The following is a 55543-nucleotide window of genomic DNA, read 5'->3' as shown; positions in this document are numbered from 1 at the left end:
GCGGGCCGCAGCCTGCTTCAGATCGTAATTGTCGGGATCGCAATACATCCACTGGTCACGCGCGACGCGCTCCATACGGGCGATAACGCGCGGCGAAGGCCCGAAGCTGCTTTCATTGGCGCCGATGCGGGCGCGAAAAGCACGTCCGCGCTCGCGCTCCTGCGCTTCCGGTCCGACAAACGGCACCGTCGAGGGAAGCGCGCCGACAAGCGGCGTGAGGGCAGGGCGCTGGCGCATGGCAAAGGCTCACGAGAAGATGGGCCTTCTTGCTAGCGTGCCCAATAGGACGGCGCAAGTTCTGGCGCGGCTGGAAATAGTGGCCATCACGCCCGTGATGAAATCGGCGCGGGTGGCCACGCTCTACGACCTGACCGCCGGTAGGCGGCAACCCTTTTGAAGGCCAGCACTGCAGCCAATGGCGACGGGCGCTTCAAAAAGAAAACCCGGCGGTTGCCCGCCGGGTTCGATTTTCAGCCAGGCTGAGCGTCTTAGAACGAGCGCTGGAAGCGGAGGAGACCGCCGATGCTGCTCTTCTTGTCGGCGTTGGTGAAGTTGGAGAAATTGGCGTCGTCGAACTTGCCTGCATTGAGGTAGTCGACTTCGGCCGTGACCGTGAAGCCGGGAACAACGTCGTAGGCGATGTTGGCGGCAACACCGAGATTCTTCCATTCGTCATACGAGACCTGGGCATTGAACGAGGTCTTCTCGTTGATGGTGTAGGTGCCACCACCCCAGAAAGCCCAGTTGCCGCCCCACTGCTTGTAGAAGCCGCGGCCGCCGGCGTCGATCGCATAGCTCGAGTCCGTCAAATTGTCGTCGGTGCCGTAGCCGCCCATGATGAAGAGCGACAGGTTCTGCATCGGGGTGATGTCCAAACGAACTTTGCCGGCGACTTCTTCGTAGTTGCTGTCATAAGCGACGACGCCGGTGATGGCGCCCCAGCCCTGCGTGTACTTCACGCCGCCGACGACATGCGGAACGTAGCTGTCGATGGTGCCAACGGTTCCGGAGCCTTCTTCGAGAGAGACCACGGCCGAGAAGCCGTTGCCCGCATCGAAGTAGTACTGGACGACGTTGGTATCGAAATCGCCGTAGGGAACGAGCGTATCCTGGAGGACGTTGCCGGCGTAGCCGATGAACGTGTCGAAGGCCGATTCGTCCTTACCGACGCGCAGGCCACCGAGCTGGATCCAGGCGAAGTTCAGCGAAACGTTCTTGTTGCCGGCAGGGTTGGAGTTGAACTCGTCTGCTTCGGTCGTCGGATCGTCTGCCGAGGGGTAGCCGTTGCGGTTGCCGAAGTTGAAGCGGGTCTCGGTGTAGGTCTTCAAGGTGCCGAGTTCGGTTTCCTGGCCGGTCCAGGTCTTCAGCGTGAAACGGGCGTTCTTGTAGAAGGTATCCTGCTCGTCGCCATCCTTATGGTCGAAGGACCTCGCACCATCGAACGAACCCACGTCGCCGGCACCGATGTCGTAACGGACATAGCCGCCGATGCGCAGGCAGGTTTCGGTGCCGGGAATGTAGAAGTAGCCGGCGCCGTACACGTCGCAAATCTTGACGTATTCAGCCGGTTCCGGCTCGGCGACGACGACGGCGTCGGCGGCGCGCGCACCGGAAACTGCGATCAGGGCCGCAGCGGAGCCGAGGAGAAGGCTCTTAATGTTCATTTTCTGACCTCCAGTCAAAAGTTAAAAAACGGGTCTGGGTATTCTTTGCTGAAGGACAGCGTTCCCTGCCCCATCCCCACTACCGAAAAAGATGCGCACCGCGCCGCTCCTTCGAAATCGACATTACCCATGAGGCGGCGGCGTTCAACCACGATCGTACCGGCGAAAGGGCTATGCGGGCGCTATCCCCATGCGTTGTTGCACAAATGACACGATTTGGCCTCAGTCAGAAAGCTCTCATTAACTATCGAAGGGCCCGCAAGCCTTCCAGCGCCGCGCAATGCGGCCGAATCCGGCGATGGCCGGCCAGAATTGCGGCCATGTCGCCGACTCGCCAGCCAGGGAACTGCCGTAGAATCGCCGCATGCAAAAGGCGCCGCTGCGGCCGAATGCGGATTTTTCAACGATTATCGCGCCGGCTTGTTGATTGTGCCGGCGCTTTTCTCTATCCAGCGGCGCAACGGAGAGGTGGCCGAGTGGTCGAAGGCGCTCCCCTGCTAAGGGAGTAGAGGTCAAAAGCTTCTCGTGGGTTCGAATCCCATCCTCTCCGCCATCCTGCTTCGCTCTTCGAGCTTCGCAGGACAAGCCCAACCCTCAGCGCGAAGCAGGATGGCGGAGAGGATGCCCTCCGAAGCCTTGGCGTAGAAGGGCCGGACCGTGTGGTGTGCTACGTGCCGCACAGCGTAAGCCCAGACAATCCCTTGCAAAATTCGATTGGCAGTCCTGCTTCGCTCTTCGAGCTTCGCAGGACAAGCCCACCTCAGCGCGAAGCAGGATGGCGGAGAGGATGCCCTTCGACGCCCGGCAAAGGAGAGCAGCTCATGTGGTATGTGTATCTTCTGGAGAGTGCGGCTGCCGAACGCGAACGCTATATCGGCATAACGACGGACCTGAAACGACGGCTTGTCGAGCACAATGCGGGGAAATCCAGCCATACATCCAAGTTTCTGCCGTGGCGGATCGTCACCTATATGGCCTTTTCGAACCAGGGCAAGGCAGCTTCATTCGAGCGCTATCTCAAATCCGGTTCGGGGCATGCTTCCGCAAACAAGCGCCTGTGGTGATGGCCGCATCACCCGCAGTAAAGTTCCATTTTTCAATAGACCTCAACAATAACAACTGATTACAGCGAAAACGCCTGTCGCCGGCTTCACTGTCTTGTTCGATTCTGACTGGAGGTCAGAAAATGAACATTAAGAGCCTTCTCCTCGGCTCCGCTGCGGCCTTGATCGCAGTTTCCGGTGCGCGCGCCGCCGACGCCGTCGTCGTCGCCGAGCCGGANCTCGGCTCCGCTGCGGCCTTGATCGCAGTTTCCGGTGCGCGCGCCGCCGACGCCGTCGTCGTCGCCGAGCCGGAACCGGCTGAATACGTCAAGATTTGCGACGTTTACGGCTCGGGCTACTTCTACATCCCCGGCACCGAAACCTGCCTGCGCATCGGCGGCTACGTCCGTTATGACATCGGCGCCGGCGACGTCGGCTCGTTCGATGGTGCGACGTCCGCCGACGTTGAGGACGGCGACAGCAACGACACCTGGTACAAGAAAGCCCGCTTCTCGCTGAAGACCTGGACCGGCCAGGAAACCGAGCTCGGCACCTTGAAGACCTACACCGAGACCCGCTGGAACTTCCAGAACAACAACCGTGATGCGGGCGCTGTCTTCGCCGTAAATCCTGCCGGCAATGCCGACACCGTTTCGCTGAACTTCGCCTGGATCCAGCTCGGTGGTCTCCGTGTCGGTAAGGACGAATCGGCCTTCAATACGTTCATCGGCTACGCCGGCAACGTCATCCAGGATACGCTGGTTCCGTACGGCGATTTCGACACCAACGTCATCCAGTACTACTTCGACGCTGGCAACGGCTTCTCTGCCGTGATCTCGCTCGAAGAAGGCTCGGGCGGCGGCACTGATGGTTTCTACGGCGTCGGCACGATCGACAGCTACGTTCCGCATGTTGTCGGCGGCCTGAAGTACACACAGGGCTGGGGCGCCATCACCGGCGTCATTGCTTACGACAGCAACTACGAAGAAGTCGCAGGTAAGGTTCGTTTGGACATCACCCCGATGCAGAACCTGTCGCTCTTCATCATGGGCGGCTACGGTACCGACGACAACTACACGGATGCGGGCTACACGTTCGCAGCTGGCGGTCGCGGCTTCTACAAGCAGTGGGACGGCAACTGGGCAGTCTGGGGTGGTGGCACGTACACCATCAACGAGAAGACCTCGTTCAACGCCCAGGTCTCGTATGACGAAGGTGAAAACCTCGCCATCGCCGCGAACATCGCCTACGACGTTGTCCCGGGCTTCACGGTTACGGCCGAAGTTGACTACATCAATGCAGGCAGCATCGAAGACACCGGCTTTGGCGCGAACCACAACTGGACCGGCATTTCCGATGGCGGCGACGACGCCATCGGCGGCATGCTCCGCTTCCAGCGCTCGTTCTAAGAGCTGGCTTACGACAGGTGAGTACCAGCCCGGGCGCATCTACGCCCGGGCTGTTTTTGTTTCGTGACTGGAACAAGGCAAGCAGAAGGAACAGGGGGTATCGGCAGCTGAACAGTCCGTAAGGGTGAGTTCGTGGGATCCGCTGATGGGCGGATGAATTCACAACTGCGTGATTAAATCTCTTGAAAGGACGCTTCCAAGCGGGTAGGTCTGACTCTATCCACTCGGGGGTGTGGCAATTTATGACCATCGACGCGATACAAGAGGGTGACCCCTCCGAACATTTCTCAATGTTCTCTTCTCAAAATGCGAAGATAAAATACAGCTACAACAAGATCAGAGAAGTAAGGTCGCACCGGGTCGGAGAGCTTTTTTCAGCATACCGAGACATACTCTGGGATGATGGGCGGCATAAATACAATGTCAGCTCCTTCATCGGCGAAATAGACGAGATTCTCCTCGGAGAACGGTTCAGCGCCTTTGACCAGAGCACCCTGGACAATCTTATCGGCACCTTGCGCCAGCGCGGCAACAGCAACGCAACCATCAATCGAAAGATGGCTGCCCTCAGCAAACTGCTGCGCAAGGCTTACAAGATGGGGGATATCCACAGCCTGCCCGAGTTCCGCCGCCAGAAGGAGCGGGCGGGACGGATTCGTTTCCTCGAAAGGGACGAAGAAGCAAGGCTGTTCGCCGCCATCAGGACCCGCAGCGAGGATGCCTACCGTCTCTCGGTCTTTCTCGTCGACAGCGGTTGCCGCCTTGGCGAAGCGCTCGGACTGATCTGGAACGACATCCAGGAACATCGCGTCTCGTTCTGGATCACCAAATCCGGCCGCAGCCGCACCATCCCGATGACCGAGCGGGTCAAGGAGGTGATCAAACTGCCCCCGTCAGAGGGCCGCCGGCCCAAGGGTCCGTTCACCAAACTCAGCCAGGCACAGTTTCGCGCCATCTGGAACGATGCCAAGGTCGAAGTCGGTCTCGGCGCCGACGACCAGGTGGTTCCGCACATCTTGCGTCACACCTGTGCCTCGCGTCTGGTCCAGGGCGGCATCGACATCCGCCGCGTGCAGATGTGGCTCGGCCACCAGACGCTTTCGATGACCATGCGCTATGCGCATCTGGCCACCAACGATCTCGACGGCTGCGTTGTCGTGCTGGAAACGCCCCGCGGCGAGGGGTTATCCGGCGATGGAAAAAGCTCGGCCTTCGCATCGCCGCTGACCACGGCCTCAGTGCCAGCGCCTGCTCAAAAAAGTAAAGCGGCAGCGGCGAAGGCACCCAAGGCGCCCCGGAAAAGCTCGAAAGCCAAATAGTTACCCAAGGCTTTCATATACTGCCTCGGCAACCCCAGGATCATCTTTGATCTTGGGGTTTACTTTTTCTGGGCCGCATTTGGTACTCCATCCAGGAAAGCCGCGATAGCGCCCGGCAGATTGCCTGTCTCCAGGAAGGGCGCATGGCCCTGGCCCTCGACGGTGATCGCTTCCATGCCGGAATGACGCTTTTGCATCTCGTCGAGTGTGTCGGCCGACAGGAGTTTCGAGTTGGCGCCGCGAATGGCAAGCAAAGGTATGGCCGCCAGCGCCTCGAACTGCGGCCACAGATCCGGCAACGGCTTGCTGAGGTCGAGGCCCGCCACCGTCTCGACCAGCTGCGTGTCGAAATCCGGCAGCAGGAGGCCTTCGTCCGTCTCGCGGTAGAGGGCCGACACCATCCGCTCCCAATCCGCTGCGGTCAGAGCGGGAAAATCCGCGCCGTGAGCGACGCGTTGGGCATCGATCGCCTCAGCGCGGCTCTTCGGTTTCGGTGCCGGGTCGAGATAGGTTTGGATATAGGCGAGCCCCGCGGCCTCGATCACCGGTCCGATGTCGTTCAGCACGATGGCTTTCAGCGCGGCCGGCCGCAGCGCGCCGAGCACGTGGATGATCAGCCCGCCGCGCGAGGTGCCGATAAAGGCCGCTTCCTCGACGTTCAGAGCGGCCAGTCCGGCGAGGACATCGCCGGCTTCGATGCCGACATTGTAGTGGCAGATATCAGGATCGTAAGCGGACTGGCCGCGGCCACGGTAGTCGAAGGCGATGACCTTGCGCGGATTGTCGGTTCGCTGCGACAGATAAAGCGCCAGCTCATGGAAATCGCGCGCGTTGCGGGTCAGGCCGGGCAGGCAAACGACCTGCCAGTCTGCCGAATTGGTCTCGCCATAGACGCGGGCGTGAAGCTTGAGCCCGTCCGGCGCGGTGTAGAAAAAGTCGGAGAAGCCGTCGGTGCTCGACATATTAAAAGGACTCCCTGTCCGGATTGTCTCCGTCTGCTACAGGCGAGGGTGGGAGCGGTCAAATCGAGGGTTGTCGGCAAGCTGACACTCTTGGAAATGCCAGACATCTCCCCCACGAGGGGGGAGATTGGCGGTTCAGGCGCTACGCCCTTCCTTCGACGTTGGAGATCGGCGGAATCGGCAATGACAGCTGATCTCCCCACTCGTGGGGGAGATGGCCGGCAAGGGGGGCGCGAAGGATCGCCAACGTCTGCCCGTGGCGACAGCTCTGCGGCCTCAGCCTCTTCCGTTCACCAAATCCCCAACGATATCGTACTTCCCCGAAATGCGCATCTTGTAGACCTCGTAATTCTCCATCACGCGCTGCACGTAACTTCTTGTTTCGGTGTAGGGAATTCGCTCGATCCAGTCGACGACGGCGTCGATGCCCTTGCCGCGCGGGTCGCCGTACTTGGCTACCCATTGGCTGGCGCGGTTAGGGCCGGCATTGTAGCCGGCGAAGGTCAGCACATAGGAGCCGCCGAAGCGGTCGAGCTGCTCGCCAAGGAAGGCAGCCCCCAGCGTCGCATTGTAACCGGCATCGCTGGTCAGCCGATCCTGGGAAAAGCTCAGTCCTGCCTTCTTCGCCAATTGCTTGGCGGTGCCCGGCATCAGCTGCAGCAGGCCGCGCGCGCCGGCGCTGGAGACGGCGCCGACATTGAATTCGCTTTCCTGGCGGGCGATCGCATAGGCCAGCGCCTTGCCCGAGCCGGATATGTCGGCGGTGTCGGGAATGACGCCCAGCGGATGCGACAGCGCGCCGACATCGATGCCGCGCGCGCCGGCGATCTTGCCGATCTTCAGCGCCATGAAATGATTGCCTTGCTTTTCCGCCAGCACCGCAAGCAGCGCCAGCTCGCCGGGGCTGGTCAACTGCCCGGCGAGGTCGCGGTAAAGCGTCTCGGCATAGCGGTCGTAGCCCGCCTCCTGCAGCCGCTTGATGGCGCTGACGGCTTCGCGACCGTCAAAGCTTTGGCGGTCGGCAGTGCTTGGCTCGGGATAGACGATGTTCAGCGTGCGCAAGCCAACCCGTTCCGCCGCCAACTGGCCGTAGAAAGTGGTGCCATAGGCCGCCGCCTTGGTGAAATAATCCTTCGCATTGCCGGGACCGCCGGCTTCCGCCGCGCGGCCAAGCCAGTAATAGGCGCGTGACAGCGACATCGGTCCCTGCGCGAGATCGGCGATGCGGGCAAAATGGGTCGAGGCCATCGCAGGATCGTTGAGGCCGCGCAGCGCATACCAGCCGGCGTGGAATTCCGCCTCGGCGGCGCTCGCGGGACTTTCGGCGGCGTGCGCGGCAACGATCTTGTAAGCGGTCTTCCAGTCGCCCTGATCGACCAGCGCGCGCGACAGCACGCGGCGCTCGACCCACCAGGCATCGGGATCGACCAGCGCGTCGCGGTTCGTTGGCGCTTTCATTACCACCGCGGCGGCGTCCGCAAACTTCCGCTGCTTGCGCAGATATTCGGCTTGCGCGAAGAAATAGCCGGCCGATTGCTGTGCGGCAGGCACTGCTTTCAACAGCTTGGCCGCGTTCTTGTCGCCACGCGAGGCGGCGGCCCAGGCATCGGCCAGCGGTTGCGCGCCGGCAAGGGCTGCGACCCGCAGTGCCGAATTCTCCCGGTCGGCATAAAACATCCGTTCCATGCGGAAACGATGGTCGGCAGCCGGAATGATGGCGCCAAACTCCTTGCTGACGGCCGCCTCGTCCCTGGCTTCCAGCTTCTCGGTGCGCCAGAATGGCGACAGCACGGAAAGCGCAGCCTTGGTGTTGCCAAGAGCTACATAAGAACGGGCAAGGATGACCACGCCTTGAAAGGTCAGCGGCTGGCTGCCGTCAAAGGCTTTCACCACGGTCTGCGGCGAGGGGTTTTCGCGATAAAGCGCGCGCTCGCTGTTCTTGCGCAGAGCGATGGTGCCCGGCCAATTCGGCAACATCTTTGCGGTATCGGCAATCTCGCTGCTCGGCACACGGTCGCCGCCATAGAGCGCGATCGCCCAGGCCAGGATATGGCGGTCCAGCGAACTGGCCGGCAATGTTTCGCGCACCGCTCGTGCCGCGGCGATATCGCCGGTCGCCAACGCGTCGAGACTGCCTTTCAACACGGCGATATTGGCGGAGGGCGCATCGGTCTGCGCTCCATCTTGCATGTCAGGCATCGGGATCGATGAGGTCGTCTGCTCGTCGACGCTCTCGTTTGCCGCCGTCCCCACTATCAGCAGGGCAACGGCGCCAAGCAATTTGAAGCGGAGTGGCCGACCGGCCGGCATGATCCTGATCTTTCCCTGTTGCGGCACTTTAGATGGCAAGCCCAGGTGCCCGAGAGCCTAGACTTAGGTCGTGAAGAGCCCGTAAACAAAGGGTTATCGAGGCCGTTCGAATTGCGCTTGCTGGCACCATCGGCATGCTTGCCGCGCAACAGTGTCGAGACTATGGTGCGCGGCTTCGCTTTCGGCTAGAAGGCGCCCGATGCAGTCGCCCAAAAGTGGGAACCGGTTTTGGGACGACGACATGCATAAACAAACAAGTTCCAAGGAGTTGGACGACATGCTGAGAGGCTCGCTTACTGCGCTCGTGACACCGTTCGAAAAGAGCGGGCGTTTCGACGAGAAAGCCTTTCGCGCCTTCGTCGAATGGCAACTTGGCGAGGGCACGACGGGCCTCGTCCCGGTCGGCACCACCGGCGAGTCGCCGACGCTGTCCCATGACGAGCATCGCCATGTCGTCAAGGTCTGCATCGAGGTGGCCAAGGGCCGCGCTCCGGTCGTCGCCGGCGCCGGCTCCAACAACACCGCGGAAGCGGTCGGTCTGGTGCAATATGCCGAGCAGGCGGGCGCCGACGCCGCTCTGGTCGTGACACCGTATTACAACAGGCCGACGCAGCGCGGCCTGTACGAGCATTTCGCCGCCGTCGCCAGGGCGACCAAGCTGCCGATCATCATCTACAACATCCCGCCGCGCTCGGTGATCGACATGATGCCGGAGACGATGGGCAGGCTGGCGCACGACTTCCAGAACATCGTCGGCGTCAAGGATGCCACCGGCAAGGTCGAGCGCGTGTCCGAACAGCGCGCCACCTGCGGCAAGGATTTCATCCAGCTTTCAGGGGAGGATGCCTCGGCGCTCGGCTTCAACGCCCATGGCGGCGTCGGCTGCATCTCGGTGACGTCGAATGTCGCGCCGCGGCTGTGCGCTGAATTCCAGGAAGCCACACTGTCCGGTGACAGCGCCAAGGCGCTGGAATTGCAGGACCGTCTGCTGCCGCTGCACAAGGCGATCTTCCTTGAGCCCGGCCTGTGCGGCGTCAAATACGCGCTGTCGAAGATTGGCAAGGTCGAGAACGTGGTGCGCTCGCCGCTGGTGACCATCGAGGCGTCGACCGCCGAGAAGATCGATGCGGCGATGAAACACGCCGGCTTGATAAATTAAGGATGAGGCGCCACCTCTCCGCATCATGAACCAGGTCAGAAAAGCCGATCCAAACAACAAAACCGTTGCGGAAAACCGCAAGGCGCGGTTTTCCTATGAGGTGCTCGACACCGTCGAGGCCGGCCTGGTGCTGACCGGCACCGAGGTCAAGTCGCTGCGCCAGGGCCAGGCCAACATCCAGGACAGCTACGCCTCGGTCGAGGGTGGCGAGATCTGGCTGATCAATTCCTATCTGCCGGAATACCTGCAGGCCAACCGCTTCAACCACGAGCCCAGGCGGCGTCGCAAGCTGCTGCTCAACAAGCGCGAGATGGCAAAACTGGCGCAGAGCATCGACCGCGAAGGCATGACGCTGGTGCCGCTGAAAATCTACTTCAACGACCAGGGCCGTGCCAAGCTGCTGCTCGCCGTCGGCCGCGGCAAGAAACTGCACGACAAGCGCGAGAGCGAAAAGCAGCGCGACTGGTCGCGCGAAAAGGGCCGGCTCATGAAGGAACGGGGCTAAGAACCTCGAGCCACAGCCCCAGAAAAGCCACATCGGCTTTCAAGTTTCCAGCGACATACGATGGGGAAAGGCTTGAAGAACCGGATCATTCTCTGGGGTGCGGCCAGTCTGGTCTTCGCCGGCATCGTCGCCGCAGGTGGCATCTTCTATTTCCGGACGTTCTCGCCGGATCGTGACAGCTATCCGGTCAGGGGTATCGACGTTTCCCATCATCAGGGTGAGATCGACTGGCGGCGCGTTGCCGCCGACGATGTCGCCTTCGCGGTCATCAAGGCGACCGAGGGCGGCGACCATGTCGACGATGCCTTCGCCAAAAACCTGCGCGAGGCGCGCGCGGCCGGGCTTGCGGTCGGCGCCTATCACTTCTTCACCTTCTGCCGGCCGGGCGCCGACCAGGCGAAAAATTTCATCGCGGTGGTGCCGCACGACCAGCCGCTGCTGCCACCGGTCGTCGACATCGAATTCGGCGGCAACTGCCCGCAACGCCCGTCGCCGGAGCAGCTGAGCGCGGAACTCCAGGCCTTCCTCGGACCGGTTGAAGCTGCGTTCGGCAAGCCGGCGATCATCTACCTGACCGACGAGGCCGAGGACGCCTATGCCGGGAAAATCGACGTTCGCCCGCTCTGGCGTCGCTCGTTGCTCCTGGAGCCAGGTCGCAACGACTGGATCTACTGGCAGTACCACAATATGGGCCGCGTCGACGGCATCGTCGGCGATGTCGATCTGAATGTGCTGAAGGGCGGGCAGGAGAAGCTGGCTGAGTTGTTTGCCGCGCCTTGACCTGGCGTGCTCGACCGGCGCGAGATTGGAACCAAACATCGCGGCGCTGATCGGCCCTACCCAGCGTTCGGGCCAGTCTGCGCGCTAACGAAGGTCGGTTTCAGACCGAGCGCTTCCGGACCTTCATAATTGTCGCAATTCCGGGTTCCCGTCGCCGCTCAAGGCTTTGGAGAGCGCCTGTCTCGTCGTGCCTGCCATTCGGCAAGCTTCGTCATCCGCGCCCGGGCATGCCAAGGGCAAGATCGTGCTGGCGGGGTTCTGAAGGCTTAATTGCGCAGGAACTCAGCGATGTCGCTGAAAACCTTGACGAACATCGTCTCCGTCAAGACACCGGTGTTGGTGTTGTAGCGCGAGCAGTGATAGCTGGAAAACAGCGTGACGCCGCCGGCCGGCAACTGACCGCCGTGCTTGAACGGATAGGCGGCGACGCGCTGGCCCAGCGCCCTGACGGTCGACTGGTGGGCGATGGAGCCCAGCGCCAGCACGGCGCGCAATTTTGGAAAGCGCGCGATCGTCGGCACCAGAAAGCTGCGGCAAGTGGAGATCTCGGCGCCGACCGGCTTGTTCTCCGGCGGCACGCAGCGCACCGCATTGGTGATCGCGGTGCCGATCAGTTCGAGCCCGTCATCCGGCCGCGCCTTGAACTCGCCGCGGGCAAGACCGTGAGCGATCATCGTTGAGTAGAGCAGGTCGCCGGCATAGTCGCCGGTGAACGGTCGCCCGGTGCGGTTGGCGCCGCGCAGGCCGGGCGCCAGCCCGACGATCAGCAGCTCGACGGCGTCCTCGCCATCAGGCGGCAGGAAAGTCGGCACCGGCGCATTGAACCACGACGGCTCGCGCTGCCGCCAGTCCGCGATGAAATCATGCAGGCGCGGGCAGAGGGGGCAGTCGCGGTCGGGTTCGGGAGCGGCGTCCAAGGCCACCGCCGTCAATAGTCTTCCTCTTCGACTTCGGCCGGCTCGGGCCTGCGCACCGGCCGTTCGGAGGGATCGCGGCCGACCTCGTTCTTCAGCGAGGTCAAATCGATGAAATGGTCGGCCTGGCGGCGCAGATCGTCCGAGATCATCGGCGGCTGCGAAGCCATGGTTGAGACGATCGAGACCTTGCGGCCGCGCCGCTGCAGCGCTTCGACCAGTGTGCGGAAGTCGCCGTCGCCGGAGAAGATGACATAGTGGTCGACGACATCGGCAAGTTCGAGCGCATCGACGGTCAGTTCGATGTCCATATTGCCCTTGATCTTGCGGCGGCCGGTCGAGTCGGTGAATTCCTTGGCCGGCTTGGTCACCACCTTGAAGCCATTGTAGTCGAGCCAGTCGATCAAAGGGCGGATCGAAGAGTATTCCTGATCCTCGACCAATGCGGTGTAGTAATAGGCCCGCAGCAAATAGCCGCGCTTCTGGAAGCTGGACAGCAGTTTGCGGTAGTCTATGTCGAAGCCGAGTGCGCGCGACGTGGCGTAGAGATTGGCGCCGTCTATGAAAAGAGCGATTTTTTCACGGGGGTCGAACATGGCAATATTCCTTTTTCGAAATAGGTGGCGGACTAATCGAAATGGGTCGTTATATCGGTCGGCTCGTAAAACCGGCTGACCTTTCGTCAACCGAGATAGCGCCAGTTTTAGGGCAATCCAAGGGTGCCGGGGCGCACTGCAAGCAATTGTGATCGGAGCCGTGTCGTCGCCGGTAGGCGGGCTTCGCCGGCAAGGCATTCACCGGCGCCCAGAAACTGCCATCCGCCAGCCCATGGGGCCACAGAGCCATAATGCTTGTATTTCGGCGGCGTTCGGGTTATGGACCGCGCCTGTTTTCCATCAAATCCAGGCATGAAAGGGGCAATCAATGGCCCGCGTAACCGTTGAAGACTGCATCGACAAGGTCGACAACCGCTTCGAGCTCGTGCTGCTCGCCGGCCACCGCGCCCGCCAGATCAGCCAGGGCGCGCCGATCACCGTGCCCCGCGACAACGACAAGAACCCGGTCGTGGCGCTGCGCGAGATCGCCGACGAGACGCTGTCGCCCGACGACCTCAAGGAAGATCTGATCCACTCGCTGCAGAAGCATGTCGAGGTTGACGAGCCCGAGGCCGACGGCGAGGCGATCGCCGACCAGACCGGCAACGCAGTTGCAGCTACCGACGCCGACGACGCGGAAGAAAACGTCACCTTCGATCGCATGACCGAGGAAGACCTTTTGGCCGGCATCGAGGGCCTGGTTCCCCCGGAAAAGAGCGACGACTACTAATCGCTGCCCTGGACCTGCCGGGAATATGGTTCCGGCACTTCCGTCCCGTGAGTTTCGTGGCTATCTATGAGATGCGCCGTACATCAGTGCGGCGCATCAATCATTTCAGCACCGTGAGAACCCGCCCATGATGCGTCAGTATGAGCTTGTCGAGCGCGTCGCGCGCTACAAGCCTGACGTCAACGAGGCGCTGCTCAACAAGGCCTATGTCTACGCCATGCAGAAGCATGGCCACCAGAAGCGCGCTTCCGGCGATCCCTATTTCTCGCATCCGCTCGAAGTCGCCGCCATCCTCACCGAAATGCACATGGACGAGGCGACGATCGCCGTCGCCTTGCTGCATGACACGATCGAGGACACCACCGCGACGCGGGCCGAGATCGACGATCTGTTCGGCCCCGAAATGGGCAAGCTGGTCGAAGGCCTGACCAAGCTGAAGAAGCTCGATCTCGTCTCCAAGAAGGCCGAGCAGGCGGAAAACCTGCGCAAGCTGTTGCTGGCCATCTCGGAGGATGTCCGCGTTCTGCTGGTCAAGCTCGCCGACCGTCTGCACAACATGCGCACCCTCGACCACATGCCCGAGGCCAAGCGCCTGCGCATCGCCGAGGAGACGATGGACATCTATGCGCCGCTCGCCGGGCGCATGGGCATGCAAGGCATGCGCGAGGAACTGGAAGAGATCGCCTTCCGCTTCATCAATCCGGAAGCCTATCGCGCCGTCACCGCGCGGCTTGCCGAGATATTCGAGCGCAACAAGGGCGTGCTGACCGACATCGAAAAGGCGCTGTCGGCGCTGTTCGAAAAGCATGCCATCAACGCCGGCGTGAAGAGCCGGCAGAAGAAGCCGTGGTCGGTGTTCCGCAAGATGGAGGCCAAGGCGCTGTCCTTCGAGCAGCTCTCGGACATTTTCGGCTTCCGCGTCGTCGTCGACAGCGTCGAAGACTGCTACCGCGCGCTCGGCGCCATCCACACCACATGGTCGATGGTGCCTGGCCGCTTCAAGGATTACATTTCTACGCCCAAGCAGAACGACTACCGTTCGATCCACACCACCATTGTCGGCCCGTCGCGCCAGCGCGTCGAACTGCAGATCCGCACCCGCGAGATGAACAAGATCGCCGAATATGGCGTCGCCGCCCATTCGATCTACAAGGACACCGGCGGCAAGACGAACGGCGCCGCCCATGCGATCTCGAAGGAGACCAACGCCTATGCCTGGCTGCGGCGCACCATCGAGCAACTGGCAGAAGGCGACAACCCGGAAGACTTCCTCGAAAATACCAAGCTGGAGCTGTTCCAGGACCAGGTATTCTGCTTCACGCCGAAAGGCATGCTGATTGCGCTGCCGCGCGGCGCCACGCCCATCGACTTCGCCTATGCCGTGCACACCGATGTCGGCGACACCTGCGTCGGTGCCAAGGTCAACGGCCGCATCATGCCGCTAATGACGGAACTGAAGAACGGCGACGAGGTCGAGATCATCCGCTCCAAGGCGCAAGTGCCGCCGGCGGCGTGGGAGTCGGTGGTGGTCACCGGCAAGGCGCGCTCAGCCATCCGCCGCGCCACCAAGAACGCCATTCGCAAGCAATATTCAGGTCTTGGTGCCCGCATTCTCGAGCGCGCCTTCGAACGCGCCGGCAAGACCTTCACCAAGGAAAGCCTGAAGCCGGTGCTGCACCGGCTGGCGCGCAAGGACATCGAGGATGTGCTGGCCTCGGTCGGGCGCGGCGAACTTGCCTCGACCGACGTCATGAAGGCCGTCTTCCCAGACTACAAGGACGAGCGCGTCACCGTCAGCGCCCCCAAGCAGCGCGAGGAGGGCTGGTCGAAGATCCGCAACGCCGCCGGCATGCTGTTCCAGATGCCCGGCACACGAGCCGCGCGCAAGGACAAGGACCAGCCGCGCGATGGCGCGGTGCCGATCCGCGGCGTGCGCGGCGACCTGCCGGTGCGTTTCGCGCCGGAAGGGGCCGTGCCAGGCGACCGCATCGTCGGCATTGTCCAGCCGGGCACCGGCATCACCATCTATCCCATCCAGTCGCCGGCGCTGCAGGCCTTCGACGACCAGCCGGAGCGCTGGATCGACGTGCGCTGGGACATTGACGAGCAGACCAAGGAGCGCTTTCCGGCGCGCGTCTCGGTCACCGCCATCAACGCGCCGGGCTCGCTCGCCGATATCGCCCAGGTCGTTGCCTCCAACGACGCCAACATTCATACGCTGTCGATGGTGCGCACCGCGCCCGACTTCACCGAAATGCTGATCGATCTCGAAGTCTGGGATCTGAAGCACCTCAACCGGCTGCTGTCGCAGCTCAAGGATAATTCGAGCGTCAGCGATGCGCGGCGTGTGAATGGGTGAATAGTGAATAGTGAATAGTGAATAGTGAATAGTGAATAGTGAATAGTGAATAGTGAATAGTGAATAGTGAAAGAAGGCGTTCTCACTACCATTCACCATTCACCATTCACCATTCACCATTCACCATGGACATGGGGCGAGTTATGAATACCGATGAAGTTCTGGGCATTTTCCGCGAGGCGGGCGCTGTTCTGGAGGGACATTTCATCCTGACGTCGGGTCTGCGCAGCCCGGTCTTCCTGCAGAAGGCGCGCGTATTCATGCATGCCGACAAGACCGAGCGGCTTTGCAAGGCGCTGGCCGAAAAGATCCGCAAGGCGGTGCCGGGCAAGATCGACTACGTCGTCGGCCCGGCGATCGGCGGCCTGATCCCGGCCTATGAGACGTCGCGCCATCTCGGTGTGCCAGCAATCTGGGTGGAGCGCGAAGGCGGCGAGTTCAGGCTGCGCCGCTTCGAGATCGCGCCGGGATCGCGCGTCGTCATCGTGGAGGACATCGTCACCACTGGTCTCTCGATCCGCGAAACCATCGACTGCCTGCGCGCGATTGGCGCCGAGGTGGTGGCGGCGGCCTGCATCATCGACCGCTCGGCCGGCAAGACCAATGTCGGCGTGCCGCTGATCGCGCTTGCCGAATACGAGGTCCCGGCCTATCCCGCCGACCGCCTGCCGCCGGAACTTGCCGCCATTCCCGCCGTTAAGCCAGGAAGCCGCAACATCTAGGGGACATCACCATGATCGCCGGCATCGATCATTTCGTGCTGACGGTCCGCTCTGTGGAGGACAGCTGCGCCTTCTACCAGCGGGTGCTTGGCCTCAAGCGCCTCGACGAGCCGAACCGGCCGACGGCCTTGCTGTTCGGATCGCAGAAGATCAATCTGCATCAGGTGGGCCGCACCTTTGAGCCCAAGGCCAAGGTGCCGATGCCTGGGTCCGGCGATTTCTGCCTGGTCGCCGCAAGGCCGCTTGCCGAGATTTGCGCCCGTCTGGAAGCCAATGGCGTTGCCATCGAAGTCGGTCCGGTCGAGCGCACCGGCGCCCGCGGTAAGATGATCTCGGTCTATTTCCGCGATCCGGACAGCAATTTGGTCGAAGTCAGCGAATATCGGGAATAGTCTATCCGCCTCGGCGTCGACTCGCGCGGGCCTTGCCGTCGTCGGGGAGCTTTCATCGATATTGTCCTCAGTTTCGCCCCAATGGCGCTCTTGTTACCCGCCTGCGGCAGACCATCGCGGCGGCGTTTCATTGTTCCGCCGCAAGGCAGTCGCTATATCAAAGTCGTTGTTGCCTTTCTGCGCCCTCGAAGCGCAAGATGGAGCGACCGCGCCCGGCCAGGGATGGTTGCAATTTGGGCGTGACGAACCGGGAACTGGAACAGAGTGCTTTTTCGACGCCGAAAGCCTGATGGCATTCTGGAGCGGGTGCGTACCTATCTGTGGCCGCGCCGCTCGTTTTCGCGCTCGTTGCAATATTTCTCCAAGCGCATCCTGCGGCTGAAGGCGACACCGCATGCGGTCGCGGCCGGCGTCGCGGCCGGCGTTTTCGCCTCCTTCTTTCCGCTCGGCTTCCATTTCGCCGTCGCCGCCGTGCTCTGCTGGGTGGTCGCCGGCAATCTGGTGGCCGCCGCCCTCGGCGCGGTATTCTTCGGCAATCCGCTGACTTTCCCGCTGCTGTGGGGAGCGTCCTGGGAAGTCGGCAAGCTGATCCTGCATGAACGCCTGCCCAAGAACGGACCGCCTGCGCATCTTGGTGAGATGATGCACACGCTGTCGTTTGCAAAACTGTGGCATCCGGTGCTCGAGCCGATGCTGATCGGCGCTGTGCCGCTCGGCCTGATCTTCGGGCTGATCTTCTACGGTATCACCCGCTGGGGGATGACAGCCTTTCGCGAGCAGCGCAGGAAGCGCATGGCAGAGCGGGCGCATAAGGCCGAGCACCGCGGACGGGAAGTTCCGGCGGAATGATCATCGGCATCGGCAGCGACCTGATCGACATCAGACGCATCGAAAAGTCGCTGGAACGGCATGGTCAGCGCTTCATCCAGCGCATCTACACCGAGGTCGAACAGGTCCGCTCGGAAGGCCGCAAGGGCCGCGCAGCCTCCTATGCCAAGCGCTTCGCCGCCAAGGAGGCCTGCGCCAAGGCGCTTGGCACCGGCCTGGCGCAGGGCGTGTTCTGGCGCGACATGGGGGTCGCCAACCTGCCCAGCGGCGCGCCGACGATGGCGCTGACCGGGGGAGCGGCGGCACGGCTGGCCAAAATCCTGCCACAGGGGCACAGAGCGGCGATCCACCTCACAATCACCGATGATTTCCCGCTTGCTCAAGCCTTTGTGATCATCGAGGCGTTGCCCGCCGAACAAGCGCCACATTGATTGCATCAGACGACCGCTATCTAAAGCCGACTTGACGTTGCCCAGCGCGCGCCGAGACTCTATACCATCCAACGCACAATCGAGGACGACATGAGCGTGGCTGAAAAATCCGAGAAGAAATCCGGCGGGCTTGGCGAAATCGTCAGCGTCATCATCCAGGCTTTGCTGCTGGCGATGGTCATCCGCACCTTGCTGTTCCAGCCCTTCTCGATCCCGTCCGGCTCTATGCGGCCGACCTTGCTCGAAGGCGACTATCTGTTCGTCACCAAATGGTCCTATGGCTTCTCGCGTTATTCGCTGCCATTCGGCCCCGACATCTTTTCCGGCCGCATCTGGGGTTCCGATCCGAAGCGCGGCGACGTGGTGGTCTTCAAGTTCCCGCCGGATCCGTCGCTCGACTACATCAAGCGCGTCGTCGGCCTGCCCGGCGACAAGATCCAGATGAAGGACGGCCAATTGTTCATCAACGGCCAGGGCGTGCCTCGTGTGAAAACCGGCCAGATCCAAAATCCTGATATCACGGAAGTGCCTGAGCCGGTCGACGTCTATCGCGAGACCCTGCCCAACGGCGTCAGCTACGACACGCTCGACCTGACACCGAATTCGATCACCGACAACACCCGCGAGTTCGTCGTGCCCCCCGGCAACTATTTCATGATGGGCGACAACCGCGACAACTCCTCCGACAGCCGCCTCAGCGTCGGCTACGTGCCGGCGGAGAACCTTGTCGGCCGCGCCAACATCGTCTTCTTCTCGATCGCCGGGAAGGCGAGCCCGCTCGAGATCTGGAAATGGCCGTCGCTGGTGCGCCTGTCGCGCCTGTTCCATTTCGTGAATTGATGGCTTTGAAGCGCCCGACGGGTGAAACTCTGGCCGATTTGGTGACAGCCAAAACCGGCCATTCCTTCCGGGATGTCCGTTTGCTCGAGACCGCGCTGACCCATTCCAGTGCGGTCAAGGCAAGCAGCAACAACCAGCGCCTCGAATTCCTTGGCGACCGCGTGCTCGGCCTGATCGTTGCCGACCTGCTTTTCGAAAAGTTTCCTGAAGCGCCGGAAGGTGAAATCGCCCCGCGCTTCAATGCCCTGGTCGATGCGCGGACATGCTCCGAGATCGGCATTGAAATGCAGCTCGAAGATCTGGTTCGGGCCGACGCTGCCTTGAAGGCGCGCTCGCGTGGCTCGGGCGGAAACTATCTGGCGGATGCGGTCGAGGCGCTGATCGCGGCGGTCTATATCGACGGCGGCCTCGATGCCGCAAGGCAATTCGTCCTGCGCTACTGGGAGCCGCGCTCGCAAAAGGTGGTGGCCAAGCCGCCCAATCCGAAATCCGACCTGCAGGAATGGCTCGCCAAGACCAGCGATGTCAGGCCCGAATACGCGATCGAGAAACGCGAGGGACCTGAACATCAACCGGTTTTCACGGTGTCCGTGAAGGTCGGCGGGTTTGCGCCGGCAAGCGGCACGGGCGGCTCTCGCCGCGCAGCCGAAGAAGCGGCGGCATCGGCGTTTCTTATGCGCGAGGGCATCTGGGCCAACCAAGGGAGTGCGGCATGACCGGCAGCGAAGATCTCCCTCCGGCAGCGGAGCCCACGCATTCCGGCTTCGTTGCCCTGATTGGGGCGCCCAATGCCGGCAAGTCGACGCTGGTCAACCAACTGGTCGGCGCCAAGGTGTCGATCGTCACCCACAAGGTGCAGACCACCCGCGCCATCGTGCGCGGCATCGCCACGCATGACAACGCGCAGATCGTCTTTGTCGATACGCCCGGCATCTTCAAGCCGAAGCGCCGGCTCGACACCGCGATGGTGACCACCGCCTGGGGTGGCGCCAAGGACGCCGATATCGTGCTGCTGCTGATCGATGCCGAGCGCGGCATCAGGGGTGACGCCGACGCCATCCTCGAGCGGCTGAAGGACGTCCGCCAGCCGATGGTGCTGATCCTCAACAAGGTCGACCGGGTCAAGCACGAGGCGCTGCTGGCCCTGGCTGCGGCAGCAAACGAAAAGGTGCCGTTCAAGCGCACCTTCATGGTCTCGGCGCTGACCGGCTCCGGCTGCAAGGATTTGCTCGACTATCTCGCGCAAGCTCTGCCGGTCGGCCCCTGGTACTATCCGGAAGACCAGATCTCGGACCTGCCGATGCGCCAGCTGGCCGCCGAGATCACCCGCGAGAAGCTGTATCTGCGGCTGCATCAGGAGTTGCCCTATTCCTCGCATATCGAGACCGAGAAATGGGAAGAGAAACCGGACGGCTCGGTGCGCATCGACCAGACCATCTATGTCGAGCGCGACAGCCAGAAGAAGATCGTGCTCGGCCACAAGGGCGAGACCATCCGTGCCATCGGCCAGTCGGCGCGCATGGAAATAGCTGGCATTCTCGAGCAGAAAGTGCACCTGTTCTTGTTCGTCAAAGTGCGTGAAAACTGGGGCGACGACCCCGAGCGCTACCGCGAGATGGGGCTTGAGTTTCCCCATTGAGCTTCATCGTCTGGAAATGCCGCCCGGCAGTTTGAGACGATGACATGCCTGATCCAAAACCGACCATCCATACCGATCTCGTGCGCCGGTTGATCGCCGCGCAATTTCCGCAATGGCGGCATCTGCCGGTGAGGCCGGTGGCGTTTGGCGGCTGGGACAACCGAACCTTCCACCTCGGCAATGATATGACTGTGCGGCTGCCGAGTGCCGCACCATATGCCTTGCAGGTCGAAAAAGAGCACCGCTGGCTGCCCAGGCTGGCGCCGCTTCTGCCGCTGCCGATCCCGGTTCCACTGGCGATGGGCGAGCCTGGGGAGGACTACCCCTGGCAATGGTCCGTCTACCGCTGGATCGACGGCGAAACAGCCAAGACCGCCGAAATCGCCGATCGCCGACAGTTCGCGGTCGATCTGGCCAAGTTCCTCATTGCGCTCCGGCGGATCGATCCGGCGGGCGGGCCGCCCGCGGGCCAGCACAATTTCTTCCGCGGCGGATCGCTGAGCGTGTATGACAACCAGACAAGGGAAGCACTCCAGGCGCTGGAGGGGCAGATCGACACCCAGGCGGCCACCGCTGTCTGGTATGCGGCCCTTGCCGCCACCTGGCAAGGGTCGCCCGTCTGGTTCCACGGAGACGTCGCTTGGGGCAACCTTCTGGTCCAAAACGGCCGTTTGAGCGCCGTCATCGACTTCGGCACCTCCGGGATCGGCGATCCCTCTTGCGACCTGGCGATCGCCTGGACGTTCTTCCAGGGCGACAGCCGGGAGGCGTTCCGTGCCGCCATCGACGTCGATGAAGCGACCTGGGCGCGCGGCCGCGGCTGGACGCTGTGGAAGGCGCTGATCACCGTTGCCGGACACGACGCCAACCAAGCCGAAGCCGAGCGATCGCGCCGCGTCATCGACGACGTCCTGGCCGATCACCGGAAATTCGCGTGATCGGAGCCTTTCGACGATGTGCGGAGATCCAATGTCAGCACAGATCGCACGCGGTGCGCCAAAATCTTGATTTCGCCATGCAACCGGTGACAAGCTCCTGCCATGGAATGGCGCGACGAGGGAATCATACTCGGCACCCGGAAGCATGGCGAAACCAGCGCCATTCTCGAGGTAATGACGCGTGCGCATGGCCGCCATCTCGGCCTGGTGCGCGGCGGGCGCTCGCGCAAGCAGCAGCCGGTGCTGCAGCCCGGCAACCGGGTCGACCTTTTGTGGCGGGCACGCCTCGACGAGCATCTCGGCACCTTCCAGGCCGAGGCGATCGAGATGAATGCCGCCCGGTTGATGGACAGCGCAGTCGCCGTCTACGGCCTGCAGACCATGGCCGCGCATCTCAGACTCCTGCCCGAGCGCGACGCCCATGGCGGCCTGTATGAGACGCTTGCCGTGATGATCGCCCATCTGGACGATTCGGATGCCGCCGGCGAACTGGTGGCGCGCTTCGAACTGCTCATCCTCGACGAACTCGGCTTCGGCCTCGATCTCAGCCAGTGCGCGGCGACCGGCGCCAGGCAGGATCTGGCCTATGTCTCGCCGAAATCCGGCCGTGCGGTGTCGCGAGCCGCCGGTGCGCCGTGGCGCGACAAGATGCTGGCGCTGCCGGCCTTCCTGCAGCGCGGCTCCGGCTTGCGGGCGGACCACGCGGCACTCGAGGACGCCTTCCATCTGACCGGTTTCTTTTTCACCCGCCATGTCTACGAGCCGCGCGGCATCGAACAGCCCGATGCCCGTGCCGGCTTCCTCGCCGCCTTGCGCAAGCATCATTCGGGCGGCAATGCCGCCACTACGGCAGACGCTGCGCCAGAAAGGGGAGGGAGACTCGGTGGGTGCTGACCTCCGCAACCGTCCAGGTTCACAGCAAAAGCTGCATGCGGCAGCATTCCCTCCCCCTTGTGGGGAGGGTTAGGGTGGGGTACTCGTAGGGCAAGAGCCTCAGCCGGCCTTGCGATGCTCCATGAAATCATCGAGGATGGCGCGCTGACCGCCGAGGATCTTGAGGCTGGCCTCCGCGAAGGAAAACCAGCCGGCCCTGTCGATTTCGGGAAATTCCCTCGTCACGCCTGACCTGGGCGGCCATTCCATCGTGAACATGTTGCTTTTAACGGCATCGGGATCGAAATCGGCTTCGACACTCCAGGCGATGACGATCTTGCCGCCGGCTTGCCGATAGCTGCCGACAGGTTCGAAATCGCCATCGATGCTGACTCCGAGTTCTTCCCCAGCCTCGCGCCGGGCGGCGGCCAACTCATCTTCATTGTCCTCGACGAGGCCCTTGGGGATCGACCAAGCGCCTTCATCCTTCCTTGCCCAGAACGGGCCGCCGGGATGGACGAGCAGAAATTCGAGAATGCCGGCCCTTGTCCGGTGGATCAGCAGCCCTGCACTTCGTTTCGGCATTCGATTTCCTCATAGTTCATCCGAGGATAGCATGGCTCCTGGGCAAGTGGCGGCGGCATGCCATTCCTGGCTATCTCAGATGATGGGTGAGGATAAAGACCGTAGGCCGCTGGAATTTGCCGACGAAACATGCTCGATAACTTCTTTTCGGCCACTATTGCGGTGGCGTGACTTGAATAGCCGTCTGGGGTGGCCGTGTGGCCGCCGCAATTGTCAGTGAAAACTGGCCTGGTTTGGGGGAACCGCCATGTTTGAAAGCCTGATTGGCGCCGTCGTCGTTATCGTGCTTTTTGTCCTCGTCTTGCGCCAGCAGGGCCGCGTCAGTCTGATCGAGCGCGAGCTCGGAGCGCTGCGCAGCCTGGTTCTGTCCGGAGTGCATGCGACACCGCCCGTTGCCAAACCGGCCGAGCAGGCTGCAAGCGCACCGGCGGATGCCGCTCACGCTAGCGCACCAGTTGCCGACATAGCTTCGCCAACAACAGCAGACGCGGCACATGCCCAGGCACCGGCCGCCGAAGCCGATGCGGCCACCAGCGAGGCCGTGCCAGAACTGTCGGCCGCGGCCAAGGCGGCATTCACCGGATCCGCGCCTGCCGCCACGGCGAAGGCAGCCCGCCAGTCAGAGGTCGAAACGGCGCTCGGCACCCGTTGGGCGGTCTGGGTCGGCGGCGTCGCGCTGGCCCTGGGCGGCCTGTTCCTGATCCGCTACACCATCGAGGCCGGCATTTTCGGCCCCGAAGTGCGGCTGTCCCTGGCGGCGCTGCTCGGCCTGGTGCTGATCGGCGGCGGCGAGTTCATCCGCCGCACCGGCTTCAAGGTGCCGGTGCAAGGGGCTGCAGGCGCCTATATTCCGGCGATCCTGACGGCTGCCGGCGCCTTCATCCTGTTCGGTACGGTCTATGCCGCGCATGCCATTTACGGTTTCGTCGGGCCGGCCTTCGCCTTCACCGTGCTCGGCGCCATCGGCGTGGCGACCATTGTCGCCGCCCTCGTCCACGGCCAGGCCCTGGCCGGCATCGGTCTCGTCGGCTCGATGGCGACGCCGGCGCTTGTGTCCTCGCAGGCGCCCAACCCATGGGCGCTGTTCGTCTACCTGGCGATCGTGCTTGCCGCTACAGCCGTGATCGCCCGCATTCGCGACTGGAAATTCCTGATTGCGGCGGCCTTCTTCGGCACCGGCGCCTGGACCATCGTCTACATGATGAGCACGCTAGTCGCCGACCTTGCCGTCATCCTGTTCATCGACGTGGTGACGCTGGCGGTGCTTGCCTTTGTCTGGCTGGGCACACGTGACAGCGAAGCGGAGACGGCGAAGACCGGCTTCGACTGGCCCTCGATCGTGCCAGGCGTTTTCGTTGCGTTTTCAGCGCTAGGCCTGTCCGTCGACACGACGCTGGTCGCCGCCGGCGGCGCCTTGCCGGGCGCCTTCGTCCTCGTCGCCCTTGTCGCCACCGCACTCTACCGGCCGCGCGCGCTGCCGCTGCTGCATGCCGCCGGCGTGGCGAGCGTGATGATCCATCTCGGCATCATTCCGCCCACCACCATCGGCTCCGACATAACCCAGGGGAATATCGGCTTTGACGGCATGCCGGTGGCGGCCGGAAATCCGTTGACGCTGCGCATCGGCATTGCCCTCGGCCTGGTTTTCATCGGCGCCGGCCTCTGGGCCGCACGCCGCTTCGCCGCCTCAGCACGGGTCCGCGCGGCATGCTGGGCGGCATGGGGCGTCGCTGCGCCGCTGCTTATTCTGCTGACGCTGTGGCTCGCCTACGGCAATCTCGACCGCGACCTTGTCTACGCAGCGATAGCTGCCCTTCTGGTCGTCGTCTTCGCCGCCGGCGGCGAATGGATTGCGCGCGCCGAACAGCCGCCGCTCAAGGGCGACGTCGCCGTCTCCTTCGCGCTTTGCGGCTCGGCTCTGGCCGGGCTCCTGATGCTGCACATGGCCTTCGGTTCCGGCTGGACCACGTTGCTTGCCGGCGTTGCCGCCATCGTGCCGGCGCTGGCGACGCGTTGGCGTTCTTATCCGGTGCTGGGCTGGATTTCGGTCGGCGCGGTCGTCGCCGTGCTCGGCCGCGTCGCCTTCGATCCGACCATCGTCGGCGCCGAGTTCCTGACGACGACGCGGGTGTTCAACTGGCTGCTGCCGGGATACGGCGTACCGGCGCTAGCCTTCGGCTTTGCCGCCTGGCAACTCGCGCGTACCACCCCCGCACTACCAACAACTGGTAATGGCCGGCCGCGCCTAGCGATGGAGGCGGGTGCAGCCCTGTTTGCGCTGCTCACCGTCGCCATGCTGGTGCGCCACGCCATGCATGGCGGCGTCATCGACACCGGCCCGGTGACGCTCGCCGAACAGGCGATCTATACGCTGATCGCCATCGGCGCCGGCGCGATACTGGTGGCCATCGACATGCGCTCGCCAAGCTCTGTGCTGCGCTACGGCTCGATGGCTGCCGGCGTGCTCTCGGTCGCCTTCATCGTCCTCCAGCATTTCCTGGTGCTCAATCCGCTGTTCACCGACGAATCGACCGGCCAGATCCCGGTGTTCAACCTCTTGTTCCTGGCTTATCTCCTGCCGGCCATCGCTGTCGGCGGGCTGGCGCTCTATGCCAGGGACAAGCGGCCGCCATGGTATGCGCAGATGCTGGCGGTGGTGGCGGCATTGCTTGTCTTCGCCTACGCCACACTGTCGGTCAGGCGCGTGTTCAAGGGCGAGTTCATCGGCCTGTGGAGCGGCCTCGGCCAGCTCGAGACCTACACCTATTCGGCGCTCTGGCTGGTCATCGGCGTCGTGCTGCTCACCGCCGGCGTCTGGCTGAAGTCGCAGGTGCTGCGCATCGCCTCGGCGGCGCTGATCGCGATTGCCGTGGTAAAAGTCTTCCTGTTCGACATGTCGGAACTGGAAGGCGTGCTCAGGGCGCTGTCCTTCATCGGTCTTGGCGCCGTGCTGATCGGCATCGGCCTGTTCTACCAGCGGCTGCTGACGCGGGCGGCGAGGGAGGCCAACGCTGCAACTTGAAGTGATATACGAGATGGAATATATGAATATCCAACGGAGGATATTCGATGCCGCTCTATATCCGCGACGACGAAGTGGATGCGCTGGCCAGCAGATTGCAACGCGAGACGAACGCTCCGAGCAAAACGGAGGCGGTGCGGGTCGCGCTCGTGCACGAACTTGAGCGCAATCGGGCGAAGGTGCCGCTGCGCGATCGGATCGCCAGTCTTCAGGACAGGGCCAGGAAGCTTGGCCTGCCCAATCCCGATTTCGATATGAAGAAGTTCACCGACGAGATGTGGGAAGACTGATGTTTGTCGACGCGTCGGTGATCGTCGCCATTCTCAACCAGGAACCTGGGTGGGAGGAATTGCTGAAGCAGCTATCCGGTTTTTCCGGGCAGGTCTGGGTTTCTCCGTTGGTTCCCTTCGAAGCAACACAGGCATTGGCAAGGGCCGGCGCCGGCCCGCGCAGACCCAGCGCTGAAGCCCTTCTCCATGCCCGCGATCTGATCGATGAGTTCATTGTGGAGATCATGGGAGAGAGTCTGGCCATTGACGACAACATCAGCTCTCGGGCCATTGACGCGAGTGCCCGTTACGGCAAAGCCGTTGGCCACAAGGCGGATCTGAATCTCGGGGACTGTTTTGCTTACGCCTGCGCGAAAAGCCGCGATCTTCCACTGCTATACAAAGGCCATGATTTCGCACAGACCGATTTAGGATAATTCGGCCCTTTTGTTGATTGCGGGGAATAATTTAGCCGATCAACTCGTTATCTCACTGCTTGGGTGACCGGGGCGGCAGACCGCTTCGCGCTGGCCGCTTGCGCCGCGCCGGGAAGGCGCGTTCAATCGGGTTAAACAAGGGCGACCTCAGAACCAGCGGTCATGGACGAAAAGAAGGCAGCAATCCTTGGCGAAATACCGCGCCTGCGCCGCTACGCACGCTCGCTTCTGCGCGACCGCGAATCCGCTGACGATCTCGTCCAGGATTGCCTCGAACGAGCGCTCTTGCGGCTTGAAAGCTGGCAGACGGGAGAAAGCCCCCGGAGGTGGCTGTTTACGATCATGCATCATTTGTTCATCGATCAGATGCGCAAGGTGAACCGGCGCGGTGAGGCGGCGATCCTGCCGCTTGACGCAAACGAGGCGCAGGCAGTCCCCGCCGAGCAGGCCGAGAACGCCGCCTCGCGCGAGATCATCGACGCATTGCAGGCGATCAGCCCCGACCGCCGCGCCGCTCTCGTCATGGTCGCCATCGAAGGATTCTCCTATGCCGAAGCCGCCAACATTCTCGGCGTGCCCGCCGGCACGCTGATGTCGCGCATAGCGCGCGGACGCGAGGAGCTGCGCAGCCTGCTCGATGACACGGCGCGCCGCCGCTCGATAAGGATCGTCGAGAAATGACCCGCCGCGATTTTTCCGAACGCGATATCCACATGGCTCTCGACGGCGAGCTGCCGGGCGACGAGCGCGCCGCCTACGACGCCTGGATCGACGCCAATCCCGAAATGAAGGCGAAAAGCGCCCGCTACACCGCCGACCGCGCCGCGTTGCGCGCCGCCTTTGCCGGTGTGCTCGACGAGCCCGTGCCGGTGCTGTTCAAGCAGATCGTTAGCGGTGAAGGCGCGACCAAAGCGGCGGCGCGGCAGTCGCGCTGGTGGCTTGCGGCCGCGGCGGCCGCAGTGCTCGTCATCGGCGGTCTTGGCGGCTATTTTGCCGGCATCGACGGCATCGGCAGGGAAGATGGCGCCGATGACCAACTGGCCGAAGAGGCGATCGCCGCCCATGTCATCTATGCCGCCGAACAGCGCCATGCGGTGGAAGTGCCGGCAAGCGACAAGGATCACCTGCAGACCTGGCTGTCCAACCGCGTCGGCCTGAAACTGGTGGCGCCGGATCTGGTGGCGGAAGGCTTCCAGCTGGTTGGCGGCCGGCTGCTGCCCGCCGGCCAGGGCAAGGCAGCGATGCTGCTTTACGAGGACGCCAAGGGTCAGCGCATCTCCTTGTTCGTTACCGCTGATTCCTCAGCCAAGTCCAAGGGCACCTACATGGCGGACGCCGACGGCCCCGAGGCGGTCTACTGGCTGGACAAGGGCTATGCCTGCGCCGTCGTCGGCTCGCTGCCGCGAGAGCAACTGGCCGCGGTCGCCAAGCGCGCCTACGGTCAGCTTCTGGCCGGTATCGCCAGTTGAGCACATTCGGTTTTGGCGTCATGCGCCGAGGCGGCGCCGCACCTGGCGGTGCCGCGGTCACCGCCCGCCACTCGCGGTGGAACTGTCACAATTCGGCCCTATTCAAGGTGCGATAGCGCTTGGCTGATATCGGCGTTTCGGCTGATGTTTGCGACGTTTTTGACCGCGGCCTTTTCCTCCACCCAATCGAGGTTTTCCAAACCCGCATGCCTGCCGAGATTCGCAAGGCCCGCGCGTCCGACGTCGATGACCTCGCCGCCATCGAGAAGGCGGTTTTTTCCAGTGACCGCATTTCCCGGCGCTCCTTCCGCCTGTTGATCGAACGCGAGACAGCCGAGATGCTGGTCGCCGAAAGCGATGGCCGTGTCGCCGGCTACGCCATCGTGCTGTTTCGCAAGGGCAGCGGCGTCGCCCGGCTCTATTCGCTTGCCACCAGCCCGTTTTTCAGCGGCCGCGGCATTGGCCGCATGCTGCTTGCAGCGGCCGAAGAAGCTGCCTTCGAGCACGACCGCATGATGTTGCGCCTCGAAGTGCGCGAGGACAATCTTCGCGCCATCGGCATCTATGAGCAGAGCGGCTACCGCAAGATCGGTCGCGAGCCCCACTATTACGAGGATGGCGCCACCGCGCTGCGCTACGAAAAGACCTTGCGCGGCGATATTCCGGTCGCCACCAAAGTCCCGTTCTACCAGCAGACCTGCGAGTTCACCTGCGGTCCATGCTGCCTGATGATGGCGATGGCCAATTTCGATTCCGGCTTCGTGCCCGATCCGGTCATGGAAATCCGCCTATGGCGCGAGGCAACGACCGTGTTCATGATGTCCGGCCCGGGCGGCTGCGAGCCCTTCGGCCTTGCGGTTTCCGGCTACGAAAGCGGGCTTGCGGCGGAAATCTTCGTGTCCTTCTATGGCGCGCTGTTCTTGCAATCGGTGCGCAGCGACGACAAGCGCCGGGTGATGGAACTTGCCCAGGTGGACTTTCGCCGCCGCGCGGAACTTTACGGCATCCCGGTGAATTACCGTCCGTTCACCATCGATGATATCCGCGGCGCCCTGGCTCAGGGAAAACTGGTGCTGGTGCTGATCAGCGGCTTCCTGATGTTCGGCAAGAAGGTGCCGCATTGGGTGCTGGCTATCGGCGACGATGGCGACCACATCCTGATCCACGATCCCTGGGTCGAGGACGAAAGACAGGAGACCATCCTCGATGCCGCCAACATTCCCGTGCCGCACGGCATCTTCATGAACATGGCGCAATTCGGCCGCGACGGACTGCGTGCTGCCATCACTCTTGGGAAACGCTGATAACAATGACCTGGGTCATCCTCACCGGCCGTCAGAACGATCTCGACCCGGCGGCGACGCCGCACAAGATCATCACCAACCGTGACTATCTTGCGCATCCGGCGCTGTTTCGCGGCCAGCAGCCGAAGGTCATCAACCTGTCGAACAATTACGCCTACCAGAGCCGCGGCTATTATGCCTCTCTGCTCGCCGGTTCGCGCGGCCACAAGGTCATCCCGACGGTCGAGACGATGATCGACCTGTCCGAGCGCAAGCTCTACGAGCACGCGCTGCCGGAACTGGAGCTGGCGCTCAACAAATGTCGCAAGGATCTCGGTGGCGTATTCCCGCAAAAAATCTGCATCTTCTTCGGCATCGGACCGTCGAAGGTCTGGGACCGCTTCGCCAAGCTGTTGTTCGACTGGTTCCGCGCTCCGGCGCTTGAGGTTCACATCAAGGACAGCGCCGAATGGGCTTCGATCCGCAAGATCGGCTTCCTGCCGCTGGCCAGGATGGCCGAGGAGGAAGAAGCCCTCTTNCCTCTTCGTGCAGGCGCTCGAGACGTACACCAACCGCGAGTGGCGCGACACCAAGGGCCGCACGCCGGCACGCTACACCTTCGCCACGCTGGTCGATCCGCATGAGGAACTGCCGCCGTCGGAGATTTCCTCGCTGCGTTACTGGGCCAAGATCGCCGAAAAGATGGGCGTCGAAATCGAGCCGATCACCAGGAAGGACCTGGCCAAGCTCGCCAATTACGACGCGCTGTTCATCCGCGAGACCACCTCGATCTCAAACCACACCTACCGCTTCGCGCGCCGCGCCCAGCAGGAAGGCATGCCGGTGATCGACGACCCGCTGTCGATGATCCGCTGCACCAACAAGGTCTATCTCAACGAACTGATGGCCTACAACAAGGTGCCGGTGCCGCCGACGGTGATGATAGCCGGCACCTCGGACCTCGAACTGGCGGCGCAGACGCTGGGCTTTCCGCTGGTGCTGAAGATCCCGGATTCATCGTTCTCGCGCGGCGTCAAGAAATGCGGCAACTTCGAAGAACTGAAGACGCTCGCCACCGAGTGGCTGGAGGATTCCGATCTCCTGATCGCGCAGAAATTCATCCCGACCGAATATGACTGGCGCGTCGGCGTGCTCGGTGGGCAGCCGCTGTTTGCCGTGCATTATCTGATGGCGAAAAAACACTGGCAGATCGTCAACCACAAGGCCAGCGGCAAGCCCGACCAGGGCGGCATCAAGACCTTCACGCTGAAAGAGACGCCGCCGCATGTCGTCGACACCGCGGTGAAGGCGGCGCGCTGCATCGGCGACGGGCTTTACGGCGTCGATCTCAAGGAAACCAAGGATGGCGTCTTCGTCATCGAGGTCAACGACAACCCGAACCTCGACCATGGCTGGGAGGATTCCGGCGAAAAGGACGAAGTCTGGGTGCGGCTGACGCAATGGTTCCTGGAGCGGCTGGACCGTCCCGGGCGTTAGTTTGCCGTCCCGGGCGGTAATTCAACCGAGGGGGAAAAATGCAGTTCATCGTCATCGAGGATTTCACCGGCTGCGACCGCAAGGAGATCTACCGCCGTTTCGGCGAGCGCGGCAGATTGAAGCCGGACGCGCTTGTCGTGCACCACTCCTGGATCGCGGCTGATATGAGCCGCTGCTTCCTGCTGGTCGAGGCCGATGACGTCACGCTGCTGCAGCGCTGGGTCATCGAATGGTCTGACCTGGTGGAGTTCGAGATCATTCCCGTGGCGACGAACAAGGACATGGTCGCCGCACTGGCCGGCCATCTCTGAGCAGTTCGGTCCATCAGCCGAGCACCGGCGAACCCACCGACCGCCGGCATTCCTCAATCAGCCAATTGCGAAACGCCGCCACCAGGTCGCGCCTTGCACTGCGTTCCGGGATCGTCAGGCAATAGGGCTGACGCAGCGCGATCGATAGGGCATTAGCCCGGACCAAACGGCCCAATTCCAGCGCCCCGGCGCAATAAATGCCTTGCGCCAGCGCCACGCCCAGCCCTGAAATGGCAAGGTCGAGCGCTGCCCGCGACGAGTTCGCCGACAGGCCGCGCTGCACTGCGCGGCCGGGCTCTATGCCCGCCGCCTCGAACCATGTGCGCCAAGACGGAAACGACGCGCCGGTCGGTCCCCAGTCGGTGTGAATCAGTGGCAGGCCGGCGAGGCTGTCGGTTTTGGCGGTGAGTTCTGGCGCGCAGACGGGGTAGACGGCGTCCCTGACGATCTCCTCGCTCGGGTGTTCACGATAGTGCGGGCCGAAGGACAGCCGGATGTCGATCAGTTCGCGGTCGAACGGCACCGGATCGTCATCGCCGCGCAGGGATATGTCGACGGCGCCGTGGCTGGCGACAAAGCCGGCGAGGCGTTCGGAAAGCCAGCCCATCGCCATGGACGGCGGCACCGATACGACAAGCCGCGGGCGGAAGGCATCGCTGCCACGCGCGATGCTGCCGATCTCCCGAAAAGCCAGGGTCAGCCGGGGCAGCATCTCGACGCCGGCTTCCGTCAGCACCACGCGGCGGTTGACGCGATGGAACAGTTTTCGACCCATCTGCTCCTCGACGGTGCGAATGAGCTGGCTGACCGCAGCCGCCGAGATCGAGAGCTCATCCGCCGCTGCGGCGAAACTCCCCGAGCGCGCCGCCGCCTCGAAGGCTTGAAGTCCTCTCAGGGAAGGAAGCGCGGTCATTGGGTGATCCGATAGGTAAGGTCAGCTTATCTGTGTCGCAGAAATCCTCGTCTTTCGAAAGCTTTCTTATTCGAGTAGCTTGGCGCCATGACCGTATCGGCCCAGTTTGAACCCAGAGACCATCGCGACGTCGTCGCGTCTCTGACCAATGAGCAGCGCAGCCGCCTGACCGGCAAGTCGGACGGGCCGGGTCTGGTCCAACTCGCCTTCCATCTCGGCGCGATTGTGGCTATCGGCGGGCTGATTGCGGCCAAGGTGTCGTACTGGCCGCTGTTGATGTTGCCGCAAGGCATTCTTATCGTCTTCCTGTTCACGCTGCTGCATGAGACGGTGCACAGGACGGCGTTCGAGACGCAGTGGCTCAACGATGCCGCCGCAAGGGTCTGCAGCCTGGCGATCGCGCTGCCCGCCGACTGGTTTCGCTATTTCCACTTCGCCCATCACCGTTTCACCCAGGATCCAGAGACCGATCCGGAACTCGCCTTCCCGAAACCGGAGACGATGCGGCAATACATCGTCCACGTCTCGGGCCTGCCGGTGTGGTGGGGGCATTTGCAGACACTCTACACCAACGCGATTGGCGGCTGCCACGACAGCTACGTGCCGCCGAAAGGCCTGCCCAAGGTGCGCACTGAAGCCCGCGCCATGATCGCTTTCTATGTCGTGGTCGCCGCGCTAGCCCTGTGGTTCGAGGCAAGTGTACTGCTCTATGTCTGGATCGTGCCGGCGCTGCTCGGCCAGCCCTTCCTCAGGCTCTATCTGCTGGCCGAGCATGGCCGCTGCCCGCTTGTCGCCAACATGCTGGAAAACACCCGCACCACGCTGACCAACTGGCTGGTGCGCAAAGTCGCCTGGAACATGCCGTATCACGCCGAGCACCACGCCTATCCCGGCGTGCCCTTCCATCAGCTGCCGGCCTTCCACCAGCTGATCGAGCGCCATCTCAAAGTCGTCGAACCCGGCTATGTCAGCTTCCACGAGAAATACGTCGAGACCTTGCGCTGAGGCGCTCGGCCGTCAGCGTAGCGTCTGCTCAACGAGCGTGACGAAATAGCGGAGCACGGTGGGGACGATGGCGTCGTTGAAGACATAGCGATCGCCGTGCAGCCCTTCGCCCGGTCTGACCGCTCCTGCGCCGACCCAGGCATAGCAGCCGCCGGCTTCGCGGACCATGTAGGCAAAATCCTCGCAGCCGAGGCTCGGGTTGAATGCGGTCTCGACCTGCTCGCGGCCGACAACCGCGGTTGCCGCCTGGACGGCCCGGTCAGTGGCAGCCGACGTGTTGACCAGCGGCGGGTAGCCTTTCTTGTAGGCGAGCTTGGCGGTGAGTGCATGCGCCGAGGCAATGCCTTGCGCGATGTCGCCGATCAGCCTTTCGCAATGGCCCGACAAAGTGGGCTCGAAGAAGCGGCAGGTTCCCTGCAGCCAGACCTTGCCCGGCACGATGTTGCCGACATTGCCGCCATGGATCTGGGTGATCGAAACGACCAGCGCCATTTGCGGGTCGACCGAACGGCTGACGATGCGCTGCACGGCTTGAACGAAGGCGCCGGCCGCGAGCACGGGATCGTCGCCTAGCTGCGGCATGGCGGCATGCGCGCCGGTCCCCTCAAAGTTCAGTTCGAAAGTGTCGACGGCCGCCATCATCGACCCGGCACGGGCCGCGATCTTTCCGAGCGGCAGCCCCGGCCAGTTGTGGACGGCGTAGATGGCTTCCACGGGGAAGCGCTCGAACAGTCCGTCCTCTATCATCCGCATGGCGCCGCCTTCATTTTCTTCCGCCGGCTGGAAGATGAAACAGACGGTGCCGTCGAAGGCTCTGTTGTCGGCGAGCAGCTTGGCGGCGCCGAGCAGCATCGCGATGTGCCCGTCGTGGCCGCAGGCATGCATCACGCCGTCTTTCTTCGACGCATATGGCAATCCTGTCTTCTCCAGCACGGGCAAGGCATCGAGTTCGGCCCGAAGCCCGATGGCGCGCACGCCTGGCCGTCCTCTGAGGACGCCAACCACGCCGGTGCCGCCTATGCCTTCATGAACCTCGTCGAGCCCGAAGGTGCGCAGCTTGTCGGCGACGAAGCGCACGGTCTCATACTCTTGGAAACCGAGTTCGGGGTTGGCGTGGATGTGATGCCGCCATTCCACCACCTGCGGGGTGAGGGCGGCGATGGGGTCGTTGTGCAGCATTGCGCTCTCCTTGCCGGCTATCCTAAATTCGGCCTTGTCGATGCCAGCACGTAAAGGTTTTGCGCCGGCAGCGTCTTGAACAGGATTGACCGTGTCTGGAATTCAACAGCCTCAGGAGACGACGCAGTTCTGGCGTCATCCGCGCTTTCGCGATCTTGGCATGCTCAAGGCGCGCTTCACGCGGCATCGCTACCAGCTGCACACGCACCCGACCTATGTCGTCGCCCTGATCACGCAAGGGTGCGAGCGGGTCCGCATCGGCAACGAGACTGTCCTCGCGCCGTCGGGCACGGTTCTGCTCGTCGATCCGGAGATATGGCATGACGGCGAGGCGGGTGCCGACCAGGGTTGGGCTTACCGCACCTTCTATCCGTCGGCCTCGCTCATGGGTGCGATCGCGGACGAGCTCGGGCAGGATCGCCCGCCGTTGTTTTCGCAAGCGATCGTCGATGATGCCGATCTCGTCCAGGCAGTAGGCGTCGCGCACTTGGCTTCGACATCGAATGATGCCACCAGCGCCGAAACATCCATGCTGATCGCCTTGCGCAAGCTCATCCTGCGCCATGGCGATTGGGGCGGCCGGCGGCGCGAGGCGGTCGAAAGCTTCGGATCGAAAAGCCGGCTCCGGGTCTATGAACAGGTCATCGAAGACCATCTGAACTCGGACCTCGATTTGCAGCGGCTCGCTGAAGCCGCAGGCGTGACGCGCTTTCAAGTTATCCGCGATTTCAGGAAAGTGCTGGGTCTCAGCCCTGCTGCCTTCATCCGTGACCGCAGGCTGCGCCGTGCCGATCTGCTGATCCGGCAAGGTTCAGATCTCGCCGGTGCCGCCTTTGCGGCCGGCTTCTGCGACCAAAGCCATCTCTCGCGCACCTTCCGCGCCGCGCATGGAATGACGCCGGGGATGTTCAGGCGCGCCGGGACGCTGCCCTCGTCTTGAGAAGTCGAGCCATGTCGGCGGCCTTTGACGGCATGCCGATCAGAAAGCCCTGCGCCTCGACGCAGCCAGCCTTGCGCAATATGTCGAGCTGCGCTTCGGTCTCGACGCCTTCGGCGGTGACAGTGATGCCAAGTTCGGCACCAAGCCCGATGATCGTGCGCACGATCGCCGCCGTGTCCTTGTTGTCGATATCGTGGATGAAGGAGCGGTCGATCTTGATCTTGTCGACGGGAAAACGCCTGAGATAGCCGAGCGACGAATAGCCGGTGCCGAAATCGTCGAGCGCGATGCGGATACCGAGTTCGCGCAGCTGCCTCAGCGTCTTCAGCACCGTCTCGCTCTCATCCATCAGCACGGTCTCGGTGATTTCCAGTTCGAGCCGGCTGGCCGGCACACCGGAAACGGCCAGCGCCGAAATCACGCTGCGGGCAAAGTCGGCGCTTCTGATCTGCACTGCCGAGACATTGACGGCGATGCGCATTCCAGGCGGCCAGCCGGCGGCCACGCTGCAGGCCTGTTTCAGCGCCCATTCGCCCAGCGGAACGATCAGCCCGCTGTCTTCGGCGGCTGCGATGAAATCGTCGGGCGCCACCAGGCCGCGCGTCGGTGAATTCCACCGCATCAACGCTTCGGCGCCGACGATCTTGCCCGACGCGATGTTGGTGATCGGCTGGAACTCCAGCACGAACTCCCGCCGTTTCAGTGCCGTCTCGAGATCGGTTTCGAGCGCCAGGCGCGCCCGCACCAAGGCATCCATGCCGGGCTCGAAAAAGCGGTAGACGTTGCGGCCTTCGCTCTTGCCGCTGTAAAGCGCCATGTCGGCGTTCTTCAAAAGCGTGTCGGCGTCCTTGCCGTCACCGGGATACAGCGCGATGCCAAGGCTGATGCCGACATGCATGTCGCGGCCCTTGTCGCGAAACGGCTGGCTGACGACAGCGACGATGCGTTTTGCCAGTTGTTCCGCATCGGTGGCGCCTTTGGGATTGAACTGCAGGATGGCGAACTCGTCGCCACCGAGGCGGGCGACCACATCGGTGTCGCTGCGCAGACTGTGCCGCAACCGCTCCGCCACGCATTTCAGCAGCCAGTCACCGGCCGGGTGTCCCCAGGTGTCGTTAACGGCCTTGAAGCGATCGAGGTCGAGCGAGAAGATCGCCAACGGTGTATCGCCGGTCATCGCCTGGTCGAGCCGTTCGCGAAACATCGAGCGGTTGGGCAGGTCGGTCAGCGTGTCGTAATGGGCAAGGTGGCTCATGCGCTCTTCGGCGCGCCGGCGCTCGGTGATGTCTTCGAAGGTCGCCACCCAGCCGCCACCGGTAAGCGGCCGGCGCGCAACCAGCAGCGTTCGGCCATCGGCAAGGCTGCGGTCTGTCGAACGCTCCTCACCGGCCTGCAGGCTGGCTCTGGTGTTGGCGATCTCGCCGTCGATGTCCATCGACGGATAGATGCGCAGTCGCACCATCTGTTCGAGCAGGGCGCGCTGGCTCATGCCGAGCGGGAAGTCGTCAGGCGTGACCTTGTAGAGGTCGAGGAAGCGCTGGTTGCGCACGATCAGCGTGCCTTCGGCGTCGTACATCAACAGGCCTTGCGACATGTTGGCGAGCGCCGCATCGAAGCGGCGGTGCTGCTCCTTCAGTTCCTGCTCGGCCCGCCTTTGCTCCGTAATGTCCTCATAGATCGACACCCAGCCGCCTGAGGCCAGCGGCCGGTGCGTGATGGAAACGATGCGTCCGTCCGACAGTATTTCCTCGTAGGTCGAGGCTTGCGCGCGCTCGATATAGGGCTTGCGGATGGCATACAGGTCTTCGGCGCTCTGTGAGGCGACACCGATGTCGACGCTGTGCTTTAGAATGTCCAGGAACGCGATGCCGGGCCGCACGATCTTCGCGTCGAGGGAGAAGATGCTGATATAGTTGCCGTTGCAGATGATCATCCGCTCGTCGGCGTCGAACATGCACAGCCCATGCGACATATTCTCGACGGCCGCGGAAAAGCGCTCGTTCTGGTGGCGCAGTTCGTCGGCGATCTGCCGTGGCGCGGCGACGCCTCCGGCTCCCCGTCTGCGGACGGGCGAACCACCCTTGACGTGCGCAACGGACATGAGGCGTGCCTGCTGACCGTGATCGAAACCCGGTACTGTGGTTACCGCTGGTTAATTTAGCGTATGTTCACTGCGCCGAATGCACGGCAACCGTTGCCTGGCGTTGCTTTTCAAGCGTTGCGTAGCGTTTGAGGAAGGCAGCTTGCGCCGAGGTCACCGAGTGCGGCTTAAAGTCGAAGCGGTCGGCATTGAACCCGCGCGGCCGGCCGAAGAACTCGGTTGCTTCCGCGGTCGAGAAACCGGCAAGCAGCGTCGCCTCGTAATAGGCGGCGATCTGGTCGGCGCGCTTGATCTCCTTGCGCAAGCCGACGCCGAGTTCGGGCGGCAGCGAAAAGCGCTGATGGATGGCGCGCTGGAGACGCAGCTCACACTCCTTGTAGGAGCCGCCCATTACCGATTTGAACGGCGAGATCATGTCGCCGATGACATATTCCGGCGCGTCATGCAGCAGTGCTGCCAACTGAGCATTGGCCGAGGCGTCCGGCTGCAACTCGCTGAACAGCGCCTCGACCAGCAGCGAATGCTGGGCGACCGAAAAGGCGTGATCGCCGCGGGTCTGCCCGTTCCAGCGGGCGACGCGGGCAAGCCCGTGGGCGATGTCGGAGATTTCGATGTCGAGCGGCGAGGGATCTAGCAGGTCGAGCCGCCGTCCCGACAGCATGCGCTGCCACGCGCGCGGTGGCGCTCCGACGCGATCGGCAGCCATCAGGCGTCCTCCGCGCCTATGGCTTCCCTGGGAAAGCTGAACTGCGCCCAGGCCGGGATGGCGAGCGAGACGGTGACATCACCGGCCAGTACCGGCTGGCCAGCGTCGAGCGCCGCCTTGACCCGGTCGATGCGGGCAATGGCGAGTCCGGCCGTGCCCGCGGTCGAGCCGAGCGTGCCGACCGGCCGCCCCGCAACCGTCAGCTCCGTGCCGGGCGCGGGTAAGGCGCGGTCGGCCGAAACGATCAGCACGCGGCGCCTGGCGGTGCCGCGATGCTGCATGCGCGAGACCACTTCCTGGCCGACATAGCAGCCTTTCTTGAAGCCGACGCCGCCGGTCTCGTCGAGCAGCACGTCGTGAGGGAAGGCATCGCCGAGCTGATAATCGGAACCGCTTTCGGCAATGCCTTTGGCGATGCGGAGCGCCTTCCACGCAGCCGGGTCGCCACCTGCGGATGCGCCGCCATAGGAACGGCTCACAACCACATCGCGGAAGCGGACATCGGCAAGTGTCGTTGAATCAGAAGGTGAGGCGCTTGAATCATCGCCCCAGGCAACCGTCACAAGCACTTGATCCTGCCTAGCAATCTCGGCCTTGGCGCGCAGCTTGTAAAGCATCAGCCGGCGCAGGAAGTCGTCTGCGATATCGGCACGGCAATCCAGCCGGAATGCGTCTTCGCCGCTACGCGAGATCAGGAAATCAAACAGGATCTTGCCTTGCGGCGAAAGCAGCGCACCGGGCTTTGCCGCGTCGACGGCCAGCGTGTCGAGGTCGGTGGTGAGGATGTTCTGCAAAAAATGCTCGGCATCCGGGCCTGACACGGAAATGAGAGCGCGGTCTTTGAGCAGGGCAAAAGGCATGGGTGGCAAAGAACCTGATCTTGCAAAACGGGCGGCCTTTACGTAAGCCGACGATACTCCCCCCGCAAGAGACCGAACGCCCATGGCCACCACCTACGACCTCATCCTGACAGGCGGCACGGTGGTCAACCATGATGGCGAGGGCGCGCGCGATGTCGGCGTCAAGGGTGGTCGCATCGTCGCAATGGGCGATCTTCGCCAAGCTTCGGCCGGCGAAGCGATCGACTGTCGCGGGCTGCACGTCCTGCCCGGCGTCGTTGACAGCCAGGTGCATTTTCGCGAGCCGGGGCTGGAGCACAAGGAAGATCTCGAGAGTGGATCTCGCGCCGCTGTTCTGGGCGGGGTCACCGCCGTCTTCGAAATGCCCAACACCAATCCGCTGACCACCAGCGAGGCGGCGCTTGCCGACAAGGTGCGCCGCGCCACCAGCCGGATGCATTGCGACTTCGCCTTCTGGGTTGGCGGCACACGCGAGAATGCCAATGATGTCGGTGAGCTCGAGCGGCTGCCGGGTGCTGCCGGGATAAAGGTGTTCATGGGCTCGTCCACCGGCGACCTGCTAGTCGAGGACGACGAGGGTGTCGCATCGATCCTGCGCAACACCCGCCGCCGCGCCGCCTTTCACTCGGAGGACGAGTTCCGGCTGCGCGAGCGCCTCGGCTTGCGCGTCGAGGGCGACCCGTCCTCACACCCCGTCTGGCGCGACGAGATCGCGGCCTTGCGCTGCACCGAGCGGCTGGTGCGCATCGCGCGCAGCACCCGCGCCCGCATCCATGTCCTGCACATCTCCACTGCCGAAGAGATCGTGTTCCTCGAACAGCACAAGGATGTCGCCACCTGCGAGGCGACGCCGCACCATTTGACGCTCACCGCCGACGACTATGCGCGGCTGGGCACGCTGATCCAGATGAATCCGCCGGTTCGCGCGGCCCGCCATCGCGACGGCGTCTGGCACGGCATTGCGCAAGGCATTGTCGATGTGCTCGGCTCCGACCACGCCCCCCACACGCTGGCCGAAAAGGCAAAGCCCTATCCGGCCTCACCGTCTGGCATGACCGGGGTGCAGACGCTGGTGCCGATCATGCTCGACCACGTCAATTCAGGCCTGCTGACCCTGCAGCGCTTCGTCGACCTCTCCAGCCACGGCCCGCAGCGCATCTTCGGCATGGCCAGGAAAGGCCGCATCGCCGCCGGCTACGATGCCGATTTCACCATTGTCGACCTCCAGCGGCGCGAGACCATCACCAATGCGCAAGCCGGCTCCAGGGCCGGCTGGACGCCCTATGACGGCAAGGAAGTCACCGGCTGGCCGATCGGCACCATCGTGCGCGGTCGTCGCGTGATGTGGGAAGGCGAGATCGTCACGCCCGGGCAGGGCAGGCCGGTAGAGTTTTCCGAGGCGCTGCCGGCTTAGCGGTTTCTTGCTGCGTTGGATTTTTTAAGCGCTATCCACTACGTTAAGGGCATTATGAACGCAGATATCGCGCCCATGATTGTCCCTGCGGAGTTTCCGGAGCTCCAGGCGCTCGCCTGGAACCGCGATGCGGCACGCCCGATTCCGGCCGAAGAGGCATTTGCGCTGTATGAGCGTAATTGGCGGTTTGTCGATCAAAAGCGTCTTACTGTGCGTGAGAAGATGCTTATCCAAAGTTTGGCAGACAAATTCGGTCACGGCGTGCTCTTGACCGCCGGCTGATTTCCCTCACCTGATCGTTCCTCGCAGCCGGAATATCAACAGGACACACCGCGAGCGTCATGATGGAATTCAAGAGGCCCGAGCACCAGATCATTGCCGAAGCGCTCGGGTTGATGGATCGCCATTTCCTGACCGCAAACCAGTGCTGGTTCGGCGGTGGCACTGCGATCGTTATGAAATTCGGGGAATATCGCCGCTCACTGGATGTGGACTTCCTGTGTGCCGACAGTGATGGCTATCGCGAATTGCGGACCTCCGCAGCCGAACGTGGCGTCAGAGCATTCTTTCCTGAGCCGGTCGAGGCTGTTCGGGACTTCCAGATCGATCAATATGGCTTGCGGACGATCGTGCGGTTGAAAGGCCAAACGATCAAGTTTGAAGTCATCCGCGAAGGCCGCATAAAACTGCGAGGCCATTTCGACGACGATCTGAATGTATCCGCCCTGGTCCCGGCGGATATGTTTGCCGAGAAGTTGCTGGCGAACGCGGATCGATGTCAGGACCGTGCAATTGCATATCGCGATGCCATCGATCTTGGAGTGCTGGTTGGCATCTATAAGGAAATCCCGAGCGACGCTGTTGGCAAGGCGAAGGCGGCCTATGGCGTGGATATCGAGCGCAAGGTGGCTTGGGTGGTAAACAGGCTGCGGGACAAGGAAGAATTGCGGCATGCCGCCGAGGTGCTGCAAATGGATCCCAACGCGGCGGTCGAAGCGATTTCGGCCCTTCGAAATGAAGGTATCCGCATATGGCCTGACACAGGCCTCGAGCTTTCTAGCCCTAGCCAGTAGCCATCCCAGGGGAATCGCCGTTCAATCCCCGGCGACGAAGAATGTCCACTGCCCGGCCGGCGTGATGCCGACGCGGTAGAAGATGTAGGCGCCGAACTGCTTCATGTCGTCATAGTCGCCGGCGGTGACGATCTTGAACAGTTCGACCCGCTGTCTGGCGTTGAGCTTGTCCAGCGGCAGGGCGAAGAAATACGGCCAGACATAGAGTTCCTGCGGTGTGCCGACGTCTACATGGACATAGCCGGCATTGAGCACCTCTTCCAGGATAGCGAGGATTTCCTGACCTTCCTTGTCGCCCGATAGCCCTTTCAGGAACGCGATCGGGTCGCCCTCGATTTCGCCCAGCGACAATTGGGTCATGGTGTCGCCCTTGCCGATCAGCGGCCGCAGCTTCTCGATGTCGCCGCTGACGCAGGCCTCGACCATCAGATCGCGCATGCGCCTGACGGGCTCCGGCAATTTGGAAAGGTCGTAGACGACTTCAGGCACCGGCCCTTCGGGATCGGCACTTGGGTTGGCCACGCCGCCATCGTTGGCGGGGGCTTCCGGTTGGCTTTGTTCGGGCTCCGTGGGCGATTTCGGCTGGCTGGCGGCCGGTGGCGCCGTGCCGGGCAGATCGGGCATTGGCACTGAATTTTCAGACGGCGCCGTCTCACCATTGGCTGGTGGCCCGGCAGGAGCTGGAAGCTCCTCGCGCTTGATCTCGCTCAGCGCATAGGCAGGGTTGCTGGTCAGGACAAGCGCCAGCGGAACCGCGGCGCAGGAAGCGGCAAGCCAGATGCTGAGGACCACGCCGCGAGGCCGGCCTGACATCGAAAAATTCACCGCTTGCCTCTCCTCGGGCCTAGGCTCTTCAGGCATGATGCCCAAACGACTCGCCGTCGTCAAAGAACCGGTAAGCTGGCAGTGCACCCTCTGAGACGCGCGACGCCTAGTGCCGAAACCGCTCCGGCTCGAAGGCGCCGGCGATCACCTTTTCACGCATGCGATCGAGCAGGGCAAGGGCCGAGGTTTCGCCATTGGCTCGCAGCATCTCGCCGAACGCGGTTTCAAGCGCTGCCTCGGCGATGATCTCAGGTTCTATGCCGGCCGACAGACCTTCCGCCCAGGCCTCGCTATGGCTTTCCACCGCGGTCAGGCGCTTTTCTTCCCTGACAAGCGCGTCGATGTCGTTGACGCCATGTTCCATTTGCGATGTCCACCTTTTCAAGCGGCGGTCCGACGGGTCGGATCCGGCTTGGGCTGCCCCTATCTCACGCAGGCTAAGTAAGTATCTGTAAATACGACATTTTTTTGATCGTCTTTACAAACTTCGTCGCCTGCGTTCGGTCCGATTCAAACTTAGCCGATTAGACCGGTGAGCGGGATGAAAACCTTCAGTTTGAGTTAATTCCGCATTCGCGCGCTAACGTTTCGTTAATACTGTTGCGCAAGTGCAACACCAAGATTGCATCAACGTGCCGTGGATACAAGGCGGGTGCTCGAAAAGGCGTTGGCTAAACGCCGTCTGGCGCTCGTCAGTTGCCGTAACGCGAGGCGATGTCGCGCGACAGCGTCTCGCCTTCCTTCATGTAGCGGCTGATGGCTTCGGTCGCTGACGGCGTGCATTGGGTATAGGTGCCGCCGAAGGAACGGTAACCGCGGTTGAAGCTGGCGATGAAGCGGGCACGCCGCTCCGGATCGGGATTTTCCGAATCGATCAGCTTTTCCATCTCGGTGCGCCACTGGTCGCCCTTTTCGCCGCACAGATTGCGCAGGAAATGCAGCGACCCCAGCACCTCGGCCAGTCGCATCAGCCCGGGCTCGAACGGCGACTCGGCGGCCAGCGCCGGCTGCACGGCAAAAGCCGTGGCGGCGGCGATGCATGCGGCAAGGAACAGCGAGGTGCGGGTCATAAGTCTATCTGACGAAACATTTTGTCGCCTGCAAGGCGATTCTCGGAGCGGGCAGATATGGGCCTGCTTCAGGCCAAAAGCTCTTCAGCCACCTCCATGACGTCACCCGCGAGCGGCAGCGTCGCCATTTCATCAAGACTATAGAAGGCGGCGGTCTCGGCATCGTCGCTGGCCGTCGCTTCGCCGCCGGCATAAACGGCGCCGAACACGGTCAGCAGATAGTCGACCGGGTGATTCTCGCCGCTGCCGTCGATGTGGATGTCGCGAAGCGGACGATAGTCCTGCGCCCGCAGCCCGGTTTCCTCCAGCAATTCGCGCGACGCTGCTTCTTGCAGCGTCTCGCCGGGCTCGACCTTGCCGCCGGGAAAGGCATAAAGCCCCTGCGACGGCGGCCGCGCCCGTTTGACCAGCAGCACCGTCCTGCCGCGCACGACGGCGACCGAGACTGCGGGAAGTGTCTTGCGCTGCTCGTTCATCGATCTCGTTTCGCCTATGTGAGGCCAGACCCTTGTGGACCGGCCGGCGGCATTGAGCTTTAGCGGTTGCGCAACGCCGGTTCCATCGCCACTTTCGCGATCGGATCATTTCATCGAGCTTTCCAATGTGCGGACGCTTTGCCCTGACGGCCACGCCGGACCAGACCGCCGCCTTGCTCGGCCTGGCGGAGCTGGAGGATTTTCCGGCCCGCTACAACATCGCGCCGACGCAGCCGGTGCTGATGGCGCTGTCGGGGCCGCCGCGCATGCCGGGCTCGAATTTCCCGGATCGCCAGGCGATGCTGGTGCGCTGGGGACTGATCCCCACCTGGGTCAAGGACACCAGGGAATTTCCGCTGCTCATCAACGCGCGTTCGGAAGGCGCTATTGAAAAAGCCTCGTTCAAAGCCGCCATGCGCCATCGCCGTGCCTTGGTGCCGGCCTCCGGCTTCTATGAGTGGCAGCAATCCGGCAGCGGCAAGAAGGGCCAGCCCTACTGGATACGGCCGCGGCATGGCGGGTTGATCGCCTTTGCCGGGCTGATTGAAACCTATGTCGAGCCGGGCGGTTCGGAAATGGACACCGGCGCCATTCTTACCGTCAACGCCAATGCCAGCATCGCCCATATCCATGACCGGATGCCGGTGGTGATCGCGCCGGAAGATTTCGCCCGCTGGCTGGACTGCCGCACGCTCGAACCGCGCGACGTGGCCGACCTGCTCAAACCCGCGCTGCCCGATTTCTTCGAGGCAATTCCGGTCTCCGACCTCGTCAACAAGGTCGCCAACACCGGGCCGGAGATACAGGACATGGGCATCGTCGAGCCCGGCAAGGTCAGGCGCCAGAAGCCCGGCGCGGACGACAGTCAGATGACGCTGTTTTAGAGCGCGTTCCCAAGAAGCCAGGTCCGGTCTTCGGGAAGAACCTGCTCAATAGGAAGAGCTGTTGTTTCAGGCGCGCTATAGGCGCCTCAGCCTTCCGTTCCGGCGCACGCCTTGTCGGCGGCCGGCACGATGCCTGTTCAGGCAGCGCGGGGCGAAGTGATTTTCGGCGCCGGCTTTTTATTCTTCGCGGTGTGGAGAAGGGCGGCGACGATCGCGGCCGGGCCGATCGCACGGTAGTGGTTGGCGAGCGCCGGTTGCTTGGCGCGGCTCGATTCCTGCTTGGTTCGTGACATCGATCTCTTCCCTGTAACATTTCCGTGTCTGCGTTTGCCGGCCGAATCTGACCGAATCGTGACCTTTGGTGAACTAGCCGGCGAATGTTTCATGACTGTGCCGACATGTTTAATAAAATGTTTCAGCGGCTCCTGACCTATGAACCAGCGATGCTTTTGCCGGAAGTTGCGACTTGACGGCAACACCGGCCAAGGCGATAAAGCCGCCGATGAAAACGTTTTTCGCCATTTGTGGCATTTGCATTATTGGCTAGCTTCGCGCTGGTCCGGACGTTTTCGCCTCATCTTTCCCCAGAGTGGACAAACGCCCCGGCCAGCAGGCTGGAGCCCGATTTGTGCCTTGGCACACGTAAGGCTCTCTCCAGAACTTAACGGACCGGAAGGGCACGCATGTCTGACGCATCGAAGGGTCTCAGCCTCTACAACACGCTAACGCGGACGAAGGACGTGTTCGTCCCGATCGACCCGTCGAATGTGCGCATGTATGTCTGCGGCCCAACCGTCTACGACTTTGCCCATATCGGCAATGCGCGTCCGGCGATCGTCTTCGACGTGCTGTTCCGTTTGCTGCGTCACCTCTACGGCGAGGCTGGTGTCACGTATGTGCGCAACATCACAGATGTCGACGACAAGATAAACGCCCGTGCGCTGCGCGATTTCGGCGCCGAGATCGCGTCGGGAAGCCTGACGCTCAACGAGGCGATCCGCCGCGTTACCGAAAAAACCGCCGATCAGTACCACAAGGATGTCGCCGCACTCGGCTGCTTGCCGCCGACGGTCGAGCCGCGCGCCACCGAGTTCGTCGCGCGCCGCGCCGACGGCAAGGTTGACATGATCACCCTCATCGAACGTTTGATCGAACGCGGCCACGCCTATGTCGCCGCCGGCGAAGTGCTGTTCGACACCGCCTCGATGCCGGATTATGGCGAGCTGTCGAAGCGCAATCTCGACGAACAGCAGGCCGGTGCGCGAATTGCCGTCGACGCTCACAAGAAGAACCCGGGCGATTTCGTGCTGTGGAAATTGTCGTCACCGGAAGAGCCCGGCTGGGACAGCCCATGGGGCAGGGGCCGGCCCGGTTGGCACATCGAATGCTCGGCCATGTCGGCCGCCTATCTCGGCGATGTCTTCGATATCCATGGCGGCGGCTTGGACCTGATCTTCCCCCACCATGAGAACGAGATCGCCCAGTCGCGTTGCGCCCACGGCACCGACGTCATGGCCAATGTCTGGATGCACAACGGCTTCCTGCAGGTCGAGGGCCAGAAAATGTCGAAGAGCCTCGGCAATTTCTACGCCATCGCCGAACTGCTGGAGACCGACACTTTCGGCGGCCGCAAATGGCCGGGCGAGGTGCTGCGGCTGGCGATGCTGATGACGCATTACCGCGAGCCGATCGACTTTTCCGTACGCAAGCTGGAAGAGGCCGAGAATACGCTGCGCAAATGGAAGCGCGCCGCCGATCTCGCCCCGTCGGCAGGGCAAGTTCCGGCGGAGGTTGTGGCGGCGCTGTCTGACGACCTCGCCACCTATGCCGCCTTCCAGCAGCTCACGCAGCTTGCCGGTGAGGCCGCGGAGGGCAACGAAGCGGCCGCATCGCTGAAGGCATCGCTGTTGTTCCTCGGCTTCGATATCGGCGCGGCCAAGGTCGACGAGGTTGCGGTCGCCAAGGCGATCGCCAAGCGCTTGGAACTGATCGCAGCGAAAAACTGGGCCGAAGCCGATCGCATCCGCGATGAGCTTCTGGCGCAGGGCGTGCAGCTGAAAGACGGCAAGGATCCTATCACTGGCGAACGCGTGACGACGTGGGAGGTAAAGCGGTGAGGGTGGCGCGAGACACCGTTGTAAGATTGGCGAAGGCCGGAGCGACAGCCAATCTCCCCCGCAAGGGGGGAGATCAGCCCTCGCCTCGGTTTTCGCGAATCGCCAGCGCGGAGTGGCCTGNTCCCCCCTTGCGGGGGAGATGTCCGGCAGGACAGAGGGGGGTGTGAAGGAACGCCAGCGTTCCTTCTTGCCCACTTTCATTTCGGTCACTTTCTGAGAACGCAATGGCTGCCGGTTGAGACGCTGGCGGGACAGCACTCCCCTCTGTCCTGCCGGACATCTCCCCCGCAAGGGGGGAGATCAGCCCTCGCCTCGGTTTTCGCGAATCGCCAGCGCGGAGTGGCCTGAGCATGGGTCACGACCTCGTTCCATCGCGTCAGCGCAAGAATGCAAAGTCCATGCGTCGCGTCATGACCGATGCCGAGCTGAAACTGTGGAATGAGTTGCGGGCTCACCGGCTGATGGGGATGAGCTTTCGCCGACAGGTACCGATTAGGCCCTACATTGTCGACTTCGCCTGTTCGGCCCACCACCTCGTAGTCGAGGTTGATGGCAGTCAGCATGCCGACGTAGAAGATGCAGAACGCGACAAGGCACGCAGCGCTCAATTGAGTGCCAGTGGCTGGACCATCCTGCGCTTCTGGAACGACGACGTCATCCGCGATATCGACAATGTCTGCCAGCACATCGTGATCGAGGCCGGCTTGGCCGGCGCCGACGTGCCGGCGCCAGCAAGGGAGGAACTTGTTTCATGATCGACCATCTCGGCATCAATGTCGCCGACTTCGACGCGTCGAAAGCCTTTTATGACCAGGCGATAGCGCCGCTTGGCGCCTCGCTGATCTACATGGTGCCACTGGAATATACCGGCGGCGCGAAGGTCGGTGGCTATGGCCGCGACCGGCCGGTGTTCTGGCTGCAGGCCAGCGATGACAAGCCGAGGACCCATCAGCACGTCGCCTTCACCGCGCGCAGCCGCGCCGAGGTCGACGCCTTCCATGCCGCGGCGCTCGCCGCCGGCGGCAAGGACAATGGCGGGCCGGGGCTGCGCCCGCATTATCACCCGGACTATTACGGCGCCTTCGTCTTGGATCCCGACGGCAACAATGTCGAGGCCGTCTGCCATGCGCCCGAATGACTATGAAACGGAGTGAGACGCCATGAGCCTCGACAACCGGCCGATCTACACCGGTGGCTGCCAGTGCGGCGCGGTGCGCTTTCGCGTCGAGGGTGCGCTGGGTGACGCCTCGATCTGCCATTGCCGCATGTGCCAGAAGGCGTTCGGCTCATTTTACGCGCCCCTGGTCTCGGTGCGTGGCGCCAAACTCGACTGGACGCGCGGCGAACCGAAATATTTCGCCTCGTCCAGCCATGTCGATCGTGGCTTTTGCGCCAATTGCGGCACGCCGCTGACCTTTACCGCGCCCGACGGCATCGGCCTCGCCATCGGCGCCTTCGACAATCCGGCTGATATCGTGCCGCTGATCCAGTGGGGCACGGAGGCAAAACTTCCCTATGTCGATACCATCCCGCAATTGCCGGGCGAGGACACTATGGCCGACATGTCGTCGGCGCCTTATCTCGCCGAGCTCGTCTCCTACCAGCATCCCGACCATGACACCGAACAATGGGCGCCAGAGGAAAAGTTATGACCGATGAAGTTCGAACCGGCGGCTGCCAGTGCGGTGCCGTGCGTTTCCGCATCAAGGGCAAGCTCGGCCGGGCGTCCATCTGCCATTGCCGCATGTGCCAGAAACAGTTCGGTTCGTTTTTCGGCGCGCTGGTGACAGTGCCCAAGGATGGCGTCGAATGGATGCGCGAAGAGCCCACCTATTTCCAGTCGTCGGTCAACATCGATCGCGGCTTCTGTTCCCGCTGCGGTACACCGCTGACCTATCGCCAACCTGGCGCACTGGAGATCGCCATCGGCGCCTTCGACGACCGCTCCGATCTGGCGCCGCAGATCCAGGTCAACTACGCGGTCCGATTGCCTTGGGTGGAAACGATCTTTGACCAGCCCGTGCATCAGGATCCGGATTTCTACTCCCGCCAGGAGCAGATCATCTCCTTCCAGCATCCCGACCACGAAACCACGGACTGGCCCGCGCACGGCCTGAAGATATGAGCAATGAAATGAACAGTGAACTTCGTACTCTTTATCCAGAGATCGAGGCGTTCGAGTCCGGCATGCTCGATGTCGGCGACGGCCATCATATCTACTGGGAGCGCTCCGGAACCAGGGGCGCCAAGCCGGCCGTTTTCCTGCATGGCGGTCCCGGCGGCGGCTTCTCGCCAAAACATCGGCAATTGTTCGACCCGAAGCTTTACGACGTCATCCTGTTCGACCAGCGCGGCTGCGGGAAATCGACACCCAACGCCTCGCTCGAGGCCAACACCACCTGGCACCTGGTTGCCGACATCGAGCGGCTGCGTGAGATGTGCGGCTTCGAAAAATGGCTGGTGTTCGGCGGCTCGTGGGGCTCGACGCTGGCGCTGGCCTATGCCGAGACGCATCCTAATCGCGTCAGCGAGCTTGTCGTGCGCGGCATCTACACGCTGACCCGCGCCGAACTCGAATGGTACTATCAGTTCGGCGTCTCCGAGATGTTCCCCGACAAATGGGAGCGTTTCCTGGCGCCAATTCCTGAAGCCGAGCGCGGCGACATGATGGCCGCTTACCGCAGGCGGTTGGTCGGCGCCGATGGCAAGGCGCAGCTGGAAGCCGCCCTTGCCTGGAGCCTGTGGGAAGGTGAGACGATCACGCTGCTACCGGAGCCGGAGACCAGCGACAAGTTCGGCGAGGACCACTTCGCCATCGCCTTTGCCCGCATCGAGAACCACTATTTCGTCCACGCCGGCTGGCTGGAGGAGGGGCGGCTTCTGCGCGATGCCCATAAGCTCGCGGATATTCCCGGCACAATCGTCCACGGCCGCTACGACATGCCGTGCCCGGCGCGCTATGCCTGGGCCCTGCACAAGGCCTGGCCGAAGGCGGATTTCCACCTCATCGAAGGCGCCGGCCATTCCTATTCGGAGCCGGGGATTCTGGATCGGCTGATACGCGCGACGGATGGGTTTGCGGGGAAATGACAGCGCGTGGCACCCCCCTCTGTCCTGCCGGACATCTCCCCCTCAAGGGGGGAGATTGGCTGTCATCGGCGCTTTCGCAAATCTCCGTCGCTGCAGGAAACGATCCGACGCTAAAGCTGCCGATCTTCCCCCTTGAGGGGGAGATGGCCGGCAGGCCAGAGGGGGGTGCTCGCGCGCCAACAGAACAATGACCAAACAACGCCTCTATCTCTTCGACACAACCCTCCGCGATGGCCAGCAGACGCCGGGCATCGACTTTTCCGTCGAGGACAAGATCGCGATTGCCAAGCTGCTCGATGAGTTCGGCATGGACTATGTCGAAGGCGGCTATCCCGGCGCCAATCCGACCGACACCGCCTTCTTCCAGCAGAAGCGCACGGCGAAGGCAAAGTTCGTCGCCTTCGGCATGACCAAGCGGGCAGGCGTGTCGGCATCCAACGACCCGGGCCTGGCAGCGCTCGTGCAGTCCAAGTCCGACGCCATCTGCTTCGTCGCCAAGAGCTGGGACTATCATGTCCGCGTCGCGCTCGGCTGCACCAATGAGGAAAACCTCGACTCGATCAACGCGTCGGTCGAAGCAGCTGTTGCCGCCGGCAAGGAAGCGATGGTCGATTGCGAGCATTTCTTCGACGGCTTCAAGGCCAATCCGGACTACGCACTGGCCTGCGCCAGGACCGCCTATGATGCCGGCGCGCGCTGGGTGGTGTTGTGCGACACCAATGGTGGCACGCAGCCCTCGGAAGTGCGCGCCATCGTCGACAAGGTCATTGTTTCAGGTATTCCGGGCGGCCATCTCGGCATCCATGCCCATGACGACACCGGCCAAGCGGTGGCCAATTCGCTCGCCGCCGTCGAGGCCGGCGTGCGCCAGATCCAGGGCACGCTGAACGGCATCGGCGAGCGCTGCGGCAACGCCAATCTGGTCTCGATCGTACCGACGCTGGCGCTGAAGCCGGCCTTCGCCGATCGGTTTGAAACCGGCATCTCGGCCGAGGCGCTGACCGGGATATCCCGGCTTTCCCGCGCCTTCGACGAATTGCTGAACCGTGCTCCGGAAGCGCAGGCGCCCTATGTTGGCGCCTCGGCCTTCGCCACCAAGGCCGGCATCCATGCCTCCGCACTGGCCAAGGAGCCGGCGACCTATGAACATGTGCCGCCCGAGGCGGTAGGCAACCGCCGCCGCGTTATGGTTTCGGACCAGGGCGGCAAGGCCAATTTCCTCGCCGAGCTGAAGCGGCGCGGCATCGATGTGCCCAGAGACGACCATCGTCTCGATGCGCTGATCTCGGTGGTCAAGGAGCGCGAGGCCGAGGGCTACGCCTATGAGGGCGCCGATGCCTCCTTCGAGCTGTTGGCGCGCAAAATGCTGCACGGCCTGCCGGAGTTCTTCAACGTCACTTCGTTCCGCTGCATGGTCGAGCGCCGCTTCGATGCCAACGGCCAGTTGAAGACGGTCTCCGAAGCCATCGTCAAGGTGATGGTCGAGGGCGAGGAGAAGATGTCGGTGGCCGAAGGCCACGGCCCGGTCAACGCGCTCGACATCGCGTTGCGCAAGGACCTCGGCAAATTCCAGAGCGAGATCGCCGACATGGAGCTCGCCGATTTCAAGGTGCGTATCCTCAATGGCGGCACCGAGGCGATCACTCGCGTCCTGATCGAATCGCATGACGGCACCGGCGCACGCTGGTGGACGGTCGGCGTGTCGGAAAACATAATCGACGCCTCCTTCCAGGCGCTGATGGATTCGATCGTCTACAAGCTGATGAAGAACCGCGACATGGCGGGATTGGTGGCGGCGGAGTAGGGTTGCAAGACGTGGGTTTCCTCGCCCCCCGAAGTGGGGCGAGGAACTGGCGCCGCCCCTTGAGCCATCAGCGGAAGTCCATTGATCCATCATAATTTTGCGATGGTTTTGGATGGCCCACTGGGCCATAGCGGTTGCCATGGCCAGCGACACGATCCAGCCCGACGCCGACTCCAAAGCCCGCAGCGGCTTTCTCCTCGCGCTCGGCGCTTATCTGCTATGGGGCCTGTTGCCCTTCTACATGAAGGCGGTTGCGCATCTGCCGCTGATCGAGGTGATCGCCCACCGCATCGTCTGGTCGGTGCCGATTGCTGCTGCAGTGCTGGTCTGGGCCGGCCGCACAGCCGATTTCAAGGCGGCGATCCGCTCGCCGCGCAGCATCGCCATGGCGGCGCTGACGGCGACCCTGATCTCCGTCAACTGGGCCATCTATGTCTGGGCGATCTCGGTCGACCGCACCGTCGAGACCGCGCTCGGATACTACATCAACCCATTAGTTAGCATCGTCGTCGGCGCGTTGTTGCTCGGCGAGAAGCTCGACCGGCTGCAGATCGCGGCCGTGTTGCTGGCGGCGGTCGCAGTTGCCGTGCTCACCGTCGACGCCGGCAAATTGCCCTGGGTGTCGCTGGCGCTGGCCTTTTCCTTCGCCGCCTACGGCTTCTTCCGCAAGACGCTGCCGATCGGCCCGAGCCAGGGCTTTCTGCTCGAAGTCCTTTTGCTCTCGGTGCCGGCGCTTGCCTACATCGTGTTCCTGCTCGTCAACGGCCAGGACCATTTCATCTCCAGCAACGGCACCGATATGGCTTTGCTCATCGGCTGCGGCCCAGTCACCTCGGTGCCGCTGCTTCTGTTCGCCTTCGGCGCCAAGCTTCTGCGCCTCTCCACCATCGGCATCATGCAGTACATCGCACCGACCATGGTGTTCCTGATCGCCGTGCTGATTTTCGACGAGCCGTTCGGCACCACGCAAGCAATTGCCTTCGCGCTGATCTGGGCGGCATTGGCGATGTATTCCTGGTCGATGTTTCGTGGCCGTGAAATCCGCCCGGTGGCGTTGGCCCCGAAGTAGGGAGCCTTTCGATGTACGTGCTGCATATCGCCAACAAGAACTATTCGTCATGGTCGCTGCGGCCATGGGTGCTGATGCGCACCCTCGACATTCCGTTCGAGGAGCAATTGACGCCGTTTCCGACCGGGCCCAGTTTCGATCTCTACCGGGCGTTCTCCCCCAGCGGGCGCGTGCCTTGCCTGGTGGATGACGGCTGGGCTGTCTGGGATTCGCTGGCTATTGCCGAGTATCTCGCCGAGCGCCACCATGGTGTGTGGCCTGCCGAGGCCAATGCGCGAGCCTGGGCGCGCTCGGCCGCCGCCGAAATGCATTCTGGTTTCACGGCCTTGCGCGGCGCATGCCCGATGAATTGCGGCTTGCGGGTGAAACCGTTGCCGATGTCGGACGCGCTGAAGCAGGATCTGTTCCGTTTGGGCGATCTCTGGAACGATGGCCTTGCCCTGTTCGGCGGGCCGTTCCTTGCCGGCGGCCATTTTACCGCCGTCGACGCTTTCTTTGCTCCGGTGGCGTTCCGTGTGCTATCCTATGGGCTGTCTTTCGAAGGGGCAGCTGCAGCCTATCCCCCGCAATTGCTTGGCCTGCCGGCCATGCAGGAATGGTATGCGGCGGGTCTCGCCGAGACCTGGCGGGAGCCGGACCATGAGGCGGAGGTCGCTGCCGCCGGCACCATCGTCGAGGATCTTCGCGCTACGGCGTGATGGGCAGCGGGGCCTCTCTCACTATTCACTATCACATCTTATCAATCACCGACTGCACGCCTTCCGTCGGGGCATCGACCGACGACCCCGCCACCATGATGGCGGCGACGATTGCCTCGGGGTCTTCGACCACCAGCGGCCTGACCCGCTGTGCGGTGTGGATGAAGCCTTCGCTGGCCATATGGTCGAGCAGCGCCAGCATCGGATCCCAGAACCCTTGAACGTTGGCGAAGACGATCGGCTTGCGGTGATGGCCGAGCTGGCCCCAGGTCATGATCTCGACGATTTCCTCGACCGTGCCGATGCCGCCGGGCAGCGCCACAAAGGCGTCGGATTTCTCGAACATCTTGTGCTTGCGCTCGTGCATGTTGTCGGTGATCAGCAACTCGTCGAGCCGGTCAAGCGCGGTTTCGGTCGCCTCCTTGTTGATGAGGAAGCGCGGAATGATGCCCGTTACCTTGCCGCCGGCCTTGAGCGCGCCTTCGGCGACTGCGCCCATAATGCCTTTGGTGCCGCCGCCATAGACCAGCCGCAGGCCGGCTTTGGCGAGCGAGCGGCCAAGCAGGTGCCCGGCCTTGGCATAGATTTCATCGCGGCCCGGCGACGAGCCGCAGTAGACGCAGACGGATCGAATCGTGTTCATGCGTGATTGGTGATTGGGTCTGAATGCGGGGTCAAGCCCCTGAGGCTGACAAGCCCGGGCTTTTTCTTGTCGGTCCAGATAAAACACGCTAGACCGGCTTTAGGTGGCTAAGGGGCAGGGAAATATGGCAATTAATCCTTTGAAGGCGTTTCTGTTCGCGGCGGGTGGGACCGTCGCGATCGTCGGAACCGCCTATGTATCGGGCGCACTCGACCCGTATCTCAACCCCAAGCCGCCAGCGGAGATTGCAGCGCTGACGCCGCCGGCTGAGAAGCCGGCCGATTCCGGGACCGAGGGAAGGCTGCCGCCGGCGCCTGCCGCGCCCGNCCGCGCCCGCCGATGTCAAGGCTCCGGCTGCACCTGCGGACGCAACCGCTCCCGCGACCGAAGCTGCGGCTCCGGCGGCACCTGCCGCGCCGGCTGCAGCCCCAGCAACTCCCGCGCCGGCCACGGCCGGGCCGGTTGCGCCGAGCTTCGACGTCGTGCGCGTCGAAGGCAATGGCTCGATCGTCATTGCCGGCAATGCGGCCCCGAATGCGAAGGTGGAGATTCTCAACGGCTCGACGGTGCTCGGCTCGACGGTCGCCGGTCCGGACGGCGCCTTCGTCATCGTCCTCGACGATCCACTGAAGCCCGGCGACTATACGATTGCGCTGCGCTCGACGACCGGCGAAGTGGTTACGCCTTCGGTGCAGACCGCCGTCGTTTCGGTTCCCAAGGACGCCGCCGGCCAGGTGCTGGCGATGGTCGAGGAACCCGGCAAGCCGGCCGAGCTGCTTAGCGTCCCGGCGCCTGAGACCAAGCCCGCGGCACCGGCCGCCGGCGATCAGGCTGCTGCCCCAGCCGCTGAGGCGCCTGCTACGGCAGCGCCTGCCGTGGCCGCGGCAGCGCCTGCCGCTCCCGCTGAAACAGCACCTGCTGCTCCGGCTGTGGAAGCCGCAACTGCCCCTGCAGCGCCAGCAGTACCTGCAACGCCGCCGGCTGCCGCCGTGGCTGAACCCAAGATCGTCGTCGAAGCGGTCGAGATCGACGGCAACAAGATCTTCGTTGCCGGTCTGGCTGACGCCGGCCGCAAGGTGCGCGCCTATGCCAACGATATCCTGCTTGGCGATGCGGTGACCTCGCCCGACGGTCATTTCCTGGTCGAGGCAACGCGCGATATCCCGGTCGGCAACTACACCATCCATGTCGACGGTCTCGATGCCGACGGCGTGAAGGTGGTAGCGCGTGCCGCCGTACCGTTCGAGCGCGAACCCGGCGAGGCGATCGCCGCTGTAGCGCCCGCGGAGGCCAAGCCCGCCGAGACCAAGCCCGCCGAAGCAAAGCCTGCTGAGCCGGCCGTACCGGCTGCTGCCGAAGCACCGGCCGCTCCGGAGCCTGCGGCGCCAGC

General features: G+C 63.0%; 58 protein-coding genes, 1 tRNA gene and 2 pseudogenes (1 of these 61 cut by a window edge). 43 read left to right on the top strand and 18 right to left on the bottom strand.

What is annotated here, in order from left to right:
- A protein-coding gene (locus tag X750_RS151020; protein WP_023747472.1) for a pyridoxal phosphate-dependent aminotransferase crosses the window boundary here: on the bottom strand, positions 1-237 show its start. Its footprint begins 876 nt before the window's first position; only the first 237 of its 1113 coding nucleotides appear in the window; the start codon lies at positions 235-237; the stop codon falls past the left edge of the window.
- Here X750_RS151020 and X750_RS1000000165770 point away from each other — a divergent pair.
- Positions 236-397: a hypothetical protein gene (locus X750_RS1000000165770; RefSeq protein WP_023687272.1), complete on the top strand. Its 162-nt coding sequence runs from the start codon at positions 236-238 to the stop codon at positions 395-397. The two genes, X750_RS151020 and X750_RS1000000165770, sit on opposite strands and share 2 nt — an antisense overlap.
- Positions 398-488: 91 nt before the next feature.
- Here the strand turns inward: X750_RS1000000165770 and X750_RS151025 are convergent, their stop codons facing one another.
- On the bottom strand, positions 489-1664 hold the full coding sequence (locus X750_RS151025) for a porin (protein WP_023743754.1): 1176 nt from the start codon (positions 1662-1664) through the stop codon (positions 489-491).
- Between the two features lie 462 nt (positions 1665-2126).
- Here X750_RS151025 and X750_RS151030 point away from each other — a divergent pair.
- The 4 genes from X750_RS151030 (at position 2127) to X750_RS151040 (ending at position 5435) form a co-directional block, all read left to right on the top strand.
- Positions 2127-2217, top strand: a tRNA-Ser gene (locus tag X750_RS151030).
- A 268-nt stretch (positions 2218-2485) separates the two neighbouring features.
- On the top strand, positions 2486-2728 hold the full coding sequence (locus X750_RS151035) for a GIY-YIG nuclease family protein (protein ID WP_023747471.1): 243 nt from the start codon (positions 2486-2488) through the stop codon (positions 2726-2728).
- Positions 2729-2889: 161 nt separating this feature from the next.
- A complete protein-coding gene (locus X750_RS0132690) occupies positions 2890-4116 on the top strand; it encodes a porin (RefSeq protein WP_245271836.1) in 1227 nt (408 codons plus the stop codon).
- Between the two features lie 242 nt (positions 4117-4358).
- Positions 4359-5435: a site-specific integrase gene (locus X750_RS151040; RefSeq protein WP_023747469.1), complete on the top strand. Its 1077-nt coding sequence runs from the start codon at positions 4359-4361 to the stop codon at positions 5433-5435.
- 59 nt (positions 5436-5494) lie between these two features.
- On the opposite strand, the gene X750_RS151045 is transcribed toward X750_RS151040, so the two are convergent.
- A complete protein-coding gene (locus tag X750_RS151045) occupies positions 5495-6397 on the bottom strand; it encodes an alpha/beta hydrolase (protein WP_023747468.1) in 903 nt (300 codons plus the stop codon).
- Positions 6398-6673: 276 nt separating this feature from the next.
- Positions 6674-8707 (bottom strand): lytic transglycosylase domain-containing protein, encoded by a 2034-nt coding sequence (locus tag X750_RS151050; protein WP_023747467.1) that lies wholly within the window; start codon positions 8705-8707, stop codon positions 6674-6676.
- Between the two features lie 277 nt (positions 8708-8984).
- Here X750_RS151050 and dapA point away from each other — a divergent pair, with 277 nt between their 5' ends.
- The 3 genes from dapA to X750_RS151065 all read left to right on the top strand — a co-directional run bounded on the left by dapA (position 8985) and on the right by X750_RS151065 (position 11151).
- Positions 8985-9866 (top strand): 4-hydroxy-tetrahydrodipicolinate synthase, encoded by an 882-nt coding sequence (gene dapA / locus X750_RS151055; RefSeq protein ID WP_023747466.1) that lies wholly within the window; start codon positions 8985-8987, stop codon positions 9864-9866.
- Between the two features lie 25 nt (positions 9867-9891).
- A complete protein-coding gene (gene smpB / locus X750_RS151060; protein WP_023687280.1) occupies positions 9892-10371 on the top strand; it encodes an SsrA-binding protein SmpB in 480 nt (159 codons plus the stop codon).
- A 72-nt stretch (positions 10372-10443) separates the two neighbouring features.
- On the top strand, positions 10444-11151 hold the full coding sequence (locus X750_RS151065; protein ID WP_023687281.1) for a GH25 family lysozyme: 708 nt from the start codon (positions 10444-10446) through the stop codon (positions 11149-11151).
- A gap of 266 nt (positions 11152-11417) precedes the next feature.
- Here X750_RS151065 and X750_RS151070 read toward each other — a convergent pair whose 3' ends face one another.
- Positions 11418-12083, bottom strand: coding sequence for a uracil-DNA glycosylase (locus tag X750_RS151070; RefSeq protein WP_023747465.1), 666 nt, complete (start codon positions 12081-12083; stop codon positions 11418-11420).
- Positions 12080-12661, bottom strand: coding sequence for an NYN domain-containing protein (locus X750_RS151075; RefSeq protein ID WP_023670234.1), 582 nt, complete (start codon positions 12659-12661; stop codon positions 12080-12082). Before X750_RS151075 ends, X750_RS151070 begins: the two co-directional genes overlap by 4 nt.
- 328 nt (positions 12662-12989) lie before the next feature.
- Here X750_RS151075 and rpoZ point away from each other — a divergent pair, with 328 nt between their 5' ends.
- From rpoZ to recO, 11 genes are all read left to right on the top strand, one after another.
- Positions 12990-13391, top strand: a complete 402-nt coding sequence (rpoZ, locus tag X750_RS151080) for a DNA-directed RNA polymerase subunit omega (RefSeq protein ID WP_023670235.1) — start codon at positions 12990-12992, stop codon at positions 13389-13391.
- A 127-nt stretch (positions 13392-13518) separates the two neighbouring features.
- Positions 13519-15750: a bifunctional (p)ppGpp synthetase/guanosine-3',5'-bis(diphosphate) 3'-pyrophosphohydrolase gene (locus tag X750_RS151085; protein ID WP_023670236.1), complete on the top strand. Its 2232-nt coding sequence runs from the start codon at positions 13519-13521 to the stop codon at positions 15748-15750.
- A gap of 143 nt (positions 15751-15893) precedes the next feature.
- Positions 15894-16472 (top strand): orotate phosphoribosyltransferase, encoded by a 579-nt coding sequence (pyrE, locus tag X750_RS151090; RefSeq protein WP_023687283.1) that lies wholly within the window; start codon positions 15894-15896, stop codon positions 16470-16472.
- A gap of 11 nt (positions 16473-16483) precedes the next feature.
- A complete protein-coding gene (locus tag X750_RS151095; protein WP_023747464.1) occupies positions 16484-16864 on the top strand; it encodes a VOC family protein in 381 nt (126 codons plus the stop codon).
- Positions 16865-17128: 264 nt separating this feature from the next.
- On the top strand, positions 17129-17713 hold the full coding sequence (locus tag X750_RS151100) for a DUF2062 domain-containing protein (RefSeq protein WP_023709783.1): 585 nt from the start codon (positions 17129-17131) through the stop codon (positions 17711-17713).
- Positions 17710-18123 carry a holo-ACP synthase gene (acpS, locus tag X750_RS151105; RefSeq protein WP_023670240.1) on the top strand — a complete coding sequence of 138 codons (414 nt, stop codon included), beginning with the start codon at positions 17710-17712 and terminating at the stop codon, positions 18121-18123. Before X750_RS151100 ends, acpS begins: the two co-directional genes overlap by 4 nt.
- A 90-nt stretch (positions 18124-18213) precedes the next feature.
- On the top strand, positions 18214-18963 hold the full coding sequence (gene lepB / locus X750_RS151110; RefSeq protein WP_023670241.1) for a signal peptidase I: 750 nt from the start codon (positions 18214-18216) through the stop codon (positions 18961-18963).
- Positions 18963-19679 carry a ribonuclease III gene (gene rnc, locus X750_RS151115; RefSeq protein WP_023670242.1) on the top strand — a complete coding sequence of 239 codons (717 nt, stop codon included), beginning with the start codon at positions 18963-18965 and terminating at the stop codon, positions 19677-19679. The genes lepB and rnc overlap by 1 nt, the downstream gene beginning before the upstream one ends.
- Entirely contained in the window at positions 19676-20602 is a 927-nt protein-coding gene (gene era / locus X750_RS151120) for a GTPase Era (RefSeq protein WP_023747463.1), read from the top strand. The genes rnc and era overlap by 4 nt, the downstream gene beginning before the upstream one ends.
- A 44-nt stretch (positions 20603-20646) precedes the next feature.
- Positions 20647-21540, top strand: coding sequence for an aminoglycoside phosphotransferase family protein (locus X750_RS151125; RefSeq protein ID WP_023747462.1), 894 nt, complete (start codon positions 20647-20649; stop codon positions 21538-21540).
- Positions 21541-21642: 102 nt separating this feature from the next.
- On the top strand, positions 21643-22434 hold the full coding sequence (recO, locus tag X750_RS151130; protein WP_023692858.1) for a DNA repair protein RecO: 792 nt from the start codon (positions 21643-21645) through the stop codon (positions 22432-22434).
- Between the two features lie 99 nt (positions 22435-22533).
- Here the strand turns inward: recO and X750_RS151135 are convergent, their stop codons facing one another.
- Positions 22534-22998 carry an NUDIX domain-containing protein gene (locus X750_RS151135; RefSeq protein WP_023670246.1) on the bottom strand — a complete coding sequence of 155 codons (465 nt, stop codon included), beginning with the start codon at positions 22996-22998 and terminating at the stop codon, positions 22534-22536.
- A gap of 247 nt (positions 22999-23245) precedes the next feature.
- On the opposite strand from X750_RS151135, the gene X750_RS151140 reads away from it, so the two are divergent.
- From X750_RS151140 to X750_RS151170, 8 genes and pseudogenes are all read left to right on the top strand, one after another.
- Positions 23246-26020, top strand: a complete 2775-nt coding sequence (locus X750_RS151140; RefSeq protein ID WP_023747461.1) for a DUF2339 domain-containing protein — start codon at positions 23246-23248, stop codon at positions 26018-26020.
- 47 nt (positions 26021-26067) lie between these two features.
- Positions 26068-26310, top strand: a complete 243-nt coding sequence (locus X750_RS151145; RefSeq protein WP_023670248.1) for a type II toxin-antitoxin system VapB family antitoxin — start codon at positions 26068-26070, stop codon at positions 26308-26310.
- Positions 26310-26726 (top strand): type II toxin-antitoxin system VapC family toxin, encoded by a 417-nt coding sequence (locus X750_RS151150; RefSeq protein WP_023747460.1) that lies wholly within the window; start codon positions 26310-26312, stop codon positions 26724-26726. The genes X750_RS151145 and X750_RS151150 overlap by 1 nt, the downstream gene beginning before the upstream one ends.
- 162 nt (positions 26727-26888) lie before the next feature.
- Positions 26889-27407 (top strand): RNA polymerase sigma factor, encoded by a 519-nt coding sequence (locus X750_RS151155; protein WP_023670250.1) that lies wholly within the window; start codon positions 26889-26891, stop codon positions 27405-27407.
- Positions 27404-28195 (top strand): anti-sigma factor, encoded by a 792-nt coding sequence (locus X750_RS151160; RefSeq protein ID WP_023687291.1) that lies wholly within the window; start codon positions 27404-27406, stop codon positions 28193-28195. The genes X750_RS151155 and X750_RS151160 overlap by 4 nt, the downstream gene beginning before the upstream one ends.
- Before the next feature lie 206 nt (positions 28196-28401).
- Complete coding sequence (locus X750_RS151165) at positions 28402-29499, top strand: peptidase C39 family protein (protein ID WP_023692865.1); 1098 nt, start codon at positions 28402-28404, stop codon at positions 29497-29499.
- 5 nt (positions 29500-29504) lie between these two features.
- A pseudogene (locus X750_RS01000000162890) lies at positions 29505-30975 on the top strand (RimK family protein).
- 38 nt (positions 30976-31013) lie between these two features.
- Positions 31014-31286: a DUF3303 family protein gene (locus tag X750_RS151170; RefSeq protein ID WP_023670254.1), complete on the top strand. Its 273-nt coding sequence runs from the start codon at positions 31014-31016 to the stop codon at positions 31284-31286.
- A 13-nt stretch (positions 31287-31299) separates the two neighbouring features.
- On the opposite strand, the gene X750_RS151175 is transcribed toward X750_RS151170, so the two are convergent.
- Positions 31300-32199 carry a LysR substrate-binding domain-containing protein gene (locus X750_RS151175; protein WP_023747459.1) on the bottom strand — a complete coding sequence of 300 codons (900 nt, stop codon included), beginning with the start codon at positions 32197-32199 and terminating at the stop codon, positions 31300-31302.
- 87 nt (positions 32200-32286) lie between these two features.
- On the opposite strand from X750_RS151175, the gene X750_RS151180 reads away from it, so the two are divergent.
- The gene (locus tag X750_RS151180) at positions 32287-33204 is read left to right on the top strand and encodes a fatty acid desaturase family protein (protein WP_023747458.1); all 918 of its coding nucleotides are present in this window, start codon (positions 32287-32289) and stop codon (positions 33202-33204) included.
- Between the two features lie 12 nt (positions 33205-33216).
- On the opposite strand, the gene X750_RS151185 is transcribed toward X750_RS151180, so the two are convergent.
- Complete coding sequence (locus X750_RS151185; RefSeq protein WP_023747457.1) at positions 33217-34383, bottom strand: amidohydrolase; 1167 nt, start codon at positions 34381-34383, stop codon at positions 33217-33219.
- Between the two features lie 91 nt (positions 34384-34474).
- Here X750_RS151185 and X750_RS151190 point away from each other — a divergent pair, with 91 nt between their 5' ends.
- Positions 34475-35323, top strand: a complete 849-nt coding sequence (locus X750_RS151190) for an AraC family transcriptional regulator (protein ID WP_031242849.1) — start codon at positions 34475-34477, stop codon at positions 35321-35323.
- Here X750_RS151190 and X750_RS151195 read toward each other — a convergent pair.
- The 3 genes from X750_RS151195 to X750_RS151205 form a co-directional block, all read right to left on the bottom strand.
- Positions 35292-37424 (bottom strand): EAL domain-containing protein, encoded by a 2133-nt coding sequence (locus tag X750_RS151195; RefSeq protein ID WP_023692871.1) that lies wholly within the window; start codon positions 37422-37424, stop codon positions 35292-35294. The genes X750_RS151190 and X750_RS151195 overlap by 32 nt on opposite strands.
- Positions 37425-37491: 67 nt before the next feature.
- A complete protein-coding gene (locus tag X750_RS151200) occupies positions 37492-38130 on the bottom strand; it encodes an HD family hydrolase (protein ID WP_023670260.1) in 639 nt (212 codons plus the stop codon).
- Positions 38130-38990, bottom strand: coding sequence for a folate-binding protein YgfZ (locus tag X750_RS151205; protein WP_023684483.1), 861 nt, complete (start codon positions 38988-38990; stop codon positions 38130-38132). The genes X750_RS151200 and X750_RS151205 overlap by 1 nt, the downstream gene beginning before the upstream one ends.
- 82 nt (positions 38991-39072) lie before the next feature.
- Here X750_RS151205 and X750_RS151210 point away from each other — a divergent pair, with 82 nt between their 5' ends.
- The 3 genes from X750_RS151210 (at position 39073) to X750_RS151220 (ending at position 41477) form a co-directional block, all read left to right on the top strand.
- The gene (locus X750_RS151210; protein WP_023705385.1) at positions 39073-40404 is read left to right on the top strand and encodes a dihydroorotase; all 1332 of its coding nucleotides are present in this window, start codon (positions 39073-39075) and stop codon (positions 40402-40404) included.
- Between the two features lie 54 nt (positions 40405-40458).
- Positions 40459-40686 (top strand): hypothetical protein, encoded by a 228-nt coding sequence (locus X750_RS151215; protein ID WP_027049982.1) that lies wholly within the window; start codon positions 40459-40461, stop codon positions 40684-40686.
- Positions 40687-40748: 62 nt separating this feature from the next.
- A complete protein-coding gene (locus X750_RS151220) occupies positions 40749-41477 on the top strand; it encodes a nucleotidyl transferase AbiEii/AbiGii toxin family protein (protein ID WP_023684480.1) in 729 nt (242 codons plus the stop codon).
- A gap of 21 nt (positions 41478-41498) precedes the next feature.
- Here X750_RS151220 and X750_RS151225 read toward each other — a convergent pair whose 3' ends face one another.
- The 4 genes from X750_RS151225 to X750_RS0132680 form a co-directional block, all read right to left on the bottom strand.
- Positions 41499-42302 carry a hypothetical protein gene (locus tag X750_RS151225; protein ID WP_023705384.1) on the bottom strand — a complete coding sequence of 268 codons (804 nt, stop codon included), beginning with the start codon at positions 42300-42302 and terminating at the stop codon, positions 41499-41501.
- Positions 42303-42408: 106 nt separating this feature from the next.
- A complete protein-coding gene (locus X750_RS151230) occupies positions 42409-42666 on the bottom strand; it encodes a hypothetical protein (protein WP_023673564.1) in 258 nt (85 codons plus the stop codon).
- Between the two features lie 328 nt (positions 42667-42994).
- Entirely contained in the window at positions 42995-43372 is a 378-nt protein-coding gene (locus X750_RS151235; protein ID WP_023705383.1) for a TIGR02301 family protein, read from the bottom strand.
- Positions 43373-43440: 68 nt separating this feature from the next.
- Positions 43441-43848 carry an NUDIX hydrolase gene (locus X750_RS0132680; RefSeq protein ID WP_023753097.1) on the bottom strand — a complete coding sequence of 136 codons (408 nt, stop codon included), beginning with the start codon at positions 43846-43848 and terminating at the stop codon, positions 43441-43443.
- Positions 43849-43973: 125 nt separating this feature from the next.
- On the opposite strand from X750_RS0132680, the gene X750_RS151240 reads away from it, so the two are divergent.
- Entirely contained in the window at positions 43974-44732 is a 759-nt protein-coding gene (locus X750_RS151240; RefSeq protein WP_023747455.1) for an SOS response-associated peptidase, read from the top strand.
- A 137-nt stretch (positions 44733-44869) separates the two neighbouring features.
- Here X750_RS151240 and X750_RS1000000164445 read toward each other — a convergent pair whose 3' ends face one another.
- A complete protein-coding gene (locus X750_RS1000000164445) occupies positions 44870-45025 on the bottom strand; it encodes a hypothetical protein (RefSeq protein WP_023673568.1) in 156 nt (51 codons plus the stop codon).
- Between the two features lie 390 nt (positions 45026-45415).
- On the opposite strand from X750_RS1000000164445, the gene cysS reads away from it, so the two are divergent.
- From cysS to X750_RS151285, 9 genes are all read left to right on the top strand, one after another.
- Positions 45416-46849 carry a cysteine--tRNA ligase gene (cysS, locus tag X750_RS151245; RefSeq protein WP_023747454.1) on the top strand — a complete coding sequence of 478 codons (1434 nt, stop codon included), beginning with the start codon at positions 45416-45418 and terminating at the stop codon, positions 46847-46849.
- Between the two features lie 350 nt (positions 46850-47199).
- Positions 47200-47604 carry an endonuclease domain-containing protein gene (locus X750_RS151250; RefSeq protein WP_023684473.1) on the top strand — a complete coding sequence of 135 codons (405 nt, stop codon included), beginning with the start codon at positions 47200-47202 and terminating at the stop codon, positions 47602-47604.
- Entirely contained in the window at positions 47601-47987 is a 387-nt protein-coding gene (locus X750_RS151255; protein WP_023673572.1) for a VOC family protein, read from the top strand. The genes X750_RS151250 and X750_RS151255 overlap by 4 nt, the downstream gene beginning before the upstream one ends.
- Before the next feature lie 22 nt (positions 47988-48009).
- On the top strand, positions 48010-48501 hold the full coding sequence (locus tag X750_RS151260; protein WP_023747453.1) for a GFA family protein: 492 nt from the start codon (positions 48010-48012) through the stop codon (positions 48499-48501).
- Positions 48498-48974 carry a GFA family protein gene (locus tag X750_RS151265; RefSeq protein WP_023747452.1) on the top strand — a complete coding sequence of 159 codons (477 nt, stop codon included), beginning with the start codon at positions 48498-48500 and terminating at the stop codon, positions 48972-48974. The genes X750_RS151260 and X750_RS151265 overlap by 4 nt, the downstream gene beginning before the upstream one ends.
- Before the next feature lie 8 nt (positions 48975-48982).
- Positions 48983-49939 carry a prolyl aminopeptidase gene (gene pip, locus X750_RS151270; protein WP_023747451.1) on the top strand — a complete coding sequence of 319 codons (957 nt, stop codon included), beginning with the start codon at positions 48983-48985 and terminating at the stop codon, positions 49937-49939.
- A 187-nt stretch (positions 49940-50126) separates the two neighbouring features.
- Positions 50127-51743, top strand: a complete 1617-nt coding sequence (cimA, locus tag X750_RS151275) for a citramalate synthase (protein WP_023684468.1) — start codon at positions 50127-50129, stop codon at positions 51741-51743.
- 139 nt (positions 51744-51882) lie between these two features.
- Positions 51883-52812, top strand: coding sequence for an EamA family transporter RarD (gene rarD / locus X750_RS151280; protein ID WP_023747450.1), 930 nt, complete (start codon positions 51883-51885; stop codon positions 52810-52812).
- Between the two features lie 11 nt (positions 52813-52823).
- A complete protein-coding gene (locus X750_RS151285) occupies positions 52824-53510 on the top strand; it encodes a glutathione S-transferase family protein (protein WP_023731976.1) in 687 nt (228 codons plus the stop codon).
- Between the two features lie 31 nt (positions 53511-53541).
- Here X750_RS151285 and X750_RS151290 read toward each other — a convergent pair whose 3' ends face one another.
- Complete coding sequence (locus X750_RS151290; RefSeq protein ID WP_023705376.1) at positions 53542-54153, bottom strand: TIGR00730 family Rossman fold protein; 612 nt, start codon at positions 54151-54153, stop codon at positions 53542-53544.
- Between the two features lie 124 nt (positions 54154-54277).
- On the opposite strand from X750_RS151290, the pseudogene X750_RS01000000162885 reads away from it, so the two are divergent.
- Positions 54278-55543: pseudogene (locus X750_RS01000000162885) on the top strand (peptigoglycan-binding protein LysM); the annotation flags it as partial.

The sequence above is a fragment of the Mesorhizobium sp. LNJC391B00 genome (assembly GCF_000502535.1).
GTDB lineage: Bacteria > Pseudomonadota > Alphaproteobacteria > Rhizobiales > Rhizobiaceae > Mesorhizobium.
The sequence above is the reverse complement of the archived record's forward strand: the minus strand, read 5'-3'. Positions and strand labels throughout refer to the sequence as shown.

Coding starts and splice junctions, on each gene's coding strand:
- X750_RS1000000165770 (WP_023687272.1), top strand. CDS start 236: ATGGCAAAGGCTCACGAGAAGATGGGCCTTCTTGCTAGCGTGCCCAAT.
- X750_RS151025 (WP_023743754.1), bottom strand. CDS start 1,664: ATGAACATTAAGAGCCTTCTCCTCGGCTCCGCTGCGGCCCTGATCGCA.
- X750_RS151035 (WP_023747471.1), top strand. CDS start 2,486: ATGTGGTATGTGTATCTTCTGGAGAGTGCGGCTGCCGAACGCGAACGC.
- X750_RS151040 (WP_023747469.1), top strand. CDS start 4,359: ATGACCATCGACGCGATACAAGAGGGTGACCCCTCCGAACATTTCTCA.
- X750_RS151045 (WP_023747468.1), bottom strand. CDS start 6,397: ATGTCGAGCACCGACGGCTTCTCCGACTTTTTCTACACCGCGCCGGAC.
- X750_RS151050 (WP_023747467.1), bottom strand. CDS start 8,707: ATGCCGGCCGGTCGGCCACTCCGCTTCAAATTGCTTGGCGCCGTTGCC.
- dapA (WP_023747466.1), top strand. CDS start 8,985: ATGCTGAGAGGCTCGCTTACTGCGCTCGTGACACCGTTCGAAAAGAGC.
- smpB (WP_023687280.1), top strand. CDS start 9,892: ATGAACCAGGTCAGAAAAGCCGATCCAAACAACAAAACCGTTGCGGAA.
- X750_RS151075 (WP_023670234.1), bottom strand. CDS start 12,661: ATGTTCGACCCCCGTGAAAAAATCGCTCTTTTCATAGACGGCGCCAAT.
- rpoZ (WP_023670235.1), top strand. CDS start 12,990: ATGGCCCGCGTAACCGTTGAAGACTGCATCGACAAGGTCGACAACCGC.
- X750_RS151085 (WP_023670236.1), top strand. CDS start 13,519: ATGATGCGTCAGTATGAGCTTGTCGAGCGCGTCGCGCGCTACAAGCCT.
- pyrE (WP_023687283.1), top strand. CDS start 15,894: ATGAATACCGATGAAGTTCTGGGCATTTTCCGCGAGGCGGGCGCTGTT.
- X750_RS151095 (WP_023747464.1), top strand. CDS start 16,484: ATGATCGCCGGCATCGATCATTTCGTGCTGACGGTCCGCTCTGTGGAG.
- acpS (WP_023670240.1), top strand. CDS start 17,710: ATGATCATCGGCATCGGCAGCGACCTGATCGACATCAGACGCATCGAA.
- lepB (WP_023670241.1), top strand. CDS start 18,214: ATGAGCGTGGCTGAAAAATCCGAGAAGAAATCCGGCGGGCTTGGCGAA.
- rnc (WP_023670242.1), top strand. CDS start 18,963: ATGGCTTTGAAGCGCCCGACGGGTGAAACTCTGGCCGATTTGGTGACA.
- era (WP_023747463.1), top strand. CDS start 19,676: ATGACCGGCAGCGAAGATCTCCCTCCGGCAGCGGAGCCCACGCATTCC.
- X750_RS151125 (WP_023747462.1), top strand. CDS start 20,647: ATGCCTGATCCAAAACCGACCATCCATACCGATCTCGTGCGCCGGTTG.
- recO (WP_023692858.1), top strand. CDS start 21,643: ATGGAATGGCGCGACGAGGGAATCATACTCGGCACCCGGAAGCATGGC.
- X750_RS151135 (WP_023670246.1), bottom strand. CDS start 22,998: ATGCCGAAACGAAGTGCAGGGCTGCTGATCCACCGGACAAGGGCCGGC.
- X750_RS151140 (WP_023747461.1), top strand. CDS start 23,246: ATGTTTGAAAGCCTGATTGGCGCCGTCGTCGTTATCGTGCTTTTTGTC.
- X750_RS151145 (WP_023670248.1), top strand. CDS start 26,068: ATGCCGCTCTATATCCGCGACGACGAAGTGGATGCGCTGGCCAGCAGA.
- X750_RS151150 (WP_023747460.1), top strand. CDS start 26,310: ATGTTTGTCGACGCGTCGGTGATCGTCGCCATTCTCAACCAGGAACCT.
- X750_RS151155 (WP_023670250.1), top strand. CDS start 26,889: ATGGACGAAAAGAAGGCAGCAATCCTTGGCGAAATACCGCGCCTGCGC.
- X750_RS151160 (WP_023687291.1), top strand. CDS start 27,404: ATGACCCGCCGCGATTTTTCCGAACGCGATATCCACATGGCTCTCGAC.
- X750_RS151165 (WP_023692865.1), top strand. CDS start 28,402: ATGCCTGCCGAGATTCGCAAGGCCCGCGCGTCCGACGTCGATGACCTC.
- X750_RS151170 (WP_023670254.1), top strand. CDS start 31,014: ATGCAGTTCATCGTCATCGAGGATTTCACCGGCTGCGACCGCAAGGAG.
- X750_RS151175 (WP_023747459.1), bottom strand. CDS start 32,199: ATGACCGCGCTTCCTTCCCTGAGAGGACTTCAAGCCTTCGAGGCGGCG.
- X750_RS151180 (WP_023747458.1), top strand. CDS start 32,287: ATGACCGTATCGGCCCAGTTTGAACCCAGAGACCATCGCGACGTCGTC.
- X750_RS151185 (WP_023747457.1), bottom strand. CDS start 34,383: ATGCTGCACAACGACCCCATCGCCGCCCTCACCCCGCAGGTGGTGGAA.
- X750_RS151195 (WP_023692871.1), bottom strand. CDS start 37,424: ATGTCCGTTGCGCACGTCAAGGGTGGTTCGCCCGTCCGCAGACGGGGA.
- X750_RS151200 (WP_023670260.1), bottom strand. CDS start 38,130: ATGGCTGCCGATCGCGTCGGAGCGCCACCGCGCGCGTGGCAGCGCATG.
- X750_RS151205 (WP_023684483.1), bottom strand. CDS start 38,990: ATGCCTTTTGCCCTGCTCAAAGACCGCGCTCTCATTTCCGTGTCAGGC.
- X750_RS151210 (WP_023705385.1), top strand. CDS start 39,073: ATGGCCACCACCTACGACCTCATCCTGACAGGCGGCACGGTGGTCAAC.
- X750_RS151215 (WP_027049982.1), top strand. CDS start 40,459: ATGAACGCAGATATCGCGCCCATGATTGTCCCTGCGGAGTTTCCGGAG.
- X750_RS151220 (WP_023684480.1), top strand. CDS start 40,749: ATGGAATTCAAGAGGCCCGAGCACCAGATCATTGCCGAAGCGCTCGGG.
- X750_RS151230 (WP_023673564.1), bottom strand. CDS start 42,666: ATGGAACATGGCGTCAACGACATCGACGCGCTTGTCAGGGAAGAAAAG.
- X750_RS151235 (WP_023705383.1), bottom strand. CDS start 43,372: ATGACCCGCACCTCGCTGTTCCTTGCCGCATGCATCGCCGCCGCCACG.
- X750_RS0132680 (WP_023753097.1), bottom strand. CDS start 43,848: ATGAACGAGCAGCGCAAGACACTTCCCGCAGTCTCGGTCGCCGTCGTG.
- X750_RS151240 (WP_023747455.1), top strand. CDS start 43,974: ATGTGCGGACGCTTTGCCCTGACGGCCACGCCGGACCAGACCGCCGCC.
- X750_RS1000000164445 (WP_023673568.1), bottom strand. CDS start 45,025: ATGTCACGAACCAAGCAGGAATCGAGCCGCGCCAAGCAACCGGCGCTC.
- cysS (WP_023747454.1), top strand. CDS start 45,416: ATGTCTGACGCATCGAAGGGTCTCAGCCTCTACAACACGCTAACGCGG.
- X750_RS151250 (WP_023684473.1), top strand. CDS start 47,200: ATGGGTCACGACCTCGTTCCATCGCGTCAGCGCAAGAATGCAAAGTCC.
- X750_RS151255 (WP_023673572.1), top strand. CDS start 47,601: ATGATCGACCATCTCGGCATCAATGTCGCCGACTTCGACGCGTCGAAA.
- X750_RS151260 (WP_023747453.1), top strand. CDS start 48,010: ATGAGCCTCGACAACCGGCCGATCTACACCGGTGGCTGCCAGTGCGGC.
- X750_RS151265 (WP_023747452.1), top strand. CDS start 48,498: ATGACCGATGAAGTTCGAACCGGCGGCTGCCAGTGCGGTGCCGTGCGT.
- pip (WP_023747451.1), top strand. CDS start 48,983: ATGAACAGTGAACTTCGTACTCTTTATCCAGAGATCGAGGCGTTCGAG.
- cimA (WP_023684468.1), top strand. CDS start 50,127: ATGACCAAACAACGCCTCTATCTCTTCGACACAACCCTCCGCGATGGC.
- rarD (WP_023747450.1), top strand. CDS start 51,883: ATGGCCAGCGACACGATCCAGCCCGACGCCGACTCCAAAGCCCGCAGC.
- X750_RS151285 (WP_023731976.1), top strand. CDS start 52,824: ATGTACGTGCTGCATATCGCCAACAAGAACTATTCGTCATGGTCGCTG.
- X750_RS151290 (WP_023705376.1), bottom strand. CDS start 54,153: ATGAACACGATTCGATCCGTCTGCGTCTACTGCGGCTCGTCGCCGGGC.